The 56627-nt window shown below is 69.6% G+C and carries 50 protein-coding genes and 1 rRNA gene (1 of these 51 running past the window's edge); 16 read left to right on the top strand and 35 right to left on the bottom strand.

Features of this window, described 5'->3' with window-relative positions; genetic code table 11:
• The 11 genes from tolB to C516_RS0115620 form a co-directional block, all read right to left on the bottom strand.
• A protein-coding gene (tolB, locus tag C516_RS0115670) for a Tol-Pal system beta propeller repeat protein TolB (RefSeq protein ID WP_018719363.1) crosses the window boundary here: on the bottom strand, positions 1-208 show its 5' end (the start). It extends 1073 nt beyond the left edge of the window; only the first 208 of its 1281 coding nucleotides appear in the window; its start codon is at positions 206-208; its stop codon lies beyond the left edge, outside the window.
• A gap of 63 nt (positions 209-271) precedes the next feature.
• Positions 272-1249, bottom strand: coding sequence for a cell envelope integrity protein TolA (gene tolA / locus C516_RS19800; RefSeq protein WP_018719362.1), 978 nt, complete (start codon positions 1247-1249; stop codon positions 272-274).
• On the bottom strand, positions 1249-1650 hold the full coding sequence (gene tolR, locus C516_RS0115660; protein ID WP_018719361.1) for a protein TolR: 402 nt from the start codon (positions 1648-1650) through the stop codon (positions 1249-1251). The genes tolA and tolR overlap by 1 nt, the downstream gene beginning before the upstream one ends.
• A 63-nt stretch (positions 1651-1713) precedes the next feature.
• Positions 1714-2421: a protein TolQ gene (tolQ, locus tag C516_RS0115655; RefSeq protein ID WP_018719360.1), complete on the bottom strand. Its 708-nt coding sequence runs from the start codon at positions 2419-2421 to the stop codon at positions 1714-1716.
• A 576-nt stretch (positions 2422-2997) separates the two neighbouring features.
• Positions 2998-4335: a sigma 54-interacting transcriptional regulator gene (locus C516_RS0115650; RefSeq protein WP_018719359.1), complete on the bottom strand. Its 1338-nt coding sequence runs from the start codon at positions 4333-4335 to the stop codon at positions 2998-3000.
• Between the two features lie 2 nt (positions 4336-4337).
• Positions 4338-4883 carry a hypothetical protein gene (locus tag C516_RS0115645; protein ID WP_018719358.1) on the bottom strand — a complete coding sequence of 182 codons (546 nt, stop codon included), beginning with the start codon at positions 4881-4883 and terminating at the stop codon, positions 4338-4340.
• Positions 4884-4890: 7 nt separating this feature from the next.
• Positions 4891-6366: a HAMP domain-containing sensor histidine kinase gene (locus tag C516_RS0115640; RefSeq protein WP_245558794.1), complete on the bottom strand. Its 1476-nt coding sequence runs from the start codon at positions 6364-6366 to the stop codon at positions 4891-4893.
• A gap of 5 nt (positions 6367-6371) precedes the next feature.
• Positions 6372-7412 carry a Holliday junction branch migration DNA helicase RuvB gene (gene ruvB, locus C516_RS0115635; protein ID WP_018719356.1) on the bottom strand — a complete coding sequence of 347 codons (1041 nt, stop codon included), beginning with the start codon at positions 7410-7412 and terminating at the stop codon, positions 6372-6374.
• 14 nt (positions 7413-7426) lie between these two features.
• Positions 7427-8035 (bottom strand): Holliday junction branch migration protein RuvA, encoded by a 609-nt coding sequence (gene ruvA / locus C516_RS0115630; protein WP_018719355.1) that lies wholly within the window; start codon positions 8033-8035, stop codon positions 7427-7429.
• On the bottom strand, positions 8032-8550 hold the full coding sequence (gene ruvC, locus C516_RS0115625) for a crossover junction endodeoxyribonuclease RuvC (protein ID WP_018719354.1): 519 nt from the start codon (positions 8548-8550) through the stop codon (positions 8032-8034). The genes ruvA and ruvC overlap by 4 nt, the downstream gene beginning before the upstream one ends.
• Before the next feature lie 48 nt (positions 8551-8598).
• On the bottom strand, positions 8599-9342 hold the full coding sequence (locus C516_RS0115620; protein ID WP_018719353.1) for a YebC/PmpR family DNA-binding transcriptional regulator: 744 nt from the start codon (positions 9340-9342) through the stop codon (positions 8599-8601).
• 158 nt (positions 9343-9500) lie between these two features.
• Here C516_RS0115620 and C516_RS0115615 point away from each other — a divergent pair, with 158 nt between their 5' ends.
• The gene (locus C516_RS0115615) at positions 9501-10751 is read left to right on the top strand and encodes an HDOD domain-containing protein (protein WP_018719352.1); all 1251 of its coding nucleotides are present in this window, start codon (positions 9501-9503) and stop codon (positions 10749-10751) included.
• 9 nt (positions 10752-10760) lie between these two features.
• Here C516_RS0115615 and C516_RS0115610 read toward each other — a convergent pair whose 3' ends face one another.
• A complete protein-coding gene (locus C516_RS0115610; protein ID WP_018719351.1) occupies positions 10761-12470 on the bottom strand; it encodes a long-chain-fatty-acid--CoA ligase in 1710 nt (569 codons plus the stop codon).
• Between the two features lie 171 nt (positions 12471-12641).
• On the opposite strand from C516_RS0115610, the gene pabB reads away from it, so the two are divergent.
• The 4 genes from pabB (at position 12642) to phbB (ending at position 16845) form a co-directional block, all read left to right on the top strand.
• The gene (pabB, locus tag C516_RS0115605) at positions 12642-13967 is read left to right on the top strand and encodes an aminodeoxychorismate synthase component I (protein WP_018719350.1); all 1326 of its coding nucleotides are present in this window, start codon (positions 12642-12644) and stop codon (positions 13965-13967) included.
• Between the two features lie 157 nt (positions 13968-14124).
• The gene (locus tag C516_RS0115600; protein ID WP_018719349.1) at positions 14125-15303 is read left to right on the top strand and encodes an acetyl-CoA C-acetyltransferase; all 1179 of its coding nucleotides are present in this window, start codon (positions 14125-14127) and stop codon (positions 15301-15303) included.
• A 66-nt stretch (positions 15304-15369) separates the two neighbouring features.
• Complete coding sequence (gene phaR, locus C516_RS0115595; protein WP_018719348.1) at positions 15370-15894, top strand: polyhydroxyalkanoate synthesis repressor PhaR; 525 nt, start codon at positions 15370-15372, stop codon at positions 15892-15894.
• Positions 15895-16098: 204 nt separating this feature from the next.
• Positions 16099-16845: an acetoacetyl-CoA reductase gene (gene phbB / locus C516_RS0115590; RefSeq protein WP_018719347.1), complete on the top strand. Its 747-nt coding sequence runs from the start codon at positions 16099-16101 to the stop codon at positions 16843-16845.
• 52 nt (positions 16846-16897) lie between these two features.
• Here phbB and C516_RS19795 read toward each other — a convergent pair whose 3' ends face one another.
• The 3 genes from C516_RS19795 to C516_RS19780 form a co-directional block, all read right to left on the bottom strand.
• A complete protein-coding gene (locus C516_RS19795; protein ID WP_018719346.1) occupies positions 16898-17902 on the bottom strand; it encodes an alpha/beta fold hydrolase in 1005 nt (334 codons plus the stop codon).
• Positions 17899-18600, bottom strand: coding sequence for a poly(R)-hydroxyalkanoic acid synthase subunit PhaE (locus C516_RS20625; protein WP_018719345.1), 702 nt, complete (start codon positions 18598-18600; stop codon positions 17899-17901). The genes C516_RS19795 and C516_RS20625 overlap by 4 nt, the downstream gene beginning before the upstream one ends.
• Positions 18601-18723: 123 nt before the next feature.
• Positions 18724-20184 (bottom strand): beta-barrel assembly-enhancing protease, encoded by a 1461-nt coding sequence (locus tag C516_RS19780; RefSeq protein ID WP_018719344.1) that lies wholly within the window; start codon positions 20182-20184, stop codon positions 18724-18726.
• A gap of 243 nt (positions 20185-20427) precedes the next feature.
• On the opposite strand from C516_RS19780, the gene C516_RS0115570 reads away from it, so the two are divergent.
• Positions 20428-21516, top strand: coding sequence for an AI-2E family transporter (locus tag C516_RS0115570; protein ID WP_026321232.1), 1089 nt, complete (start codon positions 20428-20430; stop codon positions 21514-21516).
• Positions 21517-21553: 37 nt separating this feature from the next.
• Here C516_RS0115570 and C516_RS0115565 read toward each other — a convergent pair whose 3' ends face one another.
• The 16 genes from C516_RS0115565 to C516_RS21635 all read right to left on the bottom strand — a co-directional run bounded on the left by C516_RS0115565 (position 21554) and on the right by C516_RS21635 (position 43178).
• Positions 21554-24646: an efflux RND transporter permease subunit gene (locus C516_RS0115565; protein ID WP_018719342.1), complete on the bottom strand. Its 3093-nt coding sequence runs from the start codon at positions 24644-24646 to the stop codon at positions 21554-21556.
• Positions 24643-25749: an efflux RND transporter periplasmic adaptor subunit gene (locus C516_RS0115560; RefSeq protein ID WP_018719341.1), complete on the bottom strand. Its 1107-nt coding sequence runs from the start codon at positions 25747-25749 to the stop codon at positions 24643-24645. The genes C516_RS0115565 and C516_RS0115560 overlap by 4 nt, the downstream gene beginning before the upstream one ends.
• A gap of 161 nt (positions 25750-25910) precedes the next feature.
• Positions 25911-26534, bottom strand: coding sequence for a TetR family transcriptional regulator (locus C516_RS0115555; protein ID WP_018719340.1), 624 nt, complete (start codon positions 26532-26534; stop codon positions 25911-25913).
• Between the two features lie 136 nt (positions 26535-26670).
• Positions 26671-29817: an efflux RND transporter permease subunit gene (locus C516_RS0115550; RefSeq protein WP_018719339.1), complete on the bottom strand. Its 3147-nt coding sequence runs from the start codon at positions 29815-29817 to the stop codon at positions 26671-26673.
• Positions 29810-30985 (bottom strand): efflux RND transporter periplasmic adaptor subunit, encoded by a 1176-nt coding sequence (locus C516_RS0115545; protein ID WP_018719338.1) that lies wholly within the window; start codon positions 30983-30985, stop codon positions 29810-29812. Before C516_RS0115545 ends, C516_RS0115550 begins: the two co-directional genes overlap by 8 nt.
• A 147-nt stretch (positions 30986-31132) precedes the next feature.
• Positions 31133-31894 (bottom strand): MipA/OmpV family protein, encoded by a 762-nt coding sequence (locus tag C516_RS0115540; RefSeq protein ID WP_018719337.1) that lies wholly within the window; start codon positions 31892-31894, stop codon positions 31133-31135.
• 122 nt (positions 31895-32016) lie between these two features.
• Positions 32017-32568, bottom strand: coding sequence for an acyloxyacyl hydrolase (locus C516_RS0115535; RefSeq protein WP_018719336.1), 552 nt, complete (start codon positions 32566-32568; stop codon positions 32017-32019).
• A 141-nt stretch (positions 32569-32709) separates the two neighbouring features.
• Positions 32710-32889 carry a PLDc N-terminal domain-containing protein gene (locus tag C516_RS0115530; protein ID WP_018719335.1) on the bottom strand — a complete coding sequence of 60 codons (180 nt, stop codon included), beginning with the start codon at positions 32887-32889 and terminating at the stop codon, positions 32710-32712.
• Positions 32890-32931: 42 nt separating this feature from the next.
• Positions 32932-34554 (bottom strand): electron transfer flavoprotein-ubiquinone oxidoreductase, encoded by a 1623-nt coding sequence (locus tag C516_RS0115525; RefSeq protein ID WP_040409635.1) that lies wholly within the window; start codon positions 34552-34554, stop codon positions 32932-32934.
• A gap of 147 nt (positions 34555-34701) precedes the next feature.
• Complete coding sequence (locus tag C516_RS0115520) at positions 34702-35604, bottom strand: hydroxymethylglutaryl-CoA lyase (protein ID WP_018719333.1); 903 nt, start codon at positions 35602-35604, stop codon at positions 34702-34704.
• Between the two features lie 85 nt (positions 35605-35689).
• On the bottom strand, positions 35690-37690 hold the full coding sequence (locus C516_RS0115515) for an acetyl-CoA carboxylase biotin carboxylase subunit (protein WP_018719332.1): 2001 nt from the start codon (positions 37688-37690) through the stop codon (positions 35690-35692).
• 52 nt (positions 37691-37742) lie between these two features.
• Positions 37743-38528, bottom strand: coding sequence for an enoyl-CoA hydratase/isomerase family protein (locus C516_RS0115510; RefSeq protein ID WP_018719331.1), 786 nt, complete (start codon positions 38526-38528; stop codon positions 37743-37745).
• A gap of 13 nt (positions 38529-38541) precedes the next feature.
• Positions 38542-40149, bottom strand: coding sequence for a carboxyl transferase domain-containing protein (locus C516_RS0115505; RefSeq protein WP_018719330.1), 1608 nt, complete (start codon positions 40147-40149; stop codon positions 38542-38544).
• Positions 40150-40171: 22 nt separating this feature from the next.
• Positions 40172-41365 (bottom strand): acetyl-CoA C-acyltransferase, encoded by a 1194-nt coding sequence (locus C516_RS0115495; RefSeq protein WP_018719329.1) that lies wholly within the window; start codon positions 41363-41365, stop codon positions 40172-40174.
• Between the two features lie 66 nt (positions 41366-41431).
• Positions 41432-42595: an isovaleryl-CoA dehydrogenase gene (locus C516_RS0115490; protein ID WP_018719328.1), complete on the bottom strand. Its 1164-nt coding sequence runs from the start codon at positions 42593-42595 to the stop codon at positions 41432-41434.
• Between the two features lie 70 nt (positions 42596-42665).
• Positions 42666-43178, bottom strand: a complete 513-nt coding sequence (locus tag C516_RS21635) for a MerR family transcriptional regulator (RefSeq protein WP_018719327.1) — start codon at positions 43176-43178, stop codon at positions 42666-42668.
• Positions 43179-43260: 82 nt separating this feature from the next.
• On the opposite strand from C516_RS21635, the gene C516_RS0115480 reads away from it, so the two are divergent.
• The gene (locus C516_RS0115480) at positions 43261-44100 is read left to right on the top strand and encodes a universal stress protein (protein WP_018719326.1); all 840 of its coding nucleotides are present in this window, start codon (positions 43261-43263) and stop codon (positions 44098-44100) included.
• 18 nt (positions 44101-44118) lie between these two features.
• Entirely contained in the window at positions 44119-44952 is an 834-nt protein-coding gene (locus C516_RS0115475; protein WP_018719325.1) for a universal stress protein, read from the top strand.
• A 30-nt stretch (positions 44953-44982) separates the two neighbouring features.
• On the opposite strand, the gene C516_RS0115470 is transcribed toward C516_RS0115475, so the two are convergent.
• Positions 44983-45663 (bottom strand): histidinol-phosphatase, encoded by a 681-nt coding sequence (locus C516_RS0115470; protein WP_018719324.1) that lies wholly within the window; start codon positions 45661-45663, stop codon positions 44983-44985.
• Between the two features lie 166 nt (positions 45664-45829).
• Here C516_RS0115470 and C516_RS0115465 point away from each other — a divergent pair, with 166 nt between their 5' ends.
• From C516_RS0115465 to bfr, 4 genes are all read left to right on the top strand, one after another.
• A complete protein-coding gene (locus C516_RS0115465) occupies positions 45830-46357 on the top strand; it encodes an RNA pyrophosphohydrolase (protein WP_026321231.1) in 528 nt (175 codons plus the stop codon).
• On the top strand, positions 46357-48624 hold the full coding sequence (ptsP, locus tag C516_RS0115460; protein ID WP_018719322.1) for a phosphoenolpyruvate--protein phosphotransferase: 2268 nt from the start codon (positions 46357-46359) through the stop codon (positions 48622-48624). The genes C516_RS0115465 and ptsP overlap by 1 nt, the downstream gene beginning before the upstream one ends.
• Before the next feature lie 98 nt (positions 48625-48722).
• Entirely contained in the window at positions 48723-48941 is a 219-nt protein-coding gene (locus tag C516_RS0115455; RefSeq protein ID WP_018719321.1) for a (2Fe-2S)-binding protein, read from the top strand.
• A gap of 104 nt (positions 48942-49045) precedes the next feature.
• Positions 49046-49516: a bacterioferritin gene (gene bfr / locus C516_RS0115450; protein WP_018719320.1), complete on the top strand. Its 471-nt coding sequence runs from the start codon at positions 49046-49048 to the stop codon at positions 49514-49516.
• Positions 49517-49549: 33 nt separating this feature from the next.
• On the opposite strand, the gene hemJ is transcribed toward bfr, so the two are convergent.
• Positions 49550-49975, bottom strand: coding sequence for a protoporphyrinogen oxidase HemJ (gene hemJ, locus C516_RS0115445; RefSeq protein WP_018719319.1), 426 nt, complete (start codon positions 49973-49975; stop codon positions 49550-49552).
• A gap of 170 nt (positions 49976-50145) precedes the next feature.
• Here hemJ and argC point away from each other — a divergent pair, with 170 nt between their 5' ends.
• Entirely contained in the window at positions 50146-51177 is a 1032-nt protein-coding gene (gene argC / locus C516_RS0115440) for an N-acetyl-gamma-glutamyl-phosphate reductase (RefSeq protein WP_018719318.1), read from the top strand.
• 76 nt (positions 51178-51253) lie between these two features.
• The gene (erpA, locus tag C516_RS0115435) at positions 51254-51607 is read left to right on the top strand and encodes an iron-sulfur cluster insertion protein ErpA (protein ID WP_018719317.1); all 354 of its coding nucleotides are present in this window, start codon (positions 51254-51256) and stop codon (positions 51605-51607) included.
• A gap of 3 nt (positions 51608-51610) precedes the next feature.
• On the opposite strand, the gene C516_RS0115430 is transcribed toward erpA, so the two are convergent.
• Together C516_RS0115430 and C516_RS0115425 are read right to left on the bottom strand one after the other, a co-directional pair.
• The gene (locus C516_RS0115430) at positions 51611-52723 is read right to left on the bottom strand and encodes an anhydro-N-acetylmuramic acid kinase (RefSeq protein ID WP_018719316.1); all 1113 of its coding nucleotides are present in this window, start codon (positions 52721-52723) and stop codon (positions 51611-51613) included.
• A 26-nt stretch (positions 52724-52749) separates the two neighbouring features.
• Complete coding sequence (locus tag C516_RS0115425) at positions 52750-54339, bottom strand: peptidoglycan DD-metalloendopeptidase family protein (protein ID WP_018719315.1); 1590 nt, start codon at positions 54337-54339, stop codon at positions 52750-52752.
• 164 nt (positions 54340-54503) lie between these two features.
• On the opposite strand from C516_RS0115425, the gene tyrS reads away from it, so the two are divergent.
• Together tyrS and C516_RS0115415 are read left to right on the top strand one after the other, a co-directional pair.
• Positions 54504-55718, top strand: coding sequence for a tyrosine--tRNA ligase (gene tyrS / locus C516_RS0115420; protein WP_018719314.1), 1215 nt, complete (start codon positions 54504-54506; stop codon positions 55716-55718).
• A gap of 458 nt (positions 55719-56176) precedes the next feature.
• A 16S ribosomal RNA gene (locus tag C516_RS0115415) occupies positions 56177-56627 on the top strand; the annotation flags it as partial.

The raw sequence follows: 56627 nt of genomic DNA, 5'->3' as shown, positions 1-56627 counted from the left end.
CGGCCTCGAACAGGCCGGTGCGCGTGAGGTCCTCGCGGACGATGCCGGCGATATCCTCCGGCGCGGCGTCCCCGCCCTCGAAGGGCACGACCGCGATGGGCAGCGCGCCCAGCGCGCCGCCGGTGATGTCCACGGTGATCTGGGCCTGTGCCTGGGTTGCGGCGAAGCCGAGGATCACGGCGAGCAACAGGCGTTGCAGTCGTTTCATGGCGATTGGTCCCGTAACTACTGCCGGCGGTGATCCATCATCACCCGTGCCGTGTGAACACTGCTAGCCCTGTGGGCTGAAGTGCAGATCAATCGGGCTGAGCCGCTTCGCGACCGCCTCGTCGTTCGGCATGCGCAGCTCCGCGGTCTTGCGGACCGCGCGCAGCGCGGACTCGTCGAAGGCCTGGTTGCCGCTGGACTCCACCAGTTCCGCGCCGCGGATCAGTCCGTTGGGGGCGACGCGGATGCGGATCACGCAGGTCAGCCCGTCCGGAACGGTGGGCGGCCGGGTCCAGTTGCCGCTGATCTGGTTGTTCCATACCCCCGAGAGGCTGGCGACGGCCTGATCCGCGGCCCGGGCGGCGCGTTCCTCGGCGAGCTGCTCCTCGAGCGCCGCCTCGCGCTCGGCCTGTTCGGCCTTGCGTTTTTCCTCGAGCTTGCGCTGGCGCTCCGCCTCCGCCTTACGCTGCTCCTCGAGTTTGCGTTTGCGCTCCGCCTCGGCCTCGCGTTCGGCCTTGGCCTCGGCGAGGCGCTTCTCCTCGGCCTTGCGCTGTTCCTCGAGCTTGCGCTGGCGTTCCGCCTCCGCCTTGCGCTGCTCCTCGAGCTTGCGTTTGCGCTCCGCCTCGGCCTCGCGTTCGGCCTTGGCCTCGGCGAGGCGCTTCTCTTCGGCCTTGCGTTGTTCCTCGAGCTTGCGCTGGCGTTCCGCCTCCGCCTTGCGCTGTTCCTCGAGCTTGCGTTGCCGCTCCGCCTCGGCCTCGCGCTCGGCCCTGGCCTCGGCGAGGCGCTGTTCCTCCGCCTTGCGCTCGCGCTCGATGCGCTCCAGCTCGGCCTGGCGTTTCTCCTCGGCCTGCTGTTTCTGCTCGGCGATGCGCTCCATTGCGGCCTTGACCCGCGACTCGTCCACGGTCACGGTCTGGATGGCACGGGTGTCCGGCTCGCTGCGCACCGGCGGTGCCGCGGAGAAGCTCAGGCCCAGCGCGACCAGGGCGGCCACGTGGACGCTGACGGCGAGGGCGATGTCACCGGCGAGGCCACCCCGCATCAGCGCTCCCCGGCCGGCGGCTCGGTCATGAGTCCCACCTGGGGGACGCCGGCCTGCTTGAGCCGCGCCATCACCTCGATGACCCGGCCGTAGCTGACGTTCTTGTCACCGCGCACGAGTACCGGGACGTCCGGGCGCTGGCGGCGCACGGCGGTGATCGTCGTGATCAGCGCCTTCGCGGAGACGGGCTCGTCCGGGGTCTCGCCGACGTTGAGGTAGGTCTGGCCCTCGCTGTCGACCTCGATGATCACCGGCTCCTGGTCCTGCTGCGGCATTGCCTCGGCGCTCTGCTGGGGCAGGTCGATCTCCACGCCCTGGTAGAGTAGCGGCGCGGTGACCATGAAGATCACCAGCAGTACCAGCATCACGTCGATGTAGGGCACGACGTTGATCTCGGCCATCGGCCGGCGCCGGATGCGCTGTCGGGGCGGAGGGAGCGTGCTACGCAAGGTGGCGGCTCCTGATCAGTCCGCGGCGCTGCGCGCGCCGCCCGCTGTGTGCTGGGCCTGGACGTGGCGCTGGAGGATGCTGGTGAACTCCTCCACGAAGATCTCGTAGCGGTTGAGCATGCGCTCGATGCGGCTGGCATAGCGGTTGTACGCCACCACCGCCGGGATCGCGGCGAACAGCCCCATGGCGGTCGCGATCAGCGCCTCGGCGATGCCCGGGGCGACGGTGGTCAGCGTCGCCTGCTGCATCTGCCCGAGGGCCATGAAGGCGTTCATGATGCCCCAGACCGTGCCGAACAGGCCCACGTAGGGACTGGTCGACCCCACCGTGGCGAGGAAGGGGACGTAGGATTCGAGGTCGTCCGTCTCCCGGGACAACGCCACGCGCATGGCCCGGTGGGCGGCCTCGATGGTCGGGTCGCCGGCCGCGCCCTGCTTGCGCATGCGCGAGAATTCCCGGAAGCCGGCCCGGAAGATGCGTTCCATGCCGCCGGCTTCGTGGTGCGGGGTCTGCATCTGGGCGTAGATCTCGGCGAGGTTGCCGCCGGACCAGAAGCGCTCCTCGAAGGCCTCGGCGCCGGCGTGCGCCTGGCGCAGGGCCCGGCGCTTGCGGAAGATCAGTACCCAGGAAGCCACCGATGCGGCGAGCAGCGTCAGCATTACCAGCTGAACAACGAAGCTCGCCTGGAGCACGAGGTGGCTGAACGTCATGTCAACCGACATGGATGGTCTCCGCTCGCGACGATCTGTGGACGATGGCCCGGCTGCCCGTGCCGGCGATTCGGTGCCCCCCGGCACCGTGGCCGCGCCGTGCGCTGCCGGCCCCGCTGCGGGGACGGTTGCGCGCGGCGAATGGAGCGCCAATGTAGCTATCCTGCCTCGGCGCGGCAAGCGGCTGCATGACGGCCATGGCTACAGGCGGTGGACCGGGGGAAGCGCCCCCGGGTTCCCGGGGGCGTTCAGGAAGAAAAAAGCACCTGCAGACCGGAATGAGGGGGTGACGGGGCTAAAGAAGCCTGCAGGCGCGTGAACCGTTTGGCGTCGTGCCGCTTGCGCGGCGCCGTGTCTTGCCATGGGTGCAAGACTACCACCGCATTCCGGCGCGTCTAATCGGGGGCCGGGCAGGCGTTTCAGAAGGGCACGGGCGTATTTTTAAAAGGCTGTTTTTAGAGTGATTTTTTTGAGTTCTCGGTGTCTGTCGTGAAGTAACGACACCGCGCCGGGTCCCAGCCGGGGCGGGGATTCCCGGCCCCGGTGGCATCCGGCGTCGTTTCGCCGCGACACCACCGGGGGCGGGGGTCAGCGCTGGGGCTTGAACATCCCCGGGTTGAGCTCATGGCGATTGAGCAGCTTGTAGAACTCGGTGCGGTTGCGCTTTGCAAGCCGGGCGGCCTGGGTGACGTTGCCCTGGGTGATCTGCAGCAGCTTGACCAGGTAGTCCCGCTCGAAGTCCCGGCGGGCGTCGGCGAAGGCCGGCAGGCCGGGGGTGTCGTCGCGCAGGGCCTTGCGCACGAGGTCGTCGGAGACGATCGATGCGGTGGAGAGGATGGCGACCTGCTCGATGACGTTGTAGAGCTGGCGGATGTTGCCCGGCCAGGGGGCGCTGACCAGCCGTTCCAGGGCCGGCTGGGCGAGGCTGCGGAGGTCCTTGTCGTACTTCGTCGCCAGCTCCCGGAGGAAGTGGTTGGCGAGCAGGGGGATGTCCTCGCGGCGCTCGGAGAGGGACGGCAGGTGCAGGGACACGACGTTGAGCCGGTAGTAGAGGTCCTCGCGGAATTCCCCGTCCGCCATGGCCTGCTCAAGGTCGCGGTGGGTGGCGGAGACGATGCGCACGTCCACCGGCACCGGGGTGTTCGACCCCGACGGGTGGATCTGCTGCTCCTGGAGTACGCGCAGGAGCTTGACCTGCAGCGCGGCGGGCATGTCACCGATCTCGTCGAAGAACAGCGTGCCGCCGTCGGCGGTGCGGAACAGGCCGGTCTGGCCGTCGGCGGTGCCGAAGAGCTCGGCCTCCAGGCGCTGTTCCGGGATGGCGCCGCAGTTGACGGGCACGAACGGCCCGTCCGCACGGCGGCTGGCCCGGTGGATCGCCCGCGCGAGCACCTCCTTGCCGGTGCCGCTGTCCCCCTGGATGAACACGCTCGCCTCGCTGGGGGCGATCAGCCGGGCGCGCTGGAGGATCTCCTCCATTGCCGCGCTGCGGGTGATGATCTCGGCACGCCAGGCCTGGGAGGCCGCGTCCTCGTCGTCCTCGGCGGGGATCGCGCCGGACAGCCGCAGGGCGCTCTCCACCTGCTGGAGCAGGTACGGGGCCTCGAACGGTTTGGTGATGAAGCTGAACACGCCGCTCTTGGTGGCCCGTACCGCCTCGGGAATGGTGCCGTGCGCGGTGAGGATGATCACCGGCAGGCTCGGGTGCTGGTCGTGGAGGCGCTGGAACAGCGTCATGCCGTCCATGCCGTCCATGCGCAGGTCGGTGATCACCAGGTGCGGGCGCACGGCGGTGATGTGCGCCAGCGCCTCCTCGCCGCTCGCGGCGGTGGTGACCTCGTAGCCGCGCGAGCGCAGGCGGATGGAGAGCAGGCGGAGCACGCCCGGGTCGTCGTCCACCACGAGGATGCGGTAGGCCGTGGTCATGGTTACTGGGTCCCGTTCCGCTGTTGTTCGCGTTGCTGGAGGCTTTCCTCGATGGCCTTCAGGCCTTCGAGCTGATCGCGCAGCTGGGCGTTCTCCGCGCGCAGCTCCTGGATCGCCGTCTTCAGCCCCTTGTTGCCGGCGTGGCCGGCCGCGGCCTCGCCGCGCCAGTACAGCCCGTCGGCGATGACCGCCGCGAGCACGCCGGCGGGCGTATCCGCGGTGGCGGCCGCGTCCAGGCAGTCGTCGAAAAGCCCGTCGATGGCCGGCGGTTCCGCATTGCCGGGCAGACGCAGGGCGAGTATGCCGGCACTGAGCTCGGCGGCGTCGCAACGCCCGTCCGTGCGCTCCGCCAGCTGGTGTGTCATGCGCTCGCGCAGTTCGTCACCGGACAGGCCCTGGCTGCCGCGCACGGCCTGGAGGGCCATGGCCACGGGTCCCGGTTCGGTGTCCGGCAGCTGCTGCTGCGGCGGTGGTGCCTTCCGGTGCAGATTCTGACAGCCCGCGAGGGCGGTGGCCGTAAGCGCGAGGACGGCCATCATGCGTTTCATGCGTCGATCACTCCTTGCCCGCTGCCGCCAGCGCGGTCCTCGCGTGCTGCGGGGCAGGGCCGCGCAACGGCAGGATCACGCTGAACCGGCCGCCGGCGTCATCGCCGGCATCGCCGATCCCGATGCGACCGCCGTGCGCGAGGGCGTATTCCCGGGTGATCGACAGGCCGAGGCCCGTGCCCTTGACGTAACCTTCCGGCTGGTTACCTCCCTGGTAGAAAGCCTCGAAGATGCGCTTTCGTTCGCTTTCCGGCACCCCCGGGCCGTCATCCTCGACGGCCAGCGTCACCCACTCATTGTCCGGTTCGATGGTAACCCGAACGCGGCCCCCGGTGGGCGAGAACTTGATCGCATTGGAGAGGAGGTTGTCCACGATCGTGCGCAGTTTTTCCGCATCGCCGCGCATCGGTACCGCCGTCTCCCGGAAGTCGAGGTGGAGCTCACGGGCGCGGATCGCCGCGCGGTGGCGACCGAGCACGTCGGCGGCGATCTCGCCGAGGTCGACCTGCCCGAGGCGGAGCTGGGGGAGCTGGGACTGGGTGCGCGAGAAGTCGAGGAGATCCTCGATGAGGCCCTGGAGCTGGCGGCCGCTGTCGTCGAGGATCGTGGCGATCTCGCGCTGCTCGTCGTTGAGCGGGCCGACCACTTCCTCGCTGAGGAGCTGGCTGGACTCGCGGATCGCGGTCAGCGGCGTCTTGAGTTCGTGGGAGACGTGCCGCAGGAAGCGTGTCTTCTCGTTCTCCAGCTCGATGAGCCGGTTGCGCAGCCAGTCCAGTCGTGCGCCCAGGGCCTGGAGGTCCTGGGGGCCGGAGACGGTGATCGGTTCGTCGAAGCGGGCGGCACCGAGCCGGCGGATGGCCTGGTCGATACCCCGGATGGGCCGGGAGATGAGCACGGTGAACACACCGGCGGAGATCAGGGTCAGCGGCAGCAGTGCGGCGCCCATCCAGAACAGCCAGCGCTGGGCGGTGGCCCCCAGCGACTGCATGCGCCGGACCTCCTGGTCGATGACGTCGTTGCTGCGCGTGCTGACCGCCTCGGCGAGCTGGTTCATGGCGATGAAGCGGTCGGTCACGACCTCCTGGGTGAGCCCGGCCGGTGCGCTCTCGGCGGTGAGCGTGTCGAACAGGGTCTGCTCGCGCTCGTCGAGTACGCTCAGCAGCCGCCGCTGCGTGGTGGTGGTGGCGAAGCGGCGCAGCTCGTTGAAGTTGTCGCGGAACTGCTGGTGGGCGTTACGGTAGACCTCCAGCAGGCCCTCGTCGTCCAGTACCAGGTGCTGGCGCGCGGCGCGCTCCAGCGCGGTGAGGCTGTCGTCCAGGTTGCTGGAGAGCTGGATCGCGCGGGCCGCGTTGTAGACCGTGGTGTGCGCCTGCTCGGAGAGGCGGTCGACGTACACGCCGGCGTAGCCCAGGGCCACGAACAGCGGCACGATCACGAAGCCGAAGCCGAGGAGGATGAGCGAGAGTAGCGAGCGGGGACGCACGGCGGTCACTCGTCGGCGAACAGATCCCCGGGCAGCTCGCCGCGCGGGGGTGGCGCGAAGCCGCAGTGGCTCCAGGCGCTGCGGGTGGCCATGCGTCCGCGCGGGGTGCGCTGGAGGTAGCCCTGCTGGATCAGGTAGGGCTCGATCACGTCCTCGATGGTGCCGCGCTCCTCGCCGATGGCGGCGGCGAGGTTGTCCACACCCACCGGGCCGCCGTCGAACTTCTCGATGATGGCGCGCAGCAGCCGCCGGTCCTGGATGTCGAAGCCGTTGGTGTCCACCTCCAGCAGGTCCATGGCCGCGCGGGCCACCTCGGCGGAGATGTGGCCGTTGGCGCGGACCTCGGCGTAGTCGCGCACGCGGCGCAGCAGACGGTTGGCGATGCGCGGCGTGCCGCGGGCGCGGCGGGCGATTTCCTCGGCGCCGCCGGTGTCGATGTCCAGGGTCAGCAGACCGGCGGAGCGGCGCGTGATCTCGGCGAGATCCTCGACGCTGTAGTACTCCAGGCGCTGGACGATGCCGAAGCGATCGCGCAGCGGCGAGGTCAGCAGCCCGGCGCGGGTGGTGGCGCCGACCAGGGTGAACGGCGGCAGGTCGAGCTTGATGGAACGCGCCGCCGGGCCCTCGCCGATGAGGATGTCGATCTTGAAGTCCTCCATCGCCGGATAGAGGACCTCCTCGACCACCGGTGCGAGGCGGTGGATCTCGTCGACGAAGAGCACGTCGCCGGGCTCCAGGTTGGTCAGCAGCGCGGCGAGATCGCCGGGCTTGTCGAGTACCGGGCCGGAGGTCTGGCGCAGGTTCACGCCGAGCTCGTGGGCGATGATGTTGGCGAGCGTGGTCTTGCCGAGGCCCGGCGGGCCGAAGATCAGGGTGTGATCCAGCGACTCGTCGCGCCCGCGTGCCGCGGAGATGAAGATCTCCATCTGCTCGCGGACCCGGGGCTGGCCGGCATAGTCGCTCAGCCGGCGCGGCCGGATGGCGCGGTCGACGGCCTCGTCTTCGGGCAGGGCGGTGGAGCTGACGACGCGGTCGGCTTCGATCATGGTGTCACCTCCGGTCAGCGCACGGCGCGGCGCAGGGCCTCGCGGATGAGGGTCTCGCTGCTGTGGGCGCTGGTGTCGATGTCGGCGAGCAGCCGCTGCGCCTCGGCGGGCTTGTAGCCCAGGGCGACCAGCGCGCTCAGCGCCTCGCCGCTGGCGTCGTCCGCGCCCGTTCCGGCGCCGCCTCCGGTGGGGGCGGGGGTGACCGCCGCGGCGCCGCCGAACTCGCCGATGCGGTCGGCCATCTCCATGACCAGGCGCTCCGCGGTCTTCTTGCCCACCCCGGGCAGCCGCGTGAGGGTCGCGGTGTCGCGGGCCTCCACGCAGCGCACGAAGTCCTCCGCGCGCATGCCGGAGAGCAGGGCGAGGGCGAGCTTGGGGCCGACCCCGGAGACACGGATGAGCGCCCGGAAGAGTCGGCGCTCGGCCTCGCTGAGGAAGCCGAAGAGCACCTGGGCGTCCTCGCGCACCGCCAGGTGGGTGCGCAGGGTCACCTCGCCACCGATCTCGGGTAGCTCGTAGAACACCGACATCGGTGCCTCGATCTCGTAGCCCACGCCCTGGACGTCCACCACCAGCACCGGCGGCTGTTTCTCGACCAGTTTGCCGCGCAGCCGTGCGATCATGCCGTGCGTCCCCGTCCGGCGAGCCGCCCGGCAAGGCGGTCGCGGTGGATGTGGCAGAGCGCGACGCCGAGGGCGTCGGAGGCGTCCTCGCGCAGCCGGCCCTGCAGCCCCAGCAGCGTACGCACCATGTACTGTACCTGTTCCTTGCCGGCGCCGCCGTTACCGGTGACGGCCTGCTTGACCATGGATGCCGTGTACTCGGCGAGCGGCAGGCCGCGGCCCACGCAGGCGCAGATCGCCGCGCCGCGGGCCTGGCCGAGCTTGAGCGCGGAGTCCGGGTTGTTGCGCACGAACACCTGCTCGATGGCCGTCTGCGCCGGCTGGTAGCGTTCCACGACCTCGCCGAGCTGCTCGAAGATCGCGCGCAGCCGCACCGGGAAGGCGTGGCCCTCGACGCGGATCACGCCGCTGGCCACGTACACGAGGCCGCGGTCGTGGCTGTCGATGATGCCAAAGCCGGTCACCCGCGAGCCCGGGTCGATGCCGAGCACGCGGCATACCCCGTCACCGCTCATGCCGGCAGCCGCACCGCCGTTGCCGCCGCGCGCTCGCCCATGACGGTGTCAGTCTTCCTCGTAGGCGGAGGGCTGGATGTCCGCGTTGGTGTAGACGTTCTGCGTGTCGTCGAGGTCCTCGAGGCGCTCGATCAGCCGCAGCGTCTTGCGCCCGTCCTCGTCGCCCACCTCGACGGTGGTCTCCGGGCGCATGGTCACCTCCGAGTCCGCCGGCTCCAGGTCGGCGGCGAGCAGCGCCTCCTTGGTGGCGTGGTAGTTCTCGGGGGCGGTGAGTACCTCGATGGAGCCGTCCTCGTTGGTGATGATGTCGTCCGCGCCCGCTTCCAGCGCCACCTCCATGATGCGCTCCTCGTCGCTGTCCGGCGGGAACAGCAGCACGCCACGCTGGGTGAACAGGAACGCGACGCAGCCGTCGGTGCCGAGGTTGCCGCCATGCTTGGAGAAGGCGTGGCGGACCTCGCTGACGGTGCGGTTGCGGTTGTCGGTCATGCAGTCGACCATGATCGCGACGCCGCCGGGGCCGTAGCCCTCGAAGCGCGGCTCCTCGTAGTTGGCGTTGTCGTCATCGCCAGAGGCCTTCTTGATCGCGCGCTCGATGTTGTCCTTGGGCATGTTCACCGCGAGCGCGCGGTCCATCGCCAGGCGCAGCCGCGGGTTGGTCTCCGGGTCGGGACCGCCCATGCGGGTAGCGACGCTGATCTCGCGAATGGCCTTGGTGAAGAGCTTGCCGCGCTTGGCGTCCTGGGCCTTCTTGCGGTGCTGGATGTTGGCCCACTTGCTGTGTCCTGCCATGATCCTCCCCGTCGGTGCACTGTCATGGACATCGGCTCTGGTGCGCGCGAGCGTTCGCCCGCACGACGATCCCGATAGATTACCATGACCGGGTACCGGGCACCGCGGGGAGTGGTTCCCCGCGGCCGGGGGAAAGGACGTTCGGGAAATCGGGGGCTATGAGCGAAGAGGTATTGGTTGACTGGCTCGAAGGGGTCTCGCCGCTGCAGGGGCTGGACCGCGAGCGTCTCGAGGCACTGGTCGCGGAGGCCGAGGTCGAGCGCCACGAGCCGCGCTCGGTGATCTTCCAGCGCGGCGACAGGGACGCGTGGACGCGGTATGTGCTCTCCGGCGAGGTGGTGCTGGCCACCGGTCCCGGCGAGCCGGTGCACAGCGTGGTCGGGCTGGGCGATGCCGGCGTGGCGGCGGAGCCCATCGGCATGGACGACGTGCACACGTGCAATGCCCTGGCACGTACCGCGGTTAAGCTCATCCGTGTGCCCACGGGGCGGATCCGGGCGCTGCTCGACGAGATCGGTCCGGGGCCGGCGAGCGATTACGAGGTCGACGAGATCGGCGCGGCGGACGAGTCCGACGAGCTCTACAGCGCGCTCATCGCCGACCTGCTCCAGGATCGGCTGGACCTGCCGACGATGCCGGACGTCGCCGTACGCGTGCGCTCGGCGATCGCCGACGAGCGGGCCGGCGCGCCGGAGGTCACGCGTATCATCCAGGCGGACCCGGCGGTCGCTGCGCGGGTCCTGCAGGCCGCCAACTCGGCGCTCTACCGCGGCGAGCGCACCGTGGACAGCCTCAACCAGGCGGTGGTGCGGCTGGGGCTGCGCAACGTCCGCGAACTGGTCACCGCGGTGACCATGCGCGAGGTCTTCAAGTCGAAGAACACCCTGCTGAACGAGCGCATGCTCGAGCTCTGGCAGCACAGCGCGCTGGTGGCGGCCACCTGCGCGGTGATGGCGCGACGGCTGTCCGGCTTCGATTCGGACCGGGCCCTGCTCGCCGGGCTCATCCACGACATCGGCGTGGTCCCCATGCTCGCCCATGCCTCGGAGTACCCCGGGCTGTCCGCCAATCCCGGGGCCCTGGAGCAGGCCATCGCGGCCCACCGCGACGATCTCGGGGCGATGATCCTGCGGCGCTGGAACTTCTCCGACGAGATGGTGGACGTGGCCCTGCTCGCGGAGGAATGGTCGCGGGAGTCGGAGGGCGGGGCGGACTACGCCGATCTGGTCATCGCCGCGCAGCTCGAGTGCCTGGGCGGCGGCGGGCCGGACAGCGAGCTCCCCGCGCTGGAGACGGTACCGGTCTACGAGCGCCTGGGGCTGGCCAGTATCGCGAGCGACACCGGCGAGACCCTGCTCGAAGAGGCCCACGACGAGATCGGCGAGATCCAGTCGCTGCTCATGGGCTGAGGCCCGGGCTCATTCCCCGGGCTTTCTCAGGTCCTTGCGCAGGATCTTGCCCACCGGCGATTTCGGCAGCTCGTCGCGGAAGAACACCCGCTCCGGCACCTTGTAGCCGGTAAGCTCCCGGCGGGCCCACTGGCGCACCTCCGCCTCGCCGAGCGACGGATTGCCGCTCACCACGAAGGCGTGGACGTGCTCGTCGCCCTCGTCGTCGCGCACGCCCACCACGGCCACCTCGTCGATGTCCGGGTGGGCGCCGAGGACGTCCTCGACCTCGTTCGGATACACGTTGAACCCGCTGACGTCGATCATGTCCTTCTTGCGGTCGACGATGGAGAAGTAGCCCCGTTCGTCCATGCGGGCGACGTCGCCGGTGTGGAACCAGCCGCCGCGCATGGCCGTTGCGGTCTCCTCAGGGCGCTGCCAGTAGCCGCGCATCACCTGGGGCCCGCGGACCACCAGCTCCCCGGGCACGCCGAGGGGCACGTCCTCGTCGTCCTCGTCCACCAGGCGCACCTCCGTGCCGGGCATGGGGATCCCGATGGTCCCCAGCCGGACCTCGCCGGCCGGCGGGTTCACCGCCACCACCGGGGAGGTCTCCGACAGGCCGTAGCCCTCGCAGATCGGGCTGCCCACGAGCCGTTCCCATTCCTCGGCGACGTGGGTGTGCAGCGCCGTGCCCCCGGATACCGAGAGGTCGATGGAGCGGGGCGGGTTCTCGCGGAACCAGGGCTCGCGCAGCAGGCCCTGGAACAGCGCGTTCACCGCCGAGAACTTGGTCACCGCGAACTGCTCGAACGCCCGGCGCAGCTTCGCCGGTGGCCGGGGCGACGGGCAGAGGATGTTGCGGCAGCCCGTGGTGAAGAAGGTCAGCATGTTAAAGGTGAACGCGAAGATGTGGTACATCGGCAGCGCGGTGAGCACGATGTCCTTACCGGGGCGCAGCACCGGCCCGGCGATGGTCAGGGTCTGGGCGACATTGGCCATGAGGTTGCCATGGGTGAGCTCCGCGCCCTTGGCGACGCCGGTGGTCCCGCCGGTGTACTGCAGCACGGCCGTGTCATCGCTCCCGCGCCGGGGCGGGGCGGCGCGCAGGGCGTCGGCCCCGCGTTCGCCCTCGGCGATGGCCTGCTCCAGCGGCGTCACGGCCATGGGCATGGCCGGGATCTCGCGGCGGATGTAGCGCAGCATCCCCCGGATCAGCCGCGACTTCAGCCAGGGGAAGAACGAGGCGATGCTCAGGGTCACGACCCGGGAGACGTCCGTGTCCCGGAGCGCCTCCGGGAGCTTGTCGGCGAACATGTCGATGATCACCAGTACCCGGGCCCCCGCGTCGCGGAGCTGGTGGTTCATCTCGTGGGCGGTGTAGAGCGGATTGACGTTCACCAGTACCGCGCCGGCCTTGAATGTGCCGAACGCGCACACCGGGAAGGCGAGGTTGTTGGGGGCCTGCAGCGCGACCCGTTCGCCGGGGGTGATCCCCGCCTCGTCGCGCAGCCAGGCGGCGAAGGCGTCGGAGGCACGGTCCACCTCCGTGAAGCTCAGGCTCGCGGTCATGCCGTTCTCCAGGCAGACCGTGAACGCCGGGGCCGAGCTGTGCTCCCGCGCCGCCCGGCGCACGAGGGCGGCGAGGTCGGTATCCGGCAGCGGCTGGTACTCGCCGCTGACACCGGGGCCATAGGCATCGAGCCAGGGCTGGGTCCCGGCGCGGTTGGAGTCGGTCATGGCAGCGCTCTCCTCCTGCACGGCGGCCGGCACCCGGTGCGCCGGTGCCGCGATTGTGCCATCCCCCGCCGCTCTCCCGCATTGGCCCTCTTCGCGGGGCTGGTACGATTGTCGTTCTTTGCGGCGGTCGTTTCACGCCGGACCAACGGAGCCTCTCCGAGAAGCCCGACCATGAACCATACGCTAGCGTATCCTCGCGATCCGGGGAAATCCTTTTCCGCCATCGCCGCACACTGGCCCGGTGCCGTGTGGCTCGACAGCGGCGGTGTCGCCGGTACCCGCTACGACATCATTGCCGCCGCGCCGCGGGCCTGGTTCCGGGTGGTCGACGGTGTCGTCCAGCGCCGCGGCACCGGGGGCGGGGCATGGGAGGACGCCGGCCTTTTCCCGGACGGGCTGCGGGCCGGGCTGGACCGGGCACCGGCGGGGCCGCCGCCGTTCGCCGGCGGACTCATCGGCTATTTCGGCTACGACCTCGGGCGCCGGCTGATGGGGCTCGCGGACGCCTCCGCCGGTACCGTGGAGGCCGAATTCGGGCGCTACGACTGGGCGGTGGTGATCGACCACCACCGGTGCCGGGCGTGGCTCGCCGGTCCGGCGGTGGATGCGCCGCTGGCGCACGCGCTGGAGGCGGCAATGGCGGCGACGCCCCCGGCTCGCCCCTGGCGGTTCGGCCCGGCGCTCGCGGACCTGGACCGCGAGGCCTACGCCGCGGCCTTCACCCGGGTGCAGCATTACCTCCACGCCGGGGACTGCTACCAGGTGAACCTGGCGCGCCGGTTCGAGGCGCCGCTGGAGGGCGATCCCCTGGGCCTGTGGCTGGCCCTGCGTGAGGCGAGCCCCGGTGGGTACGGCGCGTATCTCGACCTGCCGGGGCGGTCGGTGCTCAGCATCTCGCCGGAGCGGTTCCTGCACCTGCGCGACGGTGCCGTCGAGACCCGGCCGATCAAAGGTACCCGGCCCCGGGACCCGGAGCCGCGGCGCGATGCTGCCCTCGCCGCGGACCTGCGCGGCTCGCCCAAGGACCGGGCGGAGAACCTGATGATCGTGGATCTGCTGCGCAACGACCTCGGTCGGGTGTGCGAGACGGGCAGCGTGCGCGTGCCGCGTTTGTTCGACGTCGAGCGCTTCGCCACGGTGCAGCACCTGGTCAGCGTGGTGACCGGGCGGCTGCCCGCCGGACGCGACGCCCTGGACCTGGTGGCGGCCTGTCTGCCCGGCGGCTCGATCACCGGGGCCCCGAAGCACCGGGCGATGCAGATCATCGACGAGCTGGAGCCGACCCGGCGGGGTGTGTACTGCGGTGCGGTCGGTTACCTCGGTGACGATGGCGCGATGGACACCAGCATCGCCATCCGTACCGCCGTTGCGGCCGGCGGCCGGGTGGAATACCGCGCCGGCGGGGGCGTGGTCGCGGATTCCACCGAGGCGGGGGAGTTCGACGAAACGGGGGCCAAGGCAGCCGCCTTCCTCGGCCTCGTCTCCGCCCCGCGGTAAGCCGCCTGTCCCTGCGGAGTCCGGCCGGGACACGCACGGCCGGAGGTTTCCGCCCGCTGGTCGCGGCGTTTTTGTGCGGGGCGGCATCGCGCGCGCACGGCTGTTATGATCGACAGCTACTCAAAGGGCTCAACACAGACGGGTCAGGGAGGCAGTAATGGAAGATACGGTCATCGTCGCCGCCGGACGCAGCGCCATCGGCAATTTCGGCGGGGCCCTCTCGCAGCTCTCGGCAGTGGATCTCGGCACCCAGGTGCTTCGCGGTCTGCTCCAGCGCGCCGGCGTGGACGGCGAGCAGATCGACGAGGTGATCCTCGGCCAGGTCCTGGCTGCCGCCGCCGGTCAGAACCCGGCGCGCCAGACGGCGCTCAACGCCGGTCTGCCGGTAAGCTGCCCGTCCATGACCATCAACAAGGTCTGCGGTAGCGGCCTCAAGGCGACCCATCTCGCCAGCCAGGCGATCCGGCTGGGCGATGCGCGCACCATCGTCGCCGGCGGCCAGGAGAGCATGAGCACCGCACCGCACGCCCTGCCGAAGTCCCGCACCGGTCAGCGCATGGGCGACTGGAAGCTCGAGGACACCATGATCAAGGACGGCCTCTGGGACGCCTTCAACCAGTACCACATGGGCGTCACCGCGGAGAACCTGGCGGAGAAGTACGGCATCTCCCGCGAGGAGCAGGACCAGTTGGCCGCGACCTCGCAGCAGCGCGCCGAGGCCGCACAGAAGGCCGGGCGCTTTGCCGACGAGATCATTCCCATCGAGATCCCCCAGCGCAAGGGCGATCCGATCCGCTTCGACGAAGACGAGTTCATCAAGCACGGCTGCACCGCGGAGGGGCTCGGTAAGCTGCGCCCGGCGTTCAAGGGCGATGGCAGCGTCACCGCCGGCAACGCCTCCGGGATCAACGACGGCGCCGCCATGGTGCTGATGATGTCCGCGAGCCAGGCGGAGGCGCTCGGCCTGGAGCCGCTGGCGCGGATCCGTGCCTATGCCAACGCCGGCGTGGATCCGGCCTACATGGGCTCCGGCCCGGTGCCGGCGACCCGGCGCTGTCTCGAGCGGGCGGGCTGGTCCATTGGGGACCTGGACCTTATCGAGGCGAACGAGGCCTTCGCCGCCCAGGCGCTCGCGGTCAGCCGCGAGCTCGAATGGGACATGGAGCGTGTCAACGTCAACGGTGGTGCCATCGCCCTCGGTCATCCCATCGGGGCCTCCGGCGCCCGTATCCTCGTCACGCTCCTCCATGAGATGAAGCGCCGGGACGTGCACAAGGGACTGGCGACGCTGTGCATCGGCGGCGGACAGGGCGTCGCCCTGGCCGTGGAGCGATAGAAACCGCCACGCGCCGTCCGCCCCCGGGCGGCGCCCTCATCACCCAACGGCCAGGCAAGAGCACCCATGTCCGAGACCCGAGTGATCAAGAAATACCCGAATCGCCGGCTCTATGACACGGCGATCAGCAGCTACATCACCCTCGCCGACGTCAAGCGCCTCGTGCTCGACGGCGTGGACTTCGAGGTGGTGGACGCCAAGACCAAGGCGGATCTGACCCGCAGCATCCTTCTGCAGATCATCAGCGAGGAGGAGGAGGGCGGCGAGCCCATCTTCTCCAGCGACCTGCTCGCCCAGATCATCCGCTCCTACGGCGGGAACATGCAGAACATGCTCACCAGCTACCTGGAGAAGAGCATGGAGATGTGGGAGGAGCAGCAGCGCCTGTTCCACGAGCGCACCCGCAGCCTCATGGGCGGCGACCCGATGGAGATGCTCAGCCAGATCACCGAGCGCAACCTCGCGATGTGGCAGGCGATGAGCGGCTTCAGCGACGGCGGCGCCCGCCGCGGCTCCTCCTCCGGCTCCGGCGGCGGCAGCGACAAGAAGGGCGGCGGCTCCAGCTCCGGCGGCGGCAACAAGGACGACTGAGCCGGCCGCCGCATTCCGCATTACCGGCCCGGTGCTCCTGCGCCGGGCGGTCTCCCCTCTCCCGCTCCGTGGCGGCACGGGCGGGCCCGGAATCCGGTTGACACATCCCCGGGGCGGTCCTACGCTTGCCCGGTATTGTGCGCCGCACAATCCGCGTTGTGCGTGCGCGTCCATTCCGATCCATAGATTCAAGAGGTAGCCGGCATGAGCGAACGTCTGGCCCTGGTGACCGGCGGCAACGGCGGTATCGGTACCGAGATCTGCAAGCACCTGGTGCGCTCCGGCCACCGGGTGGTGAGCACCTGCGTCGACCCCGAGCGCGAGAACATCCGCGAGTGGCAGGCCGAACTGCGCGAGGCGGGTTACGAGGTGGACTGGGTCGCCTGCGACGTCTCGGATTTCGAGGCCTGCGTAGAGATGGCGAACCACGTCGAGCAGGAGTTCGGCAACGTCGACGTCCTCGTCAACGCCGCCGGCATCACCCGGGACGCGTTCCTGCACAAGATGGACCCGGACAACTGGCAGGCGGTGATCACGGTGGACCTCAACAGCGTGTTCAACGTCACCCGCCAGTTCGTCGGCGCTATGCGCGACCGCGGCTACGGGCGGATCGTCAACATCTCCTCGGTCAACGGTGCGGCGGGGCAGTTCGGCCAGACCAATTATTCCGCGGCCAAGGCCGGTATCCACGGCTTCACCATGGCGCTGGCGAAGGAGAGTGCGCCCAAGGGCGTGTCGGTGAACACCGTCTCCCCGGGGTACGTGCGCACGTCCATGACCGCGGCCATCCCGGAGAAGGTGCGCGAGTCCATCGTTGCCCAGATCCCGACCGGGCGGATGGCCGAGGCGGAGGAGATCGCGCGGGTGGTGGCCTTCCTCGCGGAGGAGCAGTCCGGCTACATCAACGGGGCGAACATCCCGGTGAACGGCGCGCTGTTCTGCAGCTTCTGAGCCCTGCCCCTGATGCATGCCCGAGGCGGCGGTCGCTTCGCCGCCGGCGGGCTCATTCCCTTGCCGAGAGCCAGTCGTCCAGCGCGGGATAGAGCGTGCCGTGGGCGTGACTGCTGATGAACACCCCCAGGTGTCCGCCGGGCAGCCGGTGCTCGGTGTACTCCCCGCCGGTGCGCCCGGCCAGCGCCGTGGCCGCGGCCAGCGGCACGAGGTGGTCCGCCTCGGCGGCGGCGTTGAACACCGGCACGCGGACGTCCTCCAGGCGCACCGGCCAGCCGCGCAGGGTCAGGCCGCCCCGGATCAGGGCGTTGTCCCGGTAGAGGGCACGCACGAACTCCACGAACGCGGTCAGCGCCTGATCCGGTCCCTCGTACATCCAGTGCTCCATGCGCAGAAACTCCCCCAGGGCCTCGTCGTCGTCCTCGGGGACGGTGCGGTAGCGGTCGATGAGCAGCGGCAGCGGGCGCAGGGCGGTGAACGCCCAGTTGAGCTCGCTGGCAGGGACGTTCCGGGCGCTCGCGTGAACCGCCGAGAGGTCCATGCCGCGGGCCATGCGTGCGAGCGTGTCCTCCGGGCCGGCACCGTCCACCGGCGTGGCGAGCGTGGTCAGCGTTGCCGCGGCCTGCGGGTTGCGTGCCATGTGGCAGAGCGCGAGGTAGCCGCCCTGGCAGACGCCGGCGAGGTGCGGCGGGCCGTCGCCGTGGCGCGCGCGCACCGTGGCCAGGGCGTTGCCGATGCCGGTCAGGGCGTAGTCGGCGAGGTCGCGGAAGCGGTCCGCGGCCTCCGGGTCCCGCCATTCGAGCAGGTAGACCGGCCGGGAGGCCGCCAGCCGTGCCACCACCGAGCGCCGCGGCGAGACGTCCAGCAGCTCGGGGCGGTTGACCAGCGAGTAGACGATCAGCAGCGGGCGTCCCGGCCCGCCAGCATAGTGGCGCAGGCGATACAGCGGTGTGGTCTCGACGACGGTGTACGCCTGCGCGAGGCGTTCGGCGAGGCCGCGGGCACGGGCGTCGGCGAGGCGTCGTCCCCCGGTTTGCCGCCGGCGTGCTGCGTTCATCCCGTCCCCAATCCGGCGAGCTGGCGCTCCAGCCGCGTGATGCGCTCCTGCGCGTTGGCGAGCTCGGCGCGGCTGGGCAGGCCCAGCGAGGGTGCGATCTCGTCCATGACCGCAGTGAGCGCGTTGCGGGTGGCGGTGGCTGCGCTCCAGAAGGCGGCCAGGGCCTCGGCGAGGCCGCCTTCGGCCAGGGCGCGCTCGTAGCGAACCTCGACGCAGGTCGCCCAACGCGCCAGGCGTGTCTCCGCGTCCGGCTCCGAGGTGTGTTCGATTGCCGCGGCGTAGTCCTCGGTGCCCGTGGCGACGATACCGGCGAGCGTGCCGGCGAGGGTTAGGGCGGCACGCTGCCAGTCGTGCAGATTCGAGGCGAGAGCGGTCAGCTGGCGCTGCAGGCTGCCCCCGGGGCCGAATCCGGCCGTCCCCGCCGGGGCCACAAAGCGTGCCAGCGGGCCGAGAAAAGCGAGGCCGGTTTCCCAGTCCGGTGGTGCGGGAGGGGCGGAGGGCAGGGCGGCCTGCCACTGGTGCAGGCCCGCCGCGCTGGTCCTGGCCGCTTCAGGGGTGGCGATGGCGGGATCGCTGCAGTGCTCCCAGAGCCGTTCCAGCGGCGGCAGGTCATCACCGGCGCCGAGGCCCCACGCCTGCTGCAGCGTGGCGAACCACCGTGCCATCTCCGCCTGCCAGTCTTCCGCGCCCGTGCCCATGGTCGTTGTCGTGCCTCGCAGTGGGGCGTGCGCCCGCCTCGTGGCGGCTGCACAGCGTCGCCGTCACCGCCGCCCTCGGCGGTCCGGGCGACAGTCTAACATCGCGGCTGGCGGGGCGCGGGGTCACTCCCCGGATGAGGGTTCCCCGTCCTTGCCGGATATCTGCTGTTGCCAGTTCTGCTGCAGGGCCCGGGCACGGGAGCGCTGGTAGCCGTCCGCTGCCGGGCTCGAGAGGACGTCGTCGATCTGATGCAGGGCGCTGCGCAGGTCGCCACGGGCGGCATAGAAGCGCGCCATGGCCAGCGAGGCCTCGGCCCCGTGGCCCGCCGCGTCCGCGGTACGGGCGTGCAGGCGGAGGAGGTCGTCGGACCAGGGATGGCGCTCGGTGGCGGCGGCCACGGCATTGAGGGCGTCCTGGTGCCGGCCGGCGGCGGAGAGGGCCTGGATGCGACGGTACTCCAGGGCATAGTCGTCCGGGAACAGCGACAGCCCCTCCTCCAGGATGGATATGGCCTGTGCCGGCTGTTCCGCGGCCCGGGCGATGTCGGCCCGGGTGAGATAGTACGCGGCGCGTTCCTCGCCGTCCGCGGAGGCGCTGTCGAGTTCCTTGCGGGCGGCGTCCAGGTCGTCGGCGCGGATCAGCGCGACCGCGAGGCCATAGTGCTCGGCGCGGGTGGCCTCGCCGTCTTCCAGCTGGCCACGCAGGCGCTCCACCGCGGCGTTGCCGCTGTGGGCGGTGATGGCGGCGAGGCGGGCGTGCATGAGCGCGAAGCTGGCGCTCTCGAAGGTCCTGCCCTGGGAGGATGCCAGATCGTCGGCGCGCTGACGGCTCTCGGCGATGCGCTCCTCGGTGAGCGGATGGGTGCTGAGGAACGGCGGTGGCGTGGCGCTGTAGCGGCTGGCGTCGAGCAGCCGGCCGAAGAATCGGGGCATGCCGTGGGGGTCGAAGCCGGCCCGTGCGAGCAGCTCCTCGCCGATGCGGTCGGCCTCGTGTTCGTGCTCCCGGGAGTACGCCAGCTGGCTCTGGGCCGCGCTCGCCATGCCCGACATCGCCGCCGCGGAGCCGGCCTGCGGGTCCTGGGTGCCGATGAGGATGCCCGCGAGGATCATCGCCATGGTGCGCAGGCTGCTGCCCTGGGCGGCGAGGATGCGGCGCGCGAGGTGGCGCTGGGTGACGTGGGTCATTTCGTGGGCGAGCACCGAGGCGAGCTCGCTCTCGCTCTGGGCGGCGAGGAACAGCCCCGTGTTGATCCCGATATAGCCCCCGGGCATGGCGAAGGCGTTGATCCGCGGGTCGTCGATGAGGAAGAAGCTGAAGCCGTCGCTCGCGCCTCCGGAATACCCCGCCAGCCGGACGCCGAGGTCGTGGATGTAGCCGATCACCGGCGGATCGTCGACCAGTGACGCCTCGCGGCGTATCTCGCCCATCATGCGCTGGCCGATCTCGCGCTCCCGGGCCGGGGTCATCACCTGATCGGCGGGATCGCCCATGTCCGGCAGGGAGAGATCGAGCGCGGCGCCGGCCGGGGCCGCGGCGGCGATTCCGGTGGCGATGATGAGGGCGCGGAGCAGTGTGCGTGCCATAGGCTGCCGGTCGGCGGTTTGTGTGGGTAATCAGACCGGGGTTTGCGGTGGGGTGTTCCCCGCCGTAATCATCCGGTCCCAGACTGACACTATCGTGAGAATCGCTAGTAGTATACCCGCGCGGAGATGCGGGACGTGGTGTCCGGCCGTGCCGCGCCGTCGCGGCGCACTGGTGGCCGGAACGCCCGGCGCCGATTCGCGGCCGTGCGGGGCACTCCAGTCACACAGCCAACGGGCGAGGGTATGCAGACGATTCGGGACTGGCTTTCGCGCCACATGAATGACCCGCAGGTGGTTGCCCTTACCGGGGTGCTGCTCGTCGGGCTCGGGACGGTAGTCTTCTTCGGCGACATGCTCGCGCCGGTGTTCACGGCGATCGTGATCGCGTACCTGCTCGAGGGGGTGGTCCAGAAGCTCGAGCACTGGATACCGCGGGGGCCGGCGGTGATCGTGGTCTTCCTGCTGTTCATGGCCGGCTTTGCACTGGTGATGTTCGCGCTCATGCCCACGCTCACCCAGCAGGTTGCGCAGCTGGTCGAGAACCTGCCGCGCATGCTCGATCGCGGTCAGACCACATTGCTGCGGCTGCCGGAACGCTATCCGGAGTTCTTCTCCGCCGAGCAGGTCAGCAGCCTGCTCGCAGCGATCCGCCAGGAGTCCGTGGACCTCGGGCGGATGCTCGTTTCCTCGGTCTCGCTGTCCTCGGTGGTGAAGATCTTCACCCTCGTCGTCTATTCCATCCTCGTGCCGCTGCTGGTGTTCTTCTTCCTCAAGGACAAGGCGCGCCTGCTCGGCTGGGTGCGCCGCTGCCTGCCGCGCCACCGCACCCTCGCGGACACGGTCTGGCACGAGGTGGACATGCAGATCGGCAACTACGTGCGCGGCAAGTTCCTGGAGATCCTCATTGTCGGTGCGGCGGCCTATATCACCTTCGTGCTGCTCGGCCTGCAGTTTGCCGCGCTGCTTGCCGTGGTGACGGGGCTGTCCGTGATCATCCCCTACATCGGCGCGACGGTGATCACCGTGCCCATTGCGGTGGTGGCGTACTTCCAGTTCGGTCCGAGCAGCGAGTTCATCTGGGTGATGGCGGCCTACGCGATCATCCAGGCCCTGGATGGCAACGTGCTGGTGCCGCTGCTGTTCTCGGAGGTGGTGAACCTCCACCCGGTGGCGATCATCGTTTCGATCCTGGTCTTCGGCGGCATCTGGGGCTTTTGGGGGATATTCTTCGCGATCCCGCTGGCGACGCTGATCAACGCCGTCATCAACGCCTGGCCGGAGCCCGAGCCGCCGGAGGCGGCGCGCGGCGAGGCCGACGACGCCTCCGGCTGACGGCGCGCGGGCACCGCGGCCCGCCCGCTGCCCGTGGTCACAGGCCGTGGGAGCCGGAATCGGGCTCGTGCGTGTCATCCTGTTCGGCCAGCCGGCGCTGCTCGGCGGCGTGGTCCCGGGCCAGCAGCACGTAGAAGCCGGGGAGAACGAACAGGGTGAACAGCGTGCCGATGCCCAGGCCGGTGCTGATGGTCAGGCCGATGGCGAAGCGGCTGACGGCGCCGGGGCCGCTGGCCGTCAGTAGCGGCACCATGGCGACGATGAGCGCCACCGAGGTCATGATGATGGGCCGCAGCCGGATGGCGCCGGCCTCCAGTACCGCGTCGACCTTGGACAGCCCCTTTTGGATCTGCTGCTGGTTGGCGAACTCCACGATCAGGATGCCGTTCTTGGCGACCACGCCGATGAGCGTGATCAGTCCCACCTGGGTGTAGATGTTCATGCTCGCGAAGCCGAGGGTGATGAACGCCATTGCCCCGGCGATGGACATGGGTACGGACACCAGGATGATGAACGGATCGCGCCAGCTCTCGAACTGCGCGGCGAGCACCAGGTAGATCACCAGCAGCGACAGGAAGAAGGTCGTCACCAGCGCGGTGCCCTGCTGCTTGAACTGCCGCGAGGCCCCGGTGTAGTCGACCCCGTAGGAGCGGGGCGCGATCTGCGCGGTCTGTGTCTCCAGATAGCCCAGCGCCTGCCCCATGGTCACGCCGGGCGCCATCACGCCCTCGATGGTGATCGAGTTGAGCTGCTGGAACTGCGTGCGCTCCGATGGTTCCACCCCCTGCTTCAGGGTGACCAGCGAGGACAGCGGCACCAGCGCACCCGTGTCCGCACGGATGTAGTAGTCGCGCAGCATCTGCTCGTCGAGTCGGAAGCGGCGCTCCACCTGGGGGATCACCTGGTAGCTGCGCCCGTCCATGCTGAAACGGTTGACGTAGTCGCCGCCGAGCATGGTCGCCAGGTTCTGGCCGATCTCGCGCATGCTGATGCCCAGGTCGCCGGCGCGGTCGCGGTCCACCTGGATGGAGACCGTGGGCCGGTCGAAGGCGATGGACTTCTTGAGGAAGGCGAAGTTGCCGCTGCCCATGGCCTTGCCGACGATCTCGTCGGCCACCTGGTTCATGTCCTCGTAGCTCGCCCCGGAGGTGAGCACGAACTGCACCGGCAGTCCGCCCCCGGCGCCCGGCAGGCTCGGGCGCGGGAAGGCGCTGATCTGCAGTCCGGCGACCTTGCCCAGTGCGCTCTGCAGCTGCGGCTGGGCCTCGAACTGGGAAACGTCGCGGTCGGCGTAGCTCTTCATCTTGAAGCCGCCGAAGATCGTGTTCGCCGAGTCGCCGCCGAGGATCATGAAGCTTTCCTTGTAGCCCGGCACGCCCTCCATCTGGGTCTGGATGTCCTGGCCGTAGGCCTCCAGGTAGTCGAGGGTGGCGGTTCGCGGCCCGGTGGCCTGGAAGAACAGGATGCCCTGGTCCTCGGTGGGGGCGAGCTCGTTCTGGGCGGTGACGAACATGAAGTAGATCGACACCAGCACCGCGACGGCGAAGATCACGAGCACCGAGACGGTCTGCAGCGCGCGGCCGAGCAGTGCCCGGTAGCCGCGGGCGAGGGCGTTGAACGCCCGCTCGACCATCTGCTCGAAGCGCCCGGGGTTGCCGTGGGGCTTGAGGACCTTGCCCGAGAGCATGGGCGAGAGCGTGAGCGCGATCACGCCGGAGACCAGCACGGCGCCGGCCAGGGTGAAGGCGAACTCCGTGAACAGGGTGCCGATCAGCCCGCCCATGAAGCCGATGGGGGCATACACCGCCACCAGCGTCGTGGTCATCGCGATGATGGGCACGGCGAGCTCGCGGGCCCCCTGCATGGCGGCGTGGAAGCGGGTCTCGCCGGACTCGATGTGGCGGTGGACGTTCTCCACCACGATGATGGCGTCGTCCACCACCAGGCCGATCGCGAGCACCATCGACAGCAGTGTGAGCAGGTTCAGGGAGTAGCCCAGGGTGAGCATGACGAACGCGCCACCGATGAGTGACAGTGGCACGGCCACCGCCGGCACCGCCGCGGCACGGATCGAGCCCAGCGAGAGGTAGACCACCAGCAGTACGATGGCCACCGCTTCCAGGATGGTCTTGTAGACCTCGTCGATGGAGTCCTGGATGAACTCGGAGGCGTCGTAGGGCAGGACCACGTGCATGCCCTCCGGGAGCTGGCCGCGGACGGTCTGCACCCGCGCGGTCACGGCCTGCGCGGTGTCCAGCGGGTTCGCGCCGGGGGCCTGTTCGATGGCCATGAACACCGCCGGCTTGCCCTGGTACCACGCCTCGGACGTGTACTCCTCGGCGCCGAGCTCGCTGCGGGCGATATCGCGCAGGCGCACGAGGGTATCGCCGTCGCCGCGGATGACCAGATCGCGGAAGTTCTCCGGGTCGGATACGTCCGTGGTGGCGGTCAGGGTGATGGCGGTGTAGTCGCCCTTGGTCTGGCCGACGCCGGCGAGGTAGTTGTTTGCGCGCAGCACCTCCGCCACGTCCGTGGGCGTGACGCCCAGCGAGGCCATGCGGTCCGGGTCGAGCCAGATGCGCATGGCCAGGCGCTTGCCGTGCAGCCGGGCCTTGGCCACACCGGGCACGGCCTGGAACTGCGGCTGGACCACGCGCAGGAGGTAGTCCGTGACCTTGGGCACGCTGAGGTCATCGCTGTAGAAGGCGAGGTACATCAGCGCCGTGGAGTCACCGGTAGAGGACTCGATGACCGGGTCCCGCGCGGCCTCCGGCAGTACGTTGCGCTGGCTCGCCACCTTCGCCTGGATCTCGGAGACCGCCGCGTTGGGGTCGTAGTTCAGCTCCATATGGGCCTCGATGGTGGAGGCCCCCTGGCTGCTGGTCGCGGTGATGTAGTCGATGCCGTCGGCCTCAGCGATGGCCTGCTGCAGCGGTGTGGTCACGAAGCCCTTGACCAGCTCGGAGCTGGCGCCGGGATAGGCCGTGGACACCGTGACCACGGTGTTCTCCAGCTCCGGATACTGGCGCAGCTCCATGAGCCCCAGCGACCGGGCACCGACCAGCAGGATCAGCAGGCTGATCACCGTCGCCAGGACCGGGCGACGGATGAAGATGTCGGTGAATCTCATTCGCCGGAGACCTCCCCGTCGAGGGCGGTGCTGTTGTCGACGGTCACGGGCTGGCCGTCACGCAGCTTGACCAGCCCCGCGCGGACCACCTCCTCGCCGGCGGACAGCCCGTCGGTGATCTCCACACTGCCGGACTGCGTGGCGCCGGTGGTCACGGCACGGCGCTTGGCGACGCGCTGGCCGCCGTCGTTCCCGGTGACGACGTAGACGAAGTCGCCGTAGGTGTTGTAGGAGATCGCCGTGCGCGGGACCACCACCACGGTACGTTCCTCCGGCATGAGGGTCTGGACGCGGGCGAACATGCCGGGGCGCAGGACGTCGTCCGGGTTCGGCAGGGTGGCGCGCACGTTCACGCTGCGGGTGCCCTCATCCACACCGGAATCGATGGCGGTGATCTCGCCCTCGAACTGCCGTTCGGGGTAGGCGCTGACCCGGATCTGTACGGTCTGGCCGTTGCGGAGGTCGCCGAAGCGGCGTTCGGGCACGGCGTAGTCCACGTAGATGGGGTCCAGCGCGGTCAGTGTGACCAGGGACTGGCCGGCGGTGATGTACTCGCCCTGGTCCACCTGCTTGATGCCCAGAAGGCCGTCGAACGGCGCGCGGATCACCTTCTTGGCGATGCGCGCCTCCTGCTCGGCGACCTGGGCCCGGGCGGCCTCGTAGCGGGCCTTCGCCTCGTCGTACTGGGACTGGGAGACGGCACGCTTGGGCAGGAGGTTGGCGTTGCGCTCGAACTGCACCCGGGCGAGCTCGCGATCCGCCTTGAGCCCGCGCAGGGAGGCCTGATCGACACTGTCGTCGAGCTGTACGAGCACGTCGCCGTCCTTCACCCGGCTGCTGGACTCGAAGCTTACCTCGCTGATCTTGCCGGCGACCTCGGTGGTGATCTCGATGCCCTGCACCGGCGAGACGCTGCCCACGGACTGGATACCCGGGCGCCAGCTCACCTCGCGGGCCGTGGCCGTGGCGATGGTGGCCGGCGGCTGCGGCTGGTTCGCCTGCTTCGCCATCTCCTGCATCTGGAGGTACTTCCAGCCGAAGATGCCGCCGAACACGAGTCCCAGGAAGACGACCACCAGGAACAGCCGGATTATGACCTTCATCAATTCTTTTCCCCGTTTGCCGAACCGCTAATCATCGGCACAGCCGCCGGTCCGTTCAACATAATTTTTGGCAGTGGATCGTGAAGAGAGTGTGATGGTGGCCGCGCCGGCAGGCGTGACGCCCTCAAAAAGTAGGCGCCGAGGCGGGGAATGCAACCCCTTCAGGCGTCGGGCAGGATCAGAGGGCCGAAGAAGGCCTCCAGGAGGGTGTCCGCGTCGTGCTCGAGATCACACTCCGCGGGCTTGCGCAGATACTGGCTGAACAGTCCGGACATGTAGGCGTGCAGCGCCATCGCCGCGACCCGCGGCGGGATCGCCGGGTTGAGCCGGCCCCGTGCCTGTACCCGCTCGAACTGCTGTTCGAACAGGTCGATGATCTCGGCGATCAGCGTGTCCTGGCGGGCAACGGCCGGGTTGATGTCGTCCACGCGCTCGCTGCGGTGGAACAGGATCGTGTAGACCCGGCGGTGACGCAGGTCCTGGGCGATGCGGTCCAGCCCGTGTCGGCACAGGCCGCGCAGGGTCTCCACCGGGTCGCCGTCGTGGGTCCGGCAGAGCTCCTCGACGAGCTCGGCCATCGGTGGGCGCACGCGTTCGAGCATCGCCTCGAAGAGGTCGCTCTTGTCCTGGAAGTGCCAGTAGATGGCGCCGCGGGTGAGCCCCGCGTGACGGGCGATCCGCTCCAGCGAGGTGCGGGAGACGCCGTTCTCGAGAAACGCCTCCTCCGCGGCGTCCAGCAGCCGTTCCCGCGTCGCTTCCGATTCTTCCTTGGTTTTCTTGGCCATAGGGTTACCCCGGGGATGTGCGCGCCGCCGGCCAACCCGCGGTATGCGGCCCGGCCCGGGCGTCGATCCGCCGCCCGGGCCGGCGACGGGGCCGAGGCACTATGCTCGGCCCGTCGAGCGCCTGTCAAAGGATGGCTCACGCCGGCGTTTCGTCGTCCTGGGTCGTCTCACCCCCGTGTCGCCGGCCGCCGCCCAGAAGGTCGGTGATCCGGCGCACGATGACGTAGAACAGCGGGATGAAGAAGATCGCCAGCAGTGTGGCCGAGATCATGCCGCCGAGCACCGCCGTGCCGATCGCGATGCGCGAGGCCGCACCGGCCCCGGAGGCGAAGGCCAGGGGGATGACGCCCATGGTGAACGCCAGCGAGGTCATCAGGATCGGGCGCAGCCGGACCCGGGCGGCCTCGACGGTCGAGGCGACCAGGCCGTAGCCCTGGTTCTCCAGCGCCCGGGCGAACTCGACGATCAGTATGGCGTTCTTCGCGGTCAGGCCCACCGTGGTCAGGATGCCGACCTGGAAGAACACGTCGTTGGGCAGCCCGCGCACGAGTGCCGCGAGTACCGCACCGAGAACGCCGAGCGGGACCGCGAGCATCACGGAGACCGGGATGGTCCAGCTCTCGTAGAGCGCCGCCAGGGCGAGAAAGACCACGATCACGGACACGCCGTAGAGCAGGGTGGTCTGCGCCCCCGACTGGCGCTCCTGGTAGGAGAGGCCGCTCCAGGCGTGGCCTATCCCCTGGGGAAGCTGCTGGAGCAGGCGCTCGACCTCGGTCATCGCCTCTCCGGTGGAGTATCCCGGGGCGGGCTCGCCCTGGAGCTGGCGGGAGGGGGTGCCGTTGAAGCGCTCGAGCCGGGGTGAACCGAACGTCCACTCGCCGCTGGTAAGCTCGCCCAGCGGGGTCATCCCGCCGTTGTCGTTGCGCAGGTACCAGTCCTCGAAGTCACCCGGGAGCATGCGCGCATTCGCCTCGCCCTGGAGGAAGACCCGCTTGATGCGGCCGTTGTTGAGGAAGTCGTTGACGTACTGCGACCCCCAGGTGACCGAGAGCAGGTCGTTGATCCGGGACAGGGGCACGCCCAGCGCCTGGGCCTTCTCCTGGTCCACGTCGAGGTGGTAGCGCGGGCGGTCCTCCAGGCCGTTCGGGCGGACGTTGGTGAGCACCGGGCTCTGCGCGGCGAGCTGCAGGAACCGGCCCTGTGCCTGCATCAGCGCCTCGTGTCCAACGCCGCCGCGATCCTGCAGCCGCAGATCGAAGCCCAGGGCGTTGCCCAGTGCCGGGATCGAGGGGATGTTGAAGGCGAATACCCGGCCGTCGCGGATCAGCCCGGCGAGATCGCGGTTGGCCTTCTGGATGATGGCGCCGACGCTCTCGGTTTCCGGATCGCGCTCGGACCACGGGTTGAGGTTCACGAAGGCGATACCCGCGTTCTGCGCCCGTCCCGCGAAGCTGAAGCCGGCCACGGTGAAGATGCCGTCCACGGCATCCTGGTCGAGGAAGTAGTCCTTCACCTTGTCCATGGTCGCCTTGGTGCGCTGCTGGGTTGCCCCGGAGGGGAGCTGGTACTGCACCAGCACGACGCCCTGGTCGGCGGACGGAAGGAAGCCGCCGGGCACCCGGGTGAAGCCGTAGGCGGTGCCGGCCACGATCGCCGCGAAGACCACGCCATAGATCCACGGATGGCGGCCGAAGTGGCCGACGGTCGCGGCGTAGCCGCTGGTGGCGCCGTCGATGCCGCGGTTGAACCAGCCGAGCAGCCGGTGCAGCAGGGTCTCGTGCTCCTGGCGTTTGAGCAGGCGGGCGCACAGGATGGGGCTGAGGATCAGTGCCACCAGCACCGAAAGTGCCATCGCCGCCACCAGGGTTAGCGAGAACTGCCGGTAGATCGCACCCACCGAGCCCGGGAAGAAGGCCATGGGCACGAACACGGCGGAGAGCACCACGCCGATGCCTACCAGCGCACCGCTGATCTGGCCCATGGACTTGCGCGTCGCCGCCATGGGGCCAAGCCCGTCCTCATGCATGACGCGTTCGACGTTCTCCACCACGACGATGGCGTCGTCGACCAGTAGCCCGATCGCCAGGACCATACCGAACATGGTCAGCATGTTGATGGAGAACCCTGTCGCTGCCATCACCGCGAAGGTGCCGAGCAGCACCACCGGCACCGCCAGCGTCGGGATCAGCGTGGCCCGCCAGCTCTGCAGGAACAGGATCATCACCAGCACCACGAGGGCGATGGCCTCGATCAGGGTGCGGACCACCTCCTCCATCGAGGCCTCGACGAAGGGGGCGGTCTCGAAGGGGGTGGCGACCTCGAGGTCCTTCGGGAAGTAGGGTTCGAGCTCGTTGAGGCGTTCCTCCACGCGCCGGGTGGTCTCCAGGGAGTTCGCGCCGGGCGCCAGGGTGACGGCCAGCCCGGCGGCCGGCTGGCCGTTGTAGAAGCTGTCGATGTGGGTGGAACCGCCGCCTAGCGCGACCCGGGCGATGTCGCCCAGACGCACGCGGGAGCCGTCCGGCTGGGTCTTGATGAGGATGTTGCGGAACTCCTCCGGCGTGTTCAGCAGCGTCTGCGAGGTCACCGTCGCGTTGAGCTGCTGGCCCTCCACCGCCGGCAGACCACCGAACTGGCCCGCCGTGACCTGGGCGTTCTGGGTCTCGATGGCCGAGCGCACGTCGGACACGGTGAGGCCATAGCGGATGAGCGCGTCCGGGTCGAGCCAGATGCGCATCGCGTACTCCGAGCCGAACACGGTCACGCTGCCCACGCCGGTGACTCGGGCGATGGGTTCCTTGATGTCCGAGTGCACGAAGTCGGCGATCGCCTGCTTGGTCATCTCGCCGTCGCCGGAGATGAAGGCCTTGACCAGCAGGAAGCTCTCGCTCGCCTTTTCCACGCTGATGCCCTGCTGGCGCACCACCGTGGGCAGACGCGGCTCGGCCAGCGCCAGCTTGTTCTGAACCTGCACCTGGGCGATATCGGGGTCGGTGCCGCTGGCGAAGGTCAGGGTGATGGTCGCGTGGCCGGTGGAGTCGGAGGTCGAGCCCATGTAGAGCAGGCCGTCCAGGCCGGTCATTTCCTGCTCGATAACCTGCACCACGGTGTTCGAGACCGTGTCCGAGGACGCACCGGGGTAGCTTGCCTGGATCTCGACCGCCGGTGGTGCGACGGTCGGGTAGCGCTGGATCGGCAGCGTGTTGATGGCGAGGACGCCGGCGAGCATCACCGCGATCGCCAGCACCCACGCGAAGACCGGCCTTTTCAGGAAGAAATTAACCATTGTCGGTCTCTCCCGGCCGGTTCGGGATCTCGGCCGCAACGGCCTTCACCGCCTGGCCCGGCCGTGCCTTCTGCAGGCCCGAGACAATGACGCGATCACCCGCCGAGAGGCCGTCCTCAACGACCCAGAAGCTGCCGAGGGCGCGGCCCACCTTGACGCTGCGCTGCTCGGCCTTGCCCTCGCCGTTGACCACCAGTGCGGTCGCCTCGCCCTGGCGGTTGTGGGTGATGCCCTGCTGGGGCACGAGCAGGGTGTCCTGCTTGGTGCCGGAGCTCAGCCGTGCGCGCACGAACATCCCGGGCATGAGCTCATGGTCCGGGTTGGGGAAGACCGCGCGCAGGGTCACCGTTCCCGTGCCCTGGTCGACGGTCACCCCGGTGAACTCCAGCTTGCCGGGATGGCCGTATTCGGTGCCGTCGTCGAGCAGCAGCTCCACCCGGGCCTTGCCGGGCTCGGCCTTCTCCAGGTCGCCGCGGTGGAAGGCGCGCCTGAGGCGTATCATTTCGGTGGTCGAACGCTGGATGTCGACGTAGATGGGGTCGAGCTGGGTGATCCGGGCCAGTGCGGTCTCCTGGTTTGCGGTCACGAGTGCGCCCTCGGTGACATACGACTGGCTGATGCGTCCGTCGATGGGGGCATCGATGCTGGTGTAGGCAAGATCGATGCGGGCGGATTCCAGCGCCGCCTTGGCCGACGCCACCCGCGCCTTCTGCTCCTGGTAGGCGGCCTGGACGTCGTCGTAGTCCTGCTGGCTGACGTGGTTCTTCTTGACCAGATCGCTGTAGCGCTCGGCCTTGCGGCGGGCACTGTCCAGGGTCGCGCGGGCTTCGGCCAGGCTGGCCTCCGCCTCGTGGACGGCGGCCCGGTAGCGGCGCGGGTCGATCTCGTAGAGCGTGTCCCCGGCGCTTACCTGGGTGCCGGCCCGGAAGTCGCGCTTCTGCAGGATGCCGGTCACCTGCGGCCGGACCTCGGCGACGCGGTAGGCGGAGGTCCGCCCCGGAAGACGGGTGACCTGTTCCACCGGCTGCATGTGTAGCTCGACCACACCGACCTCCGGCGGTGGCCGCTTCGACTGCTGGGCCACGGCGGGGCCGCCGGCGAGGCCCGCGAGTGCCGCCGAGAGGACGATCACGGCGGAGAGCGAACGGGAGTTATAGGCGTTGCGCATGGCAATCCTTCCTTGTGGCCGTGTTCTGAGCCATAGGGGAGAGAGGCTCGAAGGAATAGACATCAAATTATACATACACGAATGTATGGTTAAAAGCCGGGAGACCGGCGGGATGCCGGTCGCGGTCGGGAAGGGGTGCCCGGGGCGTCAGAAGGCGTAGGAGAGCACGATTCCGGCGGCGGTCTGGTTGGCGTCGCCGACGTCCGCGACGATGGGGCTGTCCGCGGCGTCCCCGAGAATGCGGCCGGCGCGGGTTATTGCCGTCACCGACCAGCCCGCTCCCAGCCGGCGCGTGACCCGGGCCGTTACCCGGACCTCGTAGTAGGCGCCGCCCGGGTGGAACGCGTCGAGCCCCGAGCGCGCGCTCCCGGCCGGGGAGACGGCGAACAGGGCGTCGTTCCAGTCGTCGTCGCCCCAGGTGAGATCGGGGCCGACGGCATAGCGCCAGCGTTGCCCGATGCGCCCGGCATAGCGGGTCCCCACTCGTGCACGCAGGCCCTCGAGGTCGCCGGTGACCGGGGTGGCGATATCCCCCCGGAGTCGCCAGGGACCCCGGCGCCAGTGCGCGGCGATGCCCGCGAGTGCGCCGCCGTCCACACTCTCCAGGCCCTCCAGGTCGCCGGCGTCGCTTCGTCCCCCGGCCCGGGTGACGAAGGGACCGACGCGCAGACCGGTTCGCCGGAACACGTCCCAGCCGATGCCGTCCGTCACGGTGGCATAGAATGGCCCATGGCGGATGTCGAAGTAGGGTACCGGATCCGTGTCGTGGTCGTCGGAACCCCGGTAGCTCGGGGCATGGAGAACGCCGGCGCCGAGGCGCACGGTTGTCTCCGGCCCGTCCGCGGCGGCCGCTGTGGCGGCCAGCGTCAGCGCGATCGCGGCGGTGATCCCCACGACGGTGTTACCCATGTTCTGTTCCCCTGGCTGGCTGTGTCTGTCCCGATCAGGGCGTCGGCCCCGGAAGTGGCTGCGCCCGGGTAACCATACAGGGGCCGCGGCGCCGGATCATGCGCGGCCCATGCATCATGGGCTCAGAAGTGGTAGGCGAGCTCCAGGGAGACGATGTCGACGCCGGGATTCTCCTCGTAGAGGTCGGCGTTCGAGGTGTGCTGGGCGCGCACCGCGACGTGGAAGGCGGGCAGCGGGCGCCAGCCCACGGCGATATGGCTGGTGAACTGCATGTGGCCGCCGAGGTCATGGCCCGCGGCCGTGCTGTCGGAGAGCACGGAGGGCTGGACACCGGTGCTGAGCAGGATGGGCTGACCGGGCCACTGGTAGGTGAGGACCGGGCCCAAGGCGGCGAGGTGGGTGTCATCCCCGGAGCCGCCCCAGTGGCTGGCCATGGCCTCCCAGTGGGCATTCACCCCCTCCGGCAGGTAGGCGTCGACGATATGCCGCTGCACCCAGGGTGCGCCCCGCCGCAGGTAGAGGGTGACGGAGTCGACGTTGTCGCCACTGCCCGCACGCACGCCCACGCTCGTCGATGCCGGGTGTGGGGCGTCTCCGCCGGCCGCACAGGTGACGGACGGGGCGGCCGTGGCCAGGGCCGCGGTGATCAGCGCGGCGCGTAGTGCCATGGTCATTGCGTATCCTCGGGGTAGGCCGGGTGCCACTGTATCCATTCGCCGGATACAAACATGTTTGTATGTTATGGCGCGACCCGGAACCGGTCAAACCCGACGGCCATGCCCGTCGGGTTGCCGGGGGCGCGTTCGTACCTGCGGTCAGCCCTTGGGGCCGGTGAGCAGCCAGACGATGAGGCCCAGCACCGGCAGGACGAGGATGCCCACGATCCAGAGGACCTTGGCGCCGGTGCTTGCGCGGCTCTGGACGATGCGCACGAATGCGTAGACCTCGATTATGAGCAGGATGAGGCCGAGAAAACCGCCGATCTCTATGCCCATGGGTGCTCCCGTTGGCTCGGTCCCGGACTGCCGGAACGCCTGTTACATGTTGGGGTAGTTGGGTCCGCCACCGCCCTCGGGGACGACCCAGTCGATGTTCTGGGTCGGGTCCTTGATGTCGCAGGTCTTGCAGTGCACGCAGTTCTGCGCGTTGATCTGCAGCCGCGGGTTGCCCGCGTCGTCCTCGACGAACTCGTACACCCCGGCGGGGCAGTAGCGCGCCTCCGGGCCGGCGTAGCGCTCGAGGTTCACGCGCACGGGCACGTCATCGTCGCGTAGCGTGAGATGGCAGGGCTGGCTCTCCTCGTGATTGGTGTTGGAGATGAATACCGAGGAGAGCCGGTCGAAGGTGACCACGCCGTCGGGTTTCGGGTAGTCGATGGGTGTGGCCTCGTCCTTCGCCCTGAGCTGCTCGTGGTCGGCGTGGTGGTGGAACGTCCACGGTGCCTTGCCCCGGAACAGGTACGTATCGATGGCGGAGTAGGCCATCGCCGGCCACAGCCCCCAGCGGAAGGCGGGACGAATGTTGCGTGCGCGGTGGAGCTCGTCCCATAGCCAGGTTCGGCGCAGCCGCTCGGGGTAGGCGCTGACCTCGGCGCCGGCCTCCGCTGCCTCGCCGGTGAGCGCCTCGAAGACCGTCTCGGCGGCGGTCATGCCGGACTTCATGGCGGTGTGGCTGCCCTTGATCCGCGGGGTGTTGAGAAAGCCCGCGGTGTCGCCGATGAGCGCCCCGCCCGGGAAGGTCAGCCGCGGGATGGACTGGTAGCCGCCCTCGCTGATGGCGCGCGCGCCGTAGCTGATGCGCCGCCCACCCTCGAAGGTGGGGCGGATCGCCGGGTGGGTCTTGAACCGCTGCATCTCCTCGAACGGCGAGAGGTAGGGGTTGTCGTAGTCGAGCCCGACCACGAAGCCCACCGCCACCTGGTTGTCCTCGAGGTGGTAGAGAAAGCTCCCGCCGTAGGTCCGCGAGTCCATGGGCCAGCCCACGGTGTGGACGACGAGCCCCGGCTGGTGCTGCGCCGGATCCACCTCCCAGAGCTCCTTGATCCCGAGCCCGTAGGTCTGCGGGTCGGCGTCGGCGCGCAGCTCGAAGCGCTCGAACAGGGCCTTGGTCAGCGAACCGCGGCAGCCCTCGGCGAACAGTGTCTGGCGGGCATGCAGCTCCACGCCCGGCTCATGGTTCGGCCCCGGCGTGCCGTCGGGGTTCAGGCCCATGTCGCCGGTGGCCACGCCCTTGACCGAGCCGTCCTCGTGGTAGAGCACCTCGGCGGCGGCGAAGCCCGGGTAGATCTCCACGTCCAGCGCCTCCGCCTGCTCGGCGAGCCAGCGGCAGAGGTTGCCGAGGCTGACAATGTAGTTGCCCTCGTTCGCCATCTGCGGCGGTGTGGGCAGCCGCCGGGCGCTGCGTTCGCCGAGCAGCAGGAAGCGGTCCTCGGCGACCGGGGTGTGCAGCGGTGCACCGCGATCGCGCCAGTCCGGCAGCAGCTCCTCGAGGGCGCGGGGATCGAGCACCGCCCCGGAGAGGATGTGCGCGCCGATCTCGCTGCCCTTCTCGAGCACGCAGACCGACAGCGCCTGCCCGGTCTCCGTGGCCCGCTGCATCAGCCGGATCGACGCGGCCAGCCCCGACGGGCCGCCGCCGACGATCACCACGTCGTAGTCCATGCTCTCGCGTTCGCTCGTCACGGCTCTCTCTCCATGTGCTTGTTCATCGCCCGGGGCCCGGGACGTCCCGATCATCCTCGGCCGGCCACCGGTAACCGCGCTGTTTCGCCTCCGACCCCGAGTTGTGTCTGTTCCCCCCGGGCGGTTTCAGGCGCGCGCCGCGAGGGCCTGCGCCACCCGCGAGGCAGGCTGGCGGCCGAGCTTGCCCGAGATCCAGCGGCCGGTGGCCGCGAGGGCCTCCAGGTCCACCCCGGTCGTGATGCCGAGGCCGTCGAGCAGGTAGACGACGTCCTCGGTGGCGACGTTACCGGAGGCGCCCCTGGCGTAGGGGCAGCCGCCGAGCCCGGCGACCGAGCTGTCGACGGTGGCGATGCCGAGCTCCATGACGGCGTAGAGATTGGCCAGGGCCTGTCCGTAGGTGTCGTGGAAGTGTGCGGCGAGCCGGGATATCGGTACCCGCTCCGCCACGGCCTCGACCATCCGCTGGGCCTTGCGCGGCGTGCCCACGCCGATGGTGTCGCCCAGCGATATCTCGTAACAGCCCATCGCCTGGAGTTCGGCGGCCACGGTGGCCACCGCCTCCGGCGCGATCTCCCCCTCGTAGGGACAGCCGAGCACGCAGGAGACGTAGCCGCGCACCCGCACGTCCCGCTCCCGGGCGGCCTCGATCACGGGCCGGAATCGCTCCAGGCTCTCGTTGATGGAGCAGTTGATGTTCCGCTGCGAGAAGCTCTCGGAGGCGGCGCCGAAGACGGCGATCTCCTCGGCCCCGGCGGCCAGGGCGGCGTCAAGGCCCTTCATGTTGGGCACGAGCACGGGGTAGTGCACCCCCGCCCGACGGCGGATGCCCTGGAGGACATCGGCGCTGGCGGCCATCTGCGGCACCCATTTGGGGGAGACGAAGGCACCGGCCTCGACCACCGGCAGTCCCGCCGCGGCGAGGCGCTCGATCAGCTCGATCTTGACCGCCGCGACGATGCTTTGCGGTTCGTTCTGCAGCCCGTCGCGCGGGCCGACCTCGACGATGCGTACGGTGTCGGGAAGGGACATGGCGGTTTTCACTCGCGGTTGTGTCGCCCGGACCCGGTCCGGTGGAGACGTTATGCCTTGCGGTCTGCCCGGCGGAGCGATCCCGTCACTCCGCCGGGCCGATCGCCAGCAGCTCGACGCCCTCGGAGACCTGCTCGCCCTCGACGTGGTTGACGTGCTCGACGACCCCGTCGGCCGTCGCCTTGATGGTGTACTCCATCTTCATCGCCTCCAGGATCATCAGCGGCTGACCTTCGCTTACGGTATCACCGGGCGCCACCAGTACGCTCACCACCGTGCCCGGCATCGGCGCCGTGAGGCTGCCCTCCTGGACCTGGTCCTCCATGCCCACGGTCAGCGGGTCGTGGCAGAGCAGCTGGCGCGAGGAGCCGTCACAGATGATGGTCAGCTCCGCACCGCGGCGGACCACCGTGGCCGTCAGGCGCACGCCGTTGAGGTCGACGCGCATGTCGCCGTCCGCGTCCAGCCGGCCGCGGGCACGGACCTCGCCGCCGGGCAGCTCCAGCAGGTAGTGACCCTCGCGGTAGTGGGCGGTGACGGCGATGTCGTCCTCGCCGTCGCGGAAGTGCAGCGTGTGATGGTTGTCGTCGTTGAGCACCCAGCCGCTGGCGTCGTGCCAGGGGGAGTGCGGGTCCGCGGAGCGGGCGGCGCGGGCGGCGGCCTCGGCGTCGATGCGCAGGAACTCGGCCAGGCACGCGAGCGCGAGCACCCGGTCGGAGACGGGTTCGGGGGCGGGGAAGAGGGCGTCGCGGTGGTTGTCGATGAAGCCGGTATCGAGCTCCGCGGCGGCGAAGGCCGGGTGCGCGGTCAGGGCCTGGAGGAAGGTGATGTTGGTGGTCGGCCCCACCACCTGGAAATGCGCCAGCGAGCGCCGCAGCCGTCGCAGGGCGCTGGCGCGGTCCTCGTCCCAGACCACGAGCTTGGCGATCATCGGGTCGTAGTGGATGCTGACCTCGTCGCCCTCGCGCACGCCGGTGTCGATGCGCACCTGGGCACCTTCCTCCGGCGTGCGCATGTGGCTGATCCGGCCGGTGGCGGGGAGGAAGTCGCTGGCCGGGTCCTCGGCGTAGATACGGGCCTCGAAGGCGTGGCCGTGGATGGTCAGCGATTCCTGCCCCCGGGGCAGGGCCTCGCCGTCGGCGACCCGCAGCTGCCACTCCACGAGGTCCTCGCCGGTGATCATCTCGGTGACCGGGTGCTCCACCTGCAGCCGGGTGTTCATCTCCATGAAGTAGAAGCTGCCGTCCTGGTGGACGATGAACTCCACCGTGCCGGCGCCGACGTAGCCGATGGCCTGGGCGGCCCGGGCGGCGGCCTGGCCCATCTCGCGGCGCCGCGTCTCGGTCATGCCGGGGGCCGGGGCCTCCTCGACCACCTTCTGGTGGCGGCGCTGCACCGAGCAGTCCCGCTCGAAGAGGTGCACCACCTGGCCCTGGCTGTCGGCGAAGACCTGGACCTCGATGTGACGCGGCTGAAGCAGGTACTTCTCGATCAGCACGCGGTCGTCGCCGAAGCTCGCCGCGGCCTCGCGCCGCGCGGCGGCGAGCTCGTCGGCGAAGTCCTCCGGGCGGTCGACGCGGCGCATGCCCTTGCCGCCGCCGCCGGCGCTGGCCTTGATCAGGACCGGGTAGCCGACCTCCTCCGCGGCGTCGGCGAGCCGGGACGCCTCCTGGTCTTCGCCGTGGTAGCCGGGGACCAGCGGCACGCCGGCCTCCGCCATGATGGTCTTGGCGGCGCTTTTCGAGCCCATCGCCTCGATGGCGGAGGCGGGCGGGCCGATGAAGGTGATCCCGGCGGCCTCGCAGGCGCGGGCGAAATCCGCGTTCTCGGAGACGAAGCCGTAGCCGGGATGGACCGCCTGGGCACCGGAGCGGCGGGCGACCTCGAGGATGCGTTCGGTATCGAGATAGCTCTCGCGCGCCGGGGCCGGGCCGATCAGCCAGGCCTCGTCGCAGAGGTGGACGTGTCGGGCCTGGGCGTCCGCCTCGGAGTAGACGGCGACGGTGCGCACGCCGAGCCGCCGGCAGGTCTGGGCCACCCGGCAGGCGATCTCGCCGCGGTTTGCGATCAGTATCTTGTCGAACATCGGTGATCCCCGATCGGTTCGTGGTCGGTCGTGTCGGTGCCGCGCCCCGGCGTCACCAGCGCCACGCCGCGCGCCGCTTGCCGAGGAAGGCGCTCACCCCCTCGCGGCCCTCGTCGCTGGCGCGCTGGTCGGCGATGCGCTGGGCGGTGTCCTCGACCATGTGCTCGTCCAGCGCCCCGCGGGAGACGTCGAGGGCCAGGCGCTTGGCCTCGCGCATGGCCCGCGGGCCGTTGCCGCGAAGGTCCGCGATGATGCGCGTGACCGCGTCCTCCAGGGCCTCCGGGGGCACCACCTCGTGCACCAGCCCGATGGCCCGGGCGGTGCGGGCGTCGAAGCGTTCGCCGGTGACGAAATAGCGCCGGGCCTGGCGCTCGCCGATGGCGCTGACGACGTAGGGGCTGATCACCGCCGGGATCAGTCCCAGGCGCACCTCGGAGAGTGCGAACACCGCGGTGTCCGCGGCCACGGCGATGTCGCAGCACGCCACCAGGCCGACGCCGCCGCCCATTGCCGCGCCGTTGACCCGGGCGATGGTGGGCTGGGGCAGGCGGTAGAGGGTATGCATCAGCTGCCCGAGGCCCCGGGAGTCCTCGAAGTTCTCCTGCCAGTCGTAGTCCGCCATGCGCCGCATCCAGTTGAGGTCGGCACCGGCGGAGAAGCTGCGGCCCTTGGCGGCGAGCACCACCGCATGAACGTGCTCGTCGCGGCCCACGCGGACGAGGGCCTCGGTGAGCTCGGCGATCAGGGCGTCGTCGAAGGCGTTGTGGACCGCCGGGCGGTCCATGGTGATGCGGGCGATGCCGGCATCGGTGGTGACGGTGAGGCTGTTCTCGCTCATGGCTTCCCTGTGGCTACATCCGGAAGACGCCGAAGCGGGTCGGCTGCTGCGGGGCGTTGAGCGCGGTGGACAGGCCCAGCCCCAGGACCATGCGGGTATCCGCCGGGGCGATGACGCCGTCGTCCCACAGCCGTGCGCTGGCGTAGTAGGGGTGGCCCTCGCGTTCGTACTGATCGCGGATCGGGGCCTTGAAGGCCTCCTCCTCCCCGGTGCTCCATTCCCCGCCCTTGCGCTCGATGCCGTCGCGGCGCACCTGCGCGAGCACGGCCGAGGCCTGCTCGCCGCCCATCACGGAAATGCGCGCGTTGGGCCACATCCACAGGAAGCGCGGCGAGTAGGCGCGCCCGCACATGCCGTAGTTGCCGGCACCGAAGCTGCCGCCGATGATCACGGTGAACTTGGGCACGGCGCTGGTGGCCACGGCGGTCACCAGCTTGGCGCCGTCCTTGGCGATGCCGCCGGACTCGTACTTGCGCCCGACCATGAAGCCGGTGATGTTCTGCAGGAACACCAGCGGGATGCCGCGCTGGCTGCACAGCTCCACGAAGTGCGCGCCCTTGAGCGCGGATTCCGAGAACAGCACGCCGTTGTTGGCGACGATGCCCACCGGGTAGCCGTGGATGCGGGCGAAGCCGCACACCAGGGTGGTGCCGTAGAGGGCCTTGAACTCGTCGAGCTCGCTGCCGTCGACGATGCGCGCGATCACCTCGCGGACGTCGTAGGGCTGCTTGGTGTCCGCCGGGACGATGCCGTTGAGCTCGTCCGGGTCGTGCAGCGGCGCCCGCGGCTCGCGGACGTCGAGCTCGTTGGGCTTGCGGTGGTTGAGGTTGGCGACGATCCGCCGCGCGGTGCCGAGCGCATGGGCGTCGTTGAGGGCGTAGTGGTCGGTGACCCCGGAGATCCGCGAGTGGGTATCGGCGCCGCCGAGCTCCTCGGCGGTGACCTCCTCGCCGGTGGCCGCCTTCACCAGCGGCGGGCCGCCCAGGAAGATGGTTCCCTGCTCGCGCACGATCACGCTCTCGTCGGCCATCGCGGGGACGTAGGCGCCGCCGGCGGTGCACGAGCCCATCACCACCGCGACCTGGGGGATGCCCTTCGCGGAGAGATTGGCCTGGTTGTAGAAGATCCGGCCGAAGTGGTCGCGGTCCGGGAAGACTTCGTCCTGGTTGGGCAGGTTCGCACCGCCGGAGTCGACCAGATAGATGCAGGGCAGGTGGTTCTGCTCGGCGATCTCCTGGGCGCGGAGGTGTTTCTTCACCGTCAGCGGGTAGTAGGTGCCGCCCTTAACGGTGGCGTCGTTGGCGACGATCATGCACTCGCGCCCGGCGATGCGGCCGATCCCGGTGATGATCCCGGCCGCCGGCACGTCGTCGTCGTAGACCTCGTGGGCGGCGAGCTGGGAGAGTTCCAGGAAGGGCGAGCCTGCGTCCAGGAGCACCCGGATGCGGTCCCGGGGCAGGAGCTTGCCGCGGGCGAGGTGGCGATCGCGGGCCCGGTCGCCGCCGCCGCGCTTGATGCCGCGGACCTTCTCGCGCAGGTTCGCGACCAGCGTGTCCATGGCCGCCCTGTTTTCGGCAAAGCCGTCGCTGCGCGGACCGAACTTGCTCTTGATGACGCTCACGATTGTCCCCGTTACCGTCGGTTCAGACCCGTTCCACTGCCACCGCGGTGGCCTCGCCGCCGCCGATGCACAGCGAGGCCACGCCCCGGCGCACGTCCCGGCGTTCCATGGCGGCGAGCAGGGTGACCATCAGCCTTGCCCCGGAGCAGCCGATGGGGTGGCCCAGGGCGCAGGCACCACCGTTGACGTTCACCGCCTCGTGGGGCAGCCCGAGCTCGTGCATGGCCGCCATGGTGACCACGGCGAAGGCCTCGTTGATCTCGAAGAGGTCGACGTCGCCCGTGCGCCAGCCCACGCGCTCGCACAGGGTGCGCATCGCTCCCACCGGCGCGGTGGTGAACCACGCCGGGGCCTGGGCGTGGCCGGCGTGGCCGCGGATCACCGCCCGTGGGGTGAGCCCGCGGCGCTCGGCCTCGGAGGCGCGCATGAGCACCAGTGCCGCGCCGCCGTCGGAGATGGAGCTCGAGTTCGCCGGCGTCACCGTGCCGTCGCGGCGGAAGGCCGGCCTGAGCGCGGGGATGCGGTCGATGCGCGCCTGTCCCGGCTGCTCGTCGGTGTCCACGTGTTCCTCGCCGCCGCGGCCGGTCACCGTGACCGGCGCGATCTCGTCGGCGAAGTCGCCCTCGGCGATGGCGCGGTTGGCGCGGTTGAGCGACTCGATCGCGAAGGCGTCCTGGGCCTCGCGGGTGAAGCCGTAGTGCTCGGCGGTATCCTCGGCGTAGGTCCCCATCAGCCGTCCGGGATCGTAGGCATCCTCCAGGCCGTCGAGGAACATGTGATCGAGCACCCGGCCGTGGCCGAGCCGGTAGCCCGAGCGGGCCCGGTCGAGGAGATAGGGCGCGTTGGACATGCTCTCCATGCCGCCGGCGACCAGCACGTCCGCGCTCCCGGCGGCGATGAGGTCGTGGGCGAGCATCACCGCCTTCATGCCCGAACCGCAGACCTTGCTGATGGTGGTGCAGGGCACGGACTGGGGCAGCCCGGCGCCGATCGCGGCCTGGCGGGCCGGCGCCTGACCGACGCCGGCGGGCAGGACGTTGCCCATAAAGACCTCGCCGGCGGCGTCCGGCTCCAGGCCGGCACGGCTTACCGCCGCGGCGATGGCGGCGGCGCCCAGCTCCGGGGCGCGCAGGGCGGCGAGCCGGCCCTGGAAGCCGCCCATGGGGGTGCGTGCGGCACTGACGATGACGATGGGGTCGCTGGCGGTCTCGCGCATGACCGGGCCCTCGCGGTTGGTCTCGCTTCGGTGTCGGTGCGGCGGCCCGCCCGGCGGGCCGCCGGCTCAGGCCGTCTCGCGGAAGAGCTCGCGGCCGATGAGCATCCGCCGGATCTCGCTGGTGCCCGCGCCGATCTCGTAGAGCTTGGCGTCGCGGAGCAGCCGTCCGGTGGGGTATTCGTTGATATAGCCGTTGCCGCCGAGGACCTGGATCGCCTCCAGTGCCATCTGCGTGGCCTTCTCGGCGGCGAAAAGGATCGCGCCGGCAGCGTCCTTGCGCGTGGTCTCGCCGCGGTCGCAGGCCGCGCCGACGGTGTAGACGTAGGCCCGGCAGGCATTGAGCGTGGTGTACATGTCCGCGACCTTGCCCTGGATGAGCTGGAACTCGCCGATGGGCTGGTCGAACTGGCGGCGCTCGTGGATGTAGGGGACCACGGCGTCGAGGCACGCCTGCATGATGCCCAGGGGGCCGGCGGCGAGCACCGCGCGCTCGTAGTCCAGCCCGCTCATGAGCACTTTCACGCCGCGGTTCTCCTCGCCGAGCACGTTTTCCGCCGGCACTTCGCAGTCGCTGAACACCAGCTCGCAGGTGTCGGAGCCGCGCATGCCGAGCTTGTCGAGCTTCTGGGCCGTGGTGAAGCCGGGCATGCCCTTCTCGACGATGAAGGCGGTGATGCCGCGCGGGCCGGCGTCCGGGTCGGTCTTGGCATAGACCACCAGCGTGTCGGCCTCCGGGCCATTGGTGATCCACATCTTGTTGCCGTTGAGGACGTAGTGCTCGCCCCGGCGCTCGGCGCGCAGGCGCATGGACACCACGTCGGAACCGGCGCCGGGCTCGGACATCGCCAGCGCGCCGACGTGCTCGCCGCTGACCAGCGGCGGCAGGTAGCGCTCGCGCTGGGCGTCGCTGCCGTTGAGCCGGAGCTGGTTGATGCACAGGTTGGAGTGGGCGCCGTAGGAGAGACCGATGGAGGCGGAGGCGCGGCTGATCTCCTCCATCGCGATCATGTGGGCGAGGTAGCCCATCGCGCTGCCGCCATAGGCCTCCTCCACGGTGATGCCGTGGAGGCCGAGCTCGCCGAGCTTCGGCCACAGCTCGCGGGGGAAGAGATTGTCGCGGTCGATGGCCTCGGCCCGCGGGGCGATCTCGCCGGCGGCGAAGTCGCGCACGGCCTCGCGGAGCATGTCGATCTCCTGGCCGAGACCGAAATTCAGCCCGGGCAGCTCCATGGTCCCTCTCCTCCTGCGGGTCTTTGCGGCAATGCTATTTGACGTTTACGTAAACGTCAAACCCGGGGGCTCAGCCGCTGGCGCTTTCGCGGCGCTGCTTGTTCTCCAGGATGCGCCGGCAACGGCCCATGGAGTCCTCGAGCTCGCCGAGGGCGTCCTCGAGGTCCTTGCGCTGCTGGAGGAAGAGCTGGCGTTTTTCCTCTAGGATTTCGAGGTAGCGGGCGAGCTGGCGCTCCTCGCCGTGGGCGGAGTCGTAGAGGTCGAAGACCTCCTTGATCTCCGCCAGCGTCATCCCGAGGCGCTTGCCGCGCAGGGTGAGCTTGAGCCGGGTGCGGTCGCGGCGGCTGTAGATGCGCTTCTGGCCCTCGCGCCGGGGGGTGAGCAGTCCGCGGTTCTCGTAGAAGCGGATCGCCCGGGTGGTGATGTCGAATTCCCGGGCCAGCTCGGAGATGGTGTAGGTGGTCGCGTTGGGCAGGGCGTCTCGTTCGCGTAGCTGCATTGCGGACGGCTCGAGGTTTTCGTTTACGTAAACGTCATAGTAAATGAGCAGGCCGCATAATAACAGCGGCTTGATCTGGGTCATCCGCCGCAGCGATTCGATGATAAATTCTGACGGACGGGCGGACTGCCGTCGAAATTTCCGTTATTGCCAAGAGGTCGGGACCATGGAACTGCGCACCCTGTTGCTGTTTGTCGATGAATCCGCCGAGTTCGAGCGCCGCGCGCGACTGGCCGCGGAGCTGGCCGCGAAATGGGATGCGCACCTGGTGGGGCTGGCCGTCGCCGATGTCATGCTCGTGCCGGAGTTCGTCCCGACCCAGACGCTGGAGACCCAGCTCCAGCTCGCCGGCGAGCGCAACGAGCGGCTGCGCGAGCGTTTCGAGCGGCTGGTCGGCGGCCGCCAGCTGGTTACCGAATGGCGTGCCACCGATACGGTCAGCGCCGGGGGGACGGTGCTCGACGTGCTCGCGCGCCATTCCCGTTACGCGGACCTGGCGGTGGTCGGCCAGCCGGATGTCGGCGACGTGACCTCCGTGGTGCCGCGGGACCTGCCCGGCCAGCTCTGTCTGATGAGTGGCCGGCCGGTGCTGGCGACGCCCTATGCCTGGCGCGAGCAGCCCATCGGCCGGCGCGTCCTGGTGGCCTGGGATGCGGGGCGCGAGTCGGCGCGTGCGGTCTCCGACTCGCTGCCCCTGCTCAAGGCGGCGGACGAGGTGCGGGTGCTCGCGCTCACCGGCACCAGCCGCGATGCGGCCCACGGTGAGCAGCCGGCGGCGGATATCGCCACGCATCTCGCGCGCCACGGCGTCAATGTCGAGGCGGCCCATCAGAGCCTCGGGGACCTGGACGTGGCCTCGGCGCTGCTCTCCGCGGCGAGCGATTACGGTGCGGACATGATGGTCATGGGCGCCTACGGCCGCACCCGCATGCGCGAGATGGTGCTTGGCGGTGCCACGCGCGGCGTGCTCGAGAGCATGACACTGCCGGTTTTCCTCTCCCACTGAGCAGGAGGCGAGTACGCCATGTCCTGGAAAGATCTGCTGGTCTATGTCGACGAGGGGGCGGCGCTGGACGACACGCTCGCACTCGCCGCCCGGTTCGCCGAGCGCTTCGAGGCCCACGTGGCCGGACTCGCGGTGGTGCCCTTCCGCCTGCCCCTGGAGATGTCCCAGCCGAGTCGCATCCGCGACTACGGGACGCGGATGCGCCGGCGTCTGGAGACGCTGGAGCAGCATTTCGGGAAGGCGCTGTCCCGCCAGAACGGCGAGTGGCGGGCCCATGACGGCTTCACCGAGGGCGGCGAGCGCCTGGAGGTTATCAGCCGTCACGCCCGTTACGCCGATCTGATCCTCATGGGGCAGCCGGACGTCTCCAGCGACGTCGATGCCCCGCCGGTGGATCTGCCGGCGCAGGTCGCGGTCGCCAGCGGCCGGCCGGTACTTGCCGTACCCCACGGTGGCTGGTCCGGGGCGGTCGGTGATCACGTGGTGGTCGGCTGGAACGGCAGCCGGGAGGCAGCCCGGGCGATCAGCGACGCGCTGCCGCTGCTGCAGACCGCAAAGACGGTGCGCGTGCAGGTGTTCACCGGACGTAACCGGCTGGACGGTCACGGCGAGCTGCCCGGCAGCGATATCGCCACCATGCTGAGTCGTCACGGTGTCATCGTGGAGGTGGTCCGCGATGCCGGGGGGTCCGCCGATCCGGCGTCGTCGCTGGTCGCCGCGGCGAAGGACAGCGGTGCCGACCTGATCGTGATGGGGGCCTACGGCCAGCCCAGGGTGCGTGAGCTGGTGCTCGGCGGGACCACCCACGAGATGATGCGGGTGATGGACCGGCCGGTCCTGCTTGCGCACTGACGCGCCGGTTCCTGGCCGCGGGCCTTCACTCTAGTCCAGGGGGCGAGGGTCGGGACCGTCCCGGAGCGTGACACGCCGCCAGCGCCGCTCCCGGGCGACGGCATCGAGGGCGGGGTCGGGGTCGACGGCGACGGGGTCGTCCACGCGCTCGAGCAGCGGCAGGTCGTTGCGGGAGTCGCTGTAGAAGGTCGTCGACAGGCCTTCGGTCCCGTTCCGGTGCCGCCAGGCGGCGAGGGCGTCGATCTTGCCGTCCCGGAACGTGGGGGTGCCCACGTAGCCGCCGGTGTAGCGCCCCTCCCGGAACTCCGGTTCGGTGGCGAGCAGGCAGTCGATGCCCAGCAATGCGGCGATCGGTTCGGTGACGAAACGGTTGGTCGCGGTGATGATCACCAGTGTGTCGCCGCGTCGGCGGTGGGTGTCGATCAGCGTCCGGGCGGCGGGAAGCACTATCGGTTCGATCTTCTCGGCGATGAAGCGCTCGCGCCACTCGCGAAGCTGCTCGGGCGGGTGCTCGGCGAGGGGGCGCAGGGCGAAGCGCAGGAAGGCGTCGATGTCGAGCCGTCCCGCCTGGTAGTCGGCGTAGAAACGCTCGTTGGCCGCGGCGTGGCTGTGTGCATCGACGATGCCGTGCTCGGTGAGATACTCGCCCCAGAGATGGTCGCTGTCCCCGGCGAGCAGGGTATTGTCCAGGTCGAAGAGGGTCAGGCTCACGGGTGCTCCCACTGGGTTTCCGGGTGGTGCCGCCGGGCGGCACGGGGGGCGACAGTCTACGACCTCGCCGTTGGCGGTGCACGGGTGCCGGGGCGCCATTTGCCGCCTTTTGTACCGATGTGGAAGAATAGCTGTAACTTCCGGTATTCCATGCCAGGTTTCTCAAGTGATTGATTCGGATGGATTCAGGCCCAACGTGGGGATCATCCTGACGGATGGGGCCGGGCGCGTGTTCTGGGCCCGGCGCATCGGCCAGAACGCCTGGCAGTTCCCCCAGGGGGGGATCAAGCGGCACGAGTCGCCGCAGCAGGCCCTCTTCCGGGAGCTGCGCGAGGAGGTGGGGCTGGAATCCTCCCATGTGGAGGTGCTCGGCTGCACCGAGGGGTGGCTGCGCTATCGCCTGCCGCGCCACCTGGTGCGCCGCCGTCAGCGGCCGCTGTGCATCGGCCAGAAGCAGGTGTGGTTCATGCTGCGTCTCGCCTGTGACGAGGCCGCGGTGTGCCTCGACCAGAGCGCCCAGCCGGAGTTCGACGACTGGCGCTGGGTGGAGTACTGGGAGCCGGTGCGCCGGGTGGTTTTCTTCAAGCGCCGCGTCTACGACCGTGCGCTCACCGAGCTCGCGCCGCTGATCTTTCCGGACGGTCCACCGCAGCGTCCCCCGCCGCGGAATGGCGAACACGGGCGGCGCGACTGATGCTCGAGACCCTTCACCGCATCGTCCAGGAGGTCAACGGCGCCGGCGATCTCGCCCAGGCGCTGAACATCATCGTCGACCGGGTGGCCGATGCGCTGGCGGTCGACGTGGCCTCCATCTACCTGGTCGGCGAGGATCAGGAGTCGCTCACCCTGATGGCTACACGCGGCCTGCGTGTGGATTCGGTGGGGCGGGTCCGGCTGCGCTTCGACGAGGGCCTGGTCGGCCTGGTGGCCGAGCGCGAGGAGCCGATCAACCTGCAGGACGCGGATCAGCACCCGCGTTTCCGTTTCTTCCCAGAGACTGGGGAGGAGCACTTCCACTCCTTCCTCGGCGTGCCCATCATCCACTACCGCCAGCTCCTCGGCGTGATGGTGGTGCAGGGCCAGCAGCGCCAGCGTTTCGATGACGAGAAGGTCGCCTTCCTGGTGACCATGGCCGCCCAGCTCTCCGGCGTCATCGCCCACGCCCGCGCGAGCGGCGGGCTGCGCGAGCTGGTCAAGCGCCGTGGCCTGGCGCGCAACCGGCCGCTGGCCGGTGTCGCCGGGGCGACCGGTGTCGGCATCGGCCATGCCTACACGCTGTACTCGGCGACGGACTTCGATGCGATCCCGGAGGTCGCTCCGGACGACCCGGAGGCGGAGGTCGAGACCTTCCGTGCCGCCGTCGCCGCGGTGCGTGCCGATCTGGAGGACCTGCATGCCCGGCTCGAGGGCATGGTCGCGGAGGAGGAGCGCCGGCTGTTCGAGGTCTATGTGCGGCTGCTCGACGGTGAGAGCCTGTCCGGTTCCGTGGAAGCGCGCATCCGCGAGGGCGTGTGGGCGGCCGGGGCGGTGCGCGACGTCATCGTAGAGCAGGTCCGCCACTTCGAGGACATGGAGGACGGCTATCTGCGCGAGCGCGCCAGCGATATCCGCGATATCGGCCGTCGGCTGATCGCCCGGCTCGGCGCCGGCGAGCGCCGGGCCCGGCCGCTGCCGAAGCGGGTGGTGCTGGTGGGGCACGAGGTGAACGCCTCGCAGCTCGCCGAGATCCCCCGGGAGCGCCTCGTCGGTGTGGTCTCGGCCACCGGCTCGGCGAACTCGCACGTCGCCATCCTGGCGCGGGCGCTGGGGGTGCCGGCGGTGATGGGCGTCAGCGACCTGCGCCCGAGTGTGGTCGATGGCCGCGAACTCATCGTCGATGGCTACCGTGGCCGTCTCTATGTCCAGCCCACCCGGGCCGTGATGCGCGAATACCGTCGGCTGCAGCGCGAGGAGCGCCAGCTCGGCGAGGATCTCAAGGCGTTGCAGACGCTGCCGGCGGAGAGTCCGGATGGCGAGCGCATCAACCTGTATATCAACACGGGGCTCATCTCGGATCTCGCGTCCTCCCGCGAGGTGGGCTGTGACGGTGTCGGCCTGCACCGCACGGAATTCCCGTTCATGGTCCGCGAGCGCTTCCCCAGCGAGGAGGAGCAGGCGCGTCTGTATCGGGAGGTGTTAACGACCTTCTCGCCGTTGCCGGTGACACTGCGCACGCTGGATATCGGCGGCGACAAGATGCTGCCTTACTTCCGCATCGACGACGACAACCCGTTCCTCGGCTGGCGCGGCGTGCGTGTGACCCTGGATCACCCCGAGATCTTCCTCACCCAGATCCGCGCGATGCTCCGCGCCTCGGAGGGGCTCAGCAATCTCCAGATCATGTTCCCGATGGTCTCGCGGGTGGAGGAGGTGGAGCAGTCGGTGGCGCTGGTCGACCGGGCCCAGCGGGAGCTCGCCGAGGAAGGCGTCGACGTGGCGCGCCCGCGTCTCGGCGCGATGGTGGAGGTGCCGGCGGCGGTCTACCAGGCCGCGAGCCTGGCCCGGCGGCTGGATTTCCTGTCCATCGGCTCCAATGACCTCGCCCAGTACCTGCTCGCGGTGGACCGCAACAACCCGCGGGTCGCCAACCTCTACGACGAGCTGCACCCGGCGGTGCTCCGTGCGGTCAACGACGTCGCCCAGGTCGGCCGGGTCGCGGGGGTGCCGGTAAGCGTGTGCGGGGGCATGGCCGGGAACCCGGCCACTGCGCTGCTGCTCTTTGCCATGGGGTTGAGCGGCCTGTCGATGAGCAGTGTCGGTCTCCTGCGCGTGAAGTGGGTGATCCGCAGCTTCCCCTACGAGGAGGCGCGTTCGCTGCTCGACGAGGCCCTGGCGCTGGAGTACCCGGAGGAGGTCCGGGCGCTGGTTCGCGGGGCCCTGGAGGCGAAGGGGCTCGGCAGCCTGACCCGGGCGGGGAAGTAGGTTCGGTGATGAAGATCACAAATAATAATAATTCGTGTTTGACTAACCGGGTGGGTAAGTCGTAGCGTATCTCCATCGATACCGGATGTGAGTGCGCCATGTACGTCTGTGTCTGCCGGGCCGTGAGCGACCGTGAAGTCAATGCCGCCATCGATGCCGGTGCCCGGACCATGCGGGAGCTTCGCCGCGAGCTCGGGGTCTGCAGCTGCTGTGGCAAGTGCGGTCCGGCGGCGAAGGCGATGCTCGCCGAGCGCACGGCCTCCGATGACAGCCTGCCCGCCCTGGGCTTTCCCGCCGCCACGCCCGCCCTTGCCTAGCGCCCGCTGAACGCCCGGTTCGCCCCCCGGCTGGCTAAAGGGGGGGCGTCATGCGCTAGACTCTGTGCTTTGACGCCACCAATACGGGCACAGAGGCAGACACAATGAAGGGCGACACCAAGGTCATCGAATACCTCAACCGTGCGCTCACCAACGAGCTCACGGCCATCAACCAGTATTTCCTCCACGCCCGCATGCTCCAGGATTGGGGGCTGTCCCGCCTGGGCGAGAAGGAGTACCAGGAATCCATCGACGAGATGCGCCATGCCGACGAGCTGATCAAGCGCATCCTCTTCCTGGAAGGGCTGCCGAACCTCCAGGACCTGGGCCGGCTGATGATCGGCGAGACGGTGCGCGAGATCCTGGAGTGCGACCTGCGCGCGGAGCAGACCGCGTGCCCGTTGCTGCGTGAGGCCATCGCTCACTGCGAGTCCGTGCAGGACTACGTCAGTCGTGACCTGCTCCGTCGCATCCTCGACGACGAAGAGGAGCACATCGACTGGCTCGAGACCCAGCTGGAGCTCGTCGACCGGGTGGGCGAGCAGAATTACCAGCAGTCGCAGATCCCCGAGTGAGGGGGAGGGGCCGCAGCGGCGGCCCCGGCGCCCCTAGAAGGGCTTGAGCTCCACCAGCAGCACCACACCGACGAGTACGATCACGGGCAGCTCGTTGAACCAGCGGAACCAGACATGGCCGCGCCGGTTGGTTCCCTCGGCGAATGCCTGCACCAGGCGGCCGCACCACACGTGGTAGCCGATGAGCCCGGCCACGAGCGCGAGCTTCACGTGGAGCCAGCCCTGGTCGAGCCAGGCCGGGTTGAGCCAGATCAGCCAGCCCCCGAAGAACACGGTGAGCACCGCGCTGGGGGTCATGATTCCGCGATAGAGCTTGCGCTCCATGATGCGGAAACGCTCGTTGCCCGGCGCGTCCTCGGTCTGGGCGTGGTAGACGAACAGCCGTGGCAGGTAGAACACCGCGGCGAACCAGGTCACCACGAAGATGATGTGGAATGCCTTGACCCAGAGGTAGAGCATGGCCGGCTCCTTGAATGTGGCTTGTCCCCGGGGTGTCGTGCCGCTGTTCGGCCGCGGGGCCGCGCCCGAGTATCGCAGAGTGGCCGTGGCGGGGCACGCCCGGCGCGGGTGACGCCGCGCGCAGGCGGGCGTTACGATACAGGACTGTCCACTCAGCAGGGGAGATACGGATGCTCAAGGTCGGGATCGTGGGCGGCACCGGGTATACGGGTGTCGAGCTGTTGCGGTTGCTGGCGCACCACCCGCGTGCGCGCGCGGAGGTGATCACCTCCCGAGGGGAAGCCGGTCGCGGCGTGGCCGAGCTGTTCCCGAACCTGCGCGGACACTGCGATCTCGCCTTCGAGGCCCCGGACGACGAACGCCTCGCTGCCTGTGACGTGGTCTTCTTCGCAACGCCCAACGGCACGGCGATGCAGTCCGTGCCCGCGCTGCTCGAGGCCGGTGTGCGCGTCATCGATCTGGGGGCGGATTTCCGCATCCGTGACCTGGATCTCTGGTCCGAGTGGTACGGGATGACGCACGCCTGTCCCGGGATTGCCGCCGAGGCGGTCTACGGGCTGCCGGAGCGCCACCGCGATGCCATCCGCGGGGCCCGCCTGGTCGCGAACCCCGGGTGCTATCCCACGGCGGTGCAGCTCGGCTTCCTGCCGCTGGTCGAGGCCGGTCTGGTGGATACCGACACCCTTGTCGCCGATGCCAAGTCCGGGGCGACCGGCGCGGGACGCCAGCCCAAGCAGCACACGCTCCTGGGCGAGGCCTCGGAGAATTTCCGTGCCTACGGGGCCTCCGGCCACCGGCATCTCCCGGAGATCCGCCAGGGCCTGATGGAGGCCGCCGGCGGCGAGGTCGGGCTGGTGTTCATGCCGCATCTGGCGCCGATGGTGCGGGGGATCCACGCGAGCCTCTACGCCAGGCTGCGGGATCCCGCCACGGACCTGCAGGCGCTGTTCGAGGCGCGGTATGCCGACGAGCCCTTCGTCGACGTGCTGCCTGCCGGCAGCCATCCGGAGACGCGCAGCGTGCGCGGCGTCAACACCTGCCGCATTGCGGTCCACCGCCAGCCCTACAGCGACATGGCGCTGGTGCTTGCGGTGGAGGACAACCTGGTCAAGGGGGCGGCCGGGCAGGCGGTGCAGAACATGAACCTGATGTTCGACCTGCCGGAGACGGCGGGACTCGGGGACGTGGCGCTGCTGCCCTGAGCGTCGGCAATTGACTCCGAACCGGGCCGTCCCCACCATCTAGGGAAAGGGCCCACCTCCAGGAGGCGAAAGGATCATGAGCGAAGTGGTCGAAGAGCAGGACGAGCTGCTGAACTTCACCGACAACGCCGCACTCAAGGTGCGCCAGCTCCTCGACGAGGAGGACAATGGCGACCTCAAGCTGCGGGTCTACATCACCGGCGGCGGCTGCTCCGGCTTCCAGTACGGGTTCATGTTCGACGAGAACCAGGAAGACGGTGACGCGGTTATCGAGAAGAACGGCGTGACGCTGCTGGTCGACCCGATGAGCGGTGCCTACCTCGAGGGCGCCGAGATCGACTACGTCGAGGGTATCGAGGGCGCACAGTTCATCATCCGCAACCCCAACGCGGCCACCACCTGTGGCTGCGGCTCCTCGTTCGGCGTCTAGGTCTCAGGCCGGATAGATCCCGCCCAGCACCACCGGCCGGCGCGCCCCCGTCACCCCCGGGAGGTTGCCCGGCCGGCCGGCGAGCGTCTCCCGCGCGAGCCAGGCGAACGCCGCCGCCTCGACGAAATCCGGATCGATACCCGCTTCGTCCGTGGACCCCACCTGCCAGCCGGGCAGGTGCCGTCGCACCATGTCCATGAGGTGGGTGTTGTGCACCCCGCCGCCGCAGACCAGCAGCCGTCCCGGCGCCGCGGTAGCGTTCCCGATGCTCGCGTTGACGGCGTCCGCCACCGTGCGCGCGGTGAGAGCGGCCAGTGTCGCCTGCACGTCCGCCGCGGCCGGTGGGCGTGAGAGCGAGGCGATACGCTCGTCCAGCCAGTCCGGTCCGAAGCGCTCCGGGCCCGTGCTCTTGGGCGGCGGCTTCCGGAAGAACGGATCCGCGAGCAGACGCTCCAGCAGAGCCGGGTCGACCGTGCCGCTGGCGGCCCAGGCGCCGTCGGCATCGTAGCGCTCGCCGAGGTGGCGTTCCGTCCAGCGGTCCATGAGGGTGTTCGCCGGGCCGCAGTCGAAGCCGATGGGGCCGGCGGGGGCGTCGCCTACGGTCAGGTTGGCGATGCCGCCCAGGTTGAGCACGGCGGTTCCGCTGCCCTGTCCCTGGAGCATGGCAAGGTGGAAGGCGGGGGCGAGCGGTGCCCCCTCGCCGCCGGCGGCGATGTCGCGGCGGCGGAAATCGGCGACGGTGGTAATGCCGGTGGCCTCGGCGATACGGCTGGCGTCGCCGATCTGTACGGACGCCGCTCTCGGTGCGCCCGGGCGGTGCCACACCGTCTGGCCGTGGCTGCCGATGGCGGTAACGGTCTCCGCCGGCCGGCCGGCTCGGGCGAGCAGGGCCTGAGCGGTGTCGCTGAAGGCCTCGGCGACGGCCTGATCCGCGGCGATGACGTCGGCGAGCGGCGATCCGGCACCGATGGCCCGCAGGGTGTGCCGGAGCCGGTCCGGGTACGGGCGGGACACAGTGGCCTCGACCACCGGCGTCCCGGTGTCGAAACGAACCATGGCGGCGTCGACACCGTCCAGGCTCGTGCCGGCCATGAGGCCGATGAAGCGCTCGGCCATCCCCTCCCCGTCTCGCGCGGCGATACCTAGCGGTCTCCGCCGCCGGCCGTGCCGCTGTCGGTCTGCTCGCTGCTCGCGACCTGCGTGGGTGTGGCGGCCTCGAGGCGCGCCACCAGCGGCGCGGTCTGCGTGTCGAAGTCCTCGCGGTACTTGGCCTGGATCGGCTCGGCCTCGGGCAGTTTGACGGTCCGCGGGTTGCGGTGCTTGCCGTTCACCCGGAACTCGTAGTGCAGGTGCGGTCCGGTCGCCAGGCCGCTGCTGCCCACGTAGCCGATGACCTCCCCCTGCTTGACGTGGTCGCCGTGGGAGAGGCCCCGGCGGAACCCCCGCATGTGGCCATACAGGGTGGAGTAGCGGGAACCGTGCCTGATGACGACGGCATTGCCGTAGCCGCCCTTGCGGCCGATGTGCACGATCCGGCCGTCGCCGGCCGCCTTGATCGGCGTTCCCGGCGGGGCCGCGTAGTCCGTGCCCATGTGCGGACGCTTGGTACCGAGGATGGGGTGGAGGCGCTGGGGATTGAACTCCGAGCTCACCCGGGTGAAGTTCACCGGCGTGCGCAGGAAGGCCTTGCGCATGCTCTTGCCCTCCGGGGTGAAGTACTGTGCGTCCCCGTCGGGGAAGGTGAAGCGCACCGCACGGAAGCGCTCGCCGTGGTTCACGAAGTCCGCCGCGACGATGTTGCCGTTGCGCAGCTTCTCGCCGTCGCGGTAGACCTCGTTGTAGATCACCCGGAAGCGGTCGCCCTTGCGCAGGTCCAGCGCGAAATCGATGTCCCAGCCGAAGATGTTGGCGAGCTGCATGACCTGGCCATCGGACAGGCCGGCCTCGAGTGCCGAGGCGTACAGCGAACTCTTGATCTCGCCGCTGGCGACACGCCGGCGGCGCTCCAGCGGGGTGGTGGTGACCTTCGTGGTGTAGCCGTCGGCGCCGTGGCGTACGGTGAGCGTCTCCGTCTCGTTGAGCTCGTAGCGAACGGCCTCCAGGCCGCCGCGGCCGTCCAGGGCGATACGGAGCTCGTCGCCGGGGTAGAGGCTGGTGAGGGCCCCGGCACGCTCGCCGGCGTTGACGACGTCGTAGACGTCCCGGGCGGAAAGCCCGGCGCGGCTGAACAGCGCGGCCAGCGAGTCGCCGGACTGGACGGTATAGGTCTCCCAGTCCGGTGCCGCCACGGCCTCGGACTGCGGGGCCCCGGAGGCGAGCAGCGACTCCGCCGGCGCCGGCACGTCGCTCAGGGGTTGCCGCGGCGTGGCCGTGAGTGACGCGGTCTGCAGTCCGGCGGCGGGCGTCGCGCCGTCGCTCCCGGCCCCGGGCTGGCCGCGGTCCGCGTCCGCGGTGGCCGGGCCTACATGGGCCGGCGCATGTTCGGTCAGGACCTTCAGGGGCTTCAGCCCCTCCGGCCGGGTGGCGTCATCGTCGGCCGAGGGCAGTTCGAGCGCGCGCACGAGCCCGCCGTCGCCGACGTTGGCGTCGCCGTCATTGGTGGACATCGCGAACGCGCCGATGCCGGTAACGACGGCGACGGACAGGGCGAGTGCGTGATGGACGCGGCGGGGACGCTTCCGGCGATTGGACAGGCTGGCCAGACTGTCCTTGTTACGGCGGCGTGTCTTCATGAAACGATCCTCAACCTATAAGCTCCGAACGTTAGCCCGAAGCCTCAAATCAGTCAACGCGCGGGCGCGGGAGTAACGCCCGGCCATTGTGATTGAGTAACATGTCGCGCGGGTCGGCGGGCGTGACGTCCGCCTCAGTTACCAGAGACAACGCGGAGTCGAGCATGAGCACGATCGAGGAATCGCTCGCGATACTGCGGCGCGGTGCCGAGGAGATACTGCCGGAGAACGATCTCCGGGCGCGCCTGGAGGAGGGGCGTCCGCTGCGGATCAAGGCGGGGTTCGACCCCACCGCCCCGGACCTCCACCTCGGGCACACGGTGCTCATCAACAAGCTCCGTCAGTTCCAGGACCTCGGTCACGAGGTCATCTTCCTGATCGGCGACTTCACCGGCATGATCGGTGATCCCTCCGGCAAGACCGCCACCCGCCCGGCGCTCACCCCGGAGCAGATCAGCGAGAACGCGCGTACCTACAAGGAGCAGATCTTCCGCATCCTCGATCCCGAGCGCACGCGCGTGGAGTTCAACTCCCGCTGGATGGGGCCGATGCAGGCGGAGGGCATGATCCGCCTGGCCGCCAAGTACACCGTCGCGCGGATGCTCGAGCGCGACGACTTCCACAAGCGCTACGAGGAGAACCGCTCCATCGCGGTTCACGAGTTCCTCTATCCGCTGGTCCAGGCCTACGACTCGGTGGCGCTGGAGGCGGACGTCGAGCTCGGCGGCACGGACCAGAAGTTCAACCTGCTGGTCGGCCGTGAGATCCAGCGCGAGTACGGGCAGCGCCCGCAGGTCATTCTGACCATGCCCATTCTCGAGGGGCTGGACGGCGTGCAGAAGATGTCCAAGTCGCTGGGCAACTACGTTGGCATCCGCGAAGGGGCGGACGACATGTTCGGCAAGCTCATGTCCGTCTCCGACGAGCTCATGTGGCGCTATTTCGAGCTGCTCACCTTCCGGCCCCTCGCCGAGATCGAGCGGTTGCGCCAGTCCGTTGCCGAGGGGCGCAACCCCCGGGACGTGAAGTTCGAGCTGGCCGAGGAGCTCGTCGGGCGCTTCCACGATACCGCGGCGGCCTCGCGCGCGCGGGAATCGTTCATAGCGCGTTTCCAGAAAGGGGCGATGCCCGACGAGATGCCCGAGGTCGATCTCGACGTCACCGGCGAGGGACTCGGCATCGCCAGCGTCCTCAAGGAGGCGGGCCTGACCCCGAGTACCTCCGAGGCCCTGCGCATGATCAAGCAGGGAGCGGTGCGCATCGATGGCGAGCGCGTGGAGGATCGGGGGCTCACCCTCGGCGCGGGCGGCCCGATGGTGATCCAGGTCGGCAAGCGCCGCTTTGCGCGGGTGCGTCTGAACGAGGCCGCCGAGGGCTGAGGACGTCGTCACCCGAAGTGCCGGTGTAACACGCTTGACGCATTCGCTGAGACGCCTATAATGCGCGCTCTCTTGTCGGGCGAAGGGTCTGACGAGGGGAGCCCCGGAGGCGGTTTTCGGACTGGAAGTTACGGGGCGTTGACAGGTGTTCGTGATGCACTAGAATGCCTGTTCCCGGTTGGGGCGAAGGTGTTGAGCCGAGGCCCTGACGGGGCGGAACAAAGGGGTTGACGCGGCATTCAGGCGCTGTAGAATACGCGCTCTTCGTCGCTTCAAGGCGGCCCTGAAGCTCTTTAACAATACGGATCAGATGGCTTGTGTGGGTGCTTGCGTCGTCGGTGTTGACCGGCGTCTGGCCGATGAAAAATCGGCGTGAAGCACCCATTACGGAAGCTATCCGTCAATGTGTGCCTTGTGCGCCGAGCCAAGATTTGTCGGCTCAACCGACTAGCTCTTTTGAACTGAAGAGTTTGATCCTGGCTCAGATTGAACGCTGGCGGCATGCCTAACACATGCAAGTCGAGCGGCAGCAGCTCCTTCGGGAGGCTGGCGAGCGGCGGACGGGTGAGTAACGCGTGGGAATCTGCCCTTTGGTGGGGGATAGCCCGGGGAAACTCGGATTAATACCGCATACGCCCTGCGGGGCAAAGTGGCCCTCTGAATATGGTCACGCCGAAGGATGAGCCCGCGTCCGATTAGCTTGTTGGTGGGGTAAAGGCCTACCAAGGCGACGATCGGTAGCTGGTCTTAGCGGACGATCAGCCACACCGGGACTGAGACACGGCCCGGACTCCTACGGGAGGCAGCAGTGGGGAATATTGGACAATGGGGGAAACCCTGATCCAGCAATGCCGCGTGGGTGAAGAAGGCTTGCGGGTTGTAAAGCCCTTTCAGCCGGGAGGAAAAGCA

The organism is Arhodomonas aquaeolei DSM 8974, assembly GCF_000374645.1.
GTDB lineage: Bacteria > Pseudomonadota > Gammaproteobacteria > Nitrococcales > Nitrococcaceae > Arhodomonas > Arhodomonas aquaeolei.
The sequence above is the reverse complement of the archived record's forward strand: the minus strand, read 5'-3'. Positions and strand labels throughout refer to the sequence as shown.

Bases quoted from the DNA above. Each gene is read 5' to 3' on its own strand.
- C516_RS0115545 (WP_018719338.1), bottom strand. From the start codon at position 30,985: ATGCGCAACGCCTATAACTCCCGTTCGCTCTCCGCCGTGATCGTCCTC.
- C516_RS0115645 (WP_018719358.1), bottom strand. From the start codon at position 4,883: ATGAAACGCATGATGGCCGTCCTCGCGCTTACGGCCACCGCCCTCGCG.
- C516_RS0115570 (WP_026321232.1), top strand. From the start codon at position 20,428: ATGCAGACGATTCGGGACTGGCTTTCGCGCCACATGAATGACCCGCAG.
- C516_RS0115555 (WP_018719340.1), bottom strand. From the start codon at position 26,534: ATGGCCAAGAAAACCAAGGAAGAATCGGAAGCGACGCGGGAACGGCTG.
- C516_RS0115540 (WP_018719337.1), bottom strand. From the start codon at position 31,894: ATGGGTAACACCGTCGTGGGGATCACCGCCGCGATCGCGCTGACGCTG.
- tolR (WP_018719361.1), bottom strand. From the start codon at position 1,650: ATGGCCGAGATCAACGTCGTGCCCTACATCGACGTGATGCTGGTACTG.
- C516_RS19780 (WP_018719344.1), bottom strand. From the start codon at position 20,184: ATGGCACGCACACTGCTCCGCGCCCTCATCATCGCCACCGGAATCGCC.
- C516_RS0115510 (WP_018719331.1), bottom strand. From the start codon at position 38,528: ATGAGCGAGAACAGCCTCACCGTCACCACCGATGCCGGCATCGCCCGC.
- erpA (WP_018719317.1), top strand. From the start codon at position 51,254: ATGAGCGAAGTGGTCGAAGAGCAGGACGAGCTGCTGAACTTCACCGAC.
- C516_RS0115430 (WP_018719316.1), bottom strand. From the start codon at position 52,723: ATGGCCGAGCGCTTCATCGGCCTCATGGCCGGCACGAGCCTGGACGGT.
- tyrS (WP_018719314.1), top strand. From the start codon at position 54,504: ATGAGCACGATCGAGGAATCGCTCGCGATACTGCGGCGCGGTGCCGAG.
- ptsP (WP_018719322.1), top strand. From the start codon at position 46,357: ATGCTCGAGACCCTTCACCGCATCGTCCAGGAGGTCAACGGCGCCGGC.
- bfr (WP_018719320.1), top strand. From the start codon at position 49,046: ATGAAGGGCGACACCAAGGTCATCGAATACCTCAACCGTGCGCTCACC.
- phbB (WP_018719347.1), top strand. From the start codon at position 16,099: ATGAGCGAACGTCTGGCCCTGGTGACCGGCGGCAACGGCGGTATCGGT.
- phaR (WP_018719348.1), top strand. From the start codon at position 15,370: ATGTCCGAGACCCGAGTGATCAAGAAATACCCGAATCGCCGGCTCTAT.
- C516_RS0115565 (WP_018719342.1), bottom strand. From the start codon at position 24,646: ATGAGATTCACCGACATCTTCATCCGTCGCCCGGTCCTGGCGACGGTG.
- C516_RS0115650 (WP_018719359.1), bottom strand. From the start codon at position 4,335: ATGACCACGGCCTACCGCATCCTCGTGGTGGACGACGACCCGGGCGTG.
- C516_RS0115425 (WP_018719315.1), bottom strand. From the start codon at position 54,339: ATGAAGACACGCCGCCGTAACAAGGACAGTCTGGCCAGCCTGTCCAAT.
- C516_RS0115600 (WP_018719349.1), top strand. From the start codon at position 14,125: ATGGAAGATACGGTCATCGTCGCCGCCGGACGCAGCGCCATCGGCAAT.
- C516_RS0115525 (WP_040409635.1), bottom strand. From the start codon at position 34,554: ATGGACTACGACGTGGTGATCGTCGGCGGCGGCCCGTCGGGGCTGGCC.
- C516_RS0115455 (WP_018719321.1), top strand. From the start codon at position 48,723: ATGTACGTCTGTGTCTGCCGGGCCGTGAGCGACCGTGAAGTCAATGCC.
- C516_RS21635 (WP_018719327.1), bottom strand. From the start codon at position 43,178: ATGACCCAGATCAAGCCGCTGTTATTATGCGGCCTGCTCATTTACTAT.
- ruvA (WP_018719355.1), bottom strand. From the start codon at position 8,035: ATGATCGCACGGCTGCGCGGCAAACTGGTCGAGAAACAGCCGCCGGTG.
- C516_RS0115620 (WP_018719353.1), bottom strand. From the start codon at position 9,342: ATGGCAGGACACAGCAAGTGGGCCAACATCCAGCACCGCAAGAAGGCC.
- C516_RS0115530 (WP_018719335.1), bottom strand. From the start codon at position 32,889: ATGGGCATAGAGATCGGCGGTTTTCTCGGCCTCATCCTGCTCATAATC.
- C516_RS0115615 (WP_018719352.1), top strand. From the start codon at position 9,501: ATGAGCGAAGAGGTATTGGTTGACTGGCTCGAAGGGGTCTCGCCGCTG.
- C516_RS20625 (WP_018719345.1), bottom strand. From the start codon at position 18,600: ATGGGCACGGGCGCGGAAGACTGGCAGGCGGAGATGGCACGGTGGTTC.
- pabB (WP_018719350.1), top strand. From the start codon at position 12,642: ATGAACCATACGCTAGCGTATCCTCGCGATCCGGGGAAATCCTTTTCC.
- ruvC (WP_018719354.1), bottom strand. From the start codon at position 8,550: ATGAGCGGTGACGGGGTATGCCGCGTGCTCGGCATCGACCCGGGCTCG.
- tolA (WP_018719362.1), bottom strand. From the start codon at position 1,249: ATGCGGGGTGGCCTCGCCGGTGACATCGCCCTCGCCGTCAGCGTCCAC.
- C516_RS0115535 (WP_018719336.1), bottom strand. From the start codon at position 32,568: ATGACCATGGCACTACGCGCCGCGCTGATCACCGCGGCCCTGGCCACG.
- C516_RS0115480 (WP_018719326.1), top strand. From the start codon at position 43,261: ATGGAACTGCGCACCCTGTTGCTGTTTGTCGATGAATCCGCCGAGTTC.
- tolQ (WP_018719360.1), bottom strand. From the start codon at position 2,421: ATGTCGGTTGACATGACGTTCAGCCACCTCGTGCTCCAGGCGAGCTTC.
- C516_RS0115610 (WP_018719351.1), bottom strand. From the start codon at position 12,470: ATGACCGACTCCAACCGCGCCGGGACCCAGCCCTGGCTCGATGCCTAT.
- C516_RS0115490 (WP_018719328.1), bottom strand. From the start codon at position 42,595: ATGGAGCTGCCCGGGCTGAATTTCGGTCTCGGCCAGGAGATCGACATG.
- C516_RS0115550 (WP_018719339.1), bottom strand. From the start codon at position 29,817: ATGGTTAATTTCTTCCTGAAAAGGCCGGTCTTCGCGTGGGTGCTGGCG.
- ruvB (WP_018719356.1), bottom strand. From the start codon at position 7,412: ATGATCGAAGCCGACCGCGTCGTCAGCTCCACCGCCCTGCCCGAAGAC.
- C516_RS0115475 (WP_018719325.1), top strand. From the start codon at position 44,119: ATGTCCTGGAAAGATCTGCTGGTCTATGTCGACGAGGGGGCGGCGCTG.
- C516_RS0115560 (WP_018719341.1), bottom strand. From the start codon at position 25,749: ATGAAGGTCATAATCCGGCTGTTCCTGGTGGTCGTCTTCCTGGGACTC.
- hemJ (WP_018719319.1), bottom strand. From the start codon at position 49,975: ATGCTCTACCTCTGGGTCAAGGCATTCCACATCATCTTCGTGGTGACC.
- C516_RS19795 (WP_018719346.1), bottom strand. From the start codon at position 17,902: ATGAACGCAGCACGCCGGCGGCAAACCGGGGGACGACGCCTCGCCGAC.
- C516_RS0115515 (WP_018719332.1), bottom strand. From the start codon at position 37,690: ATGTTCGACAAGATACTGATCGCAAACCGCGGCGAGATCGCCTGCCGG.
- C516_RS0115495 (WP_018719329.1), bottom strand. From the start codon at position 41,365: ATGCGCGAGACCGCCAGCGACCCCATCGTCATCGTCAGTGCCGCACGC.
- argC (WP_018719318.1), top strand. From the start codon at position 50,146: ATGCTCAAGGTCGGGATCGTGGGCGGCACCGGGTATACGGGTGTCGAG.
- C516_RS0115520 (WP_018719333.1), bottom strand. From the start codon at position 35,604: ATGTCCCTTCCCGACACCGTACGCATCGTCGAGGTCGGCCCGCGCGAC.